The 44,456-nt window shown below is 56.9% G+C and carries 38 protein-coding genes, 1 pseudogene and 1 riboswitch; of the genes and pseudogenes, 17 read left to right on the top strand and 22 right to left on the bottom strand.

Features of this window, described 5'->3' with window-relative positions:
• Window positions 1-15 precede the first annotated feature (15 nt).
• Both tpiA and SPL01S_RS22695 read right to left on the bottom strand, forming a co-directional pair.
• Entirely contained in the window at window positions 16-783 is a 768-nt protein-coding gene (gene tpiA / locus SPL01S_RS22700) for a triose-phosphate isomerase (protein WP_004953219.1), read from the bottom strand.
• Window positions 784-910: 127 nt separating this feature from the next.
• Window positions 911-1,501, bottom strand: coding sequence for a DUF1454 family protein (locus SPL01S_RS22695; protein ID WP_062869053.1), 591 nt, complete (start codon window positions 1,499-1,501; stop codon window positions 911-913).
• A 200-nt stretch (window positions 1,502-1,701) separates the two neighbouring features.
• On the opposite strand from SPL01S_RS22695, the gene SPL01S_RS22690 reads away from it, so the two are divergent.
• A complete protein-coding gene (locus SPL01S_RS22690) occupies window positions 1,702-2,127 on the top strand; it encodes a DUF805 domain-containing protein (protein WP_062869052.1) in 426 nt (141 codons plus the stop codon).
• An 8-nt stretch (window positions 2,128-2,135) separates the two neighbouring features.
• Here the strand turns inward: SPL01S_RS22690 and fpr are convergent, their stop codons facing one another.
• Entirely contained in the window at window positions 2,136-2,882 is a 747-nt protein-coding gene (gene fpr, locus SPL01S_RS22685; protein WP_004953210.1) for a ferredoxin--NADP(+) reductase, read from the bottom strand.
• Window positions 2,883-2,885: 3 nt separating this feature from the next.
• A complete protein-coding gene (locus SPL01S_RS22680) occupies window positions 2,886-3,509 on the bottom strand; it encodes a helix-turn-helix transcriptional regulator (protein WP_006328850.1) in 624 nt (207 codons plus the stop codon).
• A gap of 296 nt (window positions 3,510-3,805) precedes the next feature.
• On the opposite strand from SPL01S_RS22680, the gene emrD reads away from it, so the two are divergent.
• Window positions 3,806-4,990: a multidrug efflux MFS transporter EmrD gene (emrD, locus tag SPL01S_RS22675; RefSeq protein WP_062869051.1), complete on the top strand. Its 1,185-nt coding sequence runs from the start codon at window positions 3,806-3,808 to the stop codon at window positions 4,988-4,990.
• A 173-nt stretch (window positions 4,991-5,163) separates the two neighbouring features.
• On the opposite strand, the gene glpX is transcribed toward emrD, so the two are convergent.
• The 3 genes and pseudogenes from glpX to SPL01S_RS22660 form a co-directional block, all read right to left on the bottom strand.
• On the bottom strand, window positions 5,164-6,174 hold the full coding sequence (gene glpX, locus SPL01S_RS22670) for a class II fructose-bisphosphatase (RefSeq protein WP_063202953.1): 1,011 nt from the start codon (window positions 6,172-6,174) through the stop codon (window positions 5,164-5,166).
• 129 nt (window positions 6,175-6,303) lie between these two features.
• Window positions 6,304-7,791: a glycerol kinase GlpK gene (gene glpK, locus SPL01S_RS22665; RefSeq protein ID WP_041417255.1), complete on the bottom strand. Its 1,488-nt coding sequence runs from the start codon at window positions 7,789-7,791 to the stop codon at window positions 6,304-6,306.
• Window positions 7,792-7,854: 63 nt separating this feature from the next.
• Window positions 7,855-8,701 (bottom strand): annotated as a pseudogene (locus tag SPL01S_RS22660) (MIP/aquaporin family protein).
• A gap of 540 nt (window positions 8,702-9,241) precedes the next feature.
• On the opposite strand from SPL01S_RS22660, the gene zapB reads away from it, so the two are divergent.
• Window positions 9,242-9,481 carry a septal ring assembly protein ZapB gene (zapB, locus tag SPL01S_RS22655; protein WP_004953193.1) on the top strand — a complete coding sequence of 80 codons (240 nt, stop codon included), beginning with the start codon at window positions 9,242-9,244 and terminating at the stop codon, window positions 9,479-9,481.
• A 57-nt stretch (window positions 9,482-9,538) separates the two neighbouring features.
• Here zapB and rraA read toward each other — a convergent pair whose 3' ends face one another.
• The 7 genes from rraA to priA all read right to left on the bottom strand — a co-directional run bounded on the left by rraA (window position 9,539) and on the right by priA (window position 17,659).
• A complete protein-coding gene (gene rraA, locus SPL01S_RS22650; RefSeq protein ID WP_013814997.1) occupies window positions 9,539-10,024 on the bottom strand; it encodes a ribonuclease E activity regulator RraA in 486 nt (161 codons plus the stop codon).
• A 75-nt stretch (window positions 10,025-10,099) separates the two neighbouring features.
• Window positions 10,100-11,017 carry a 1,4-dihydroxy-2-naphthoate polyprenyltransferase gene (locus tag SPL01S_RS22645; protein ID WP_006328846.1) on the bottom strand — a complete coding sequence of 306 codons (918 nt, stop codon included), beginning with the start codon at window positions 11,015-11,017 and terminating at the stop codon, window positions 10,100-10,102.
• Window positions 11,018-11,110: 93 nt separating this feature from the next.
• On the bottom strand, window positions 11,111-12,445 hold the full coding sequence (hslU, locus tag SPL01S_RS22640; protein ID WP_004953188.1) for an ATP-dependent protease ATPase subunit HslU: 1,335 nt from the start codon (window positions 12,443-12,445) through the stop codon (window positions 11,111-11,113).
• Between the two features lie 12 nt (window positions 12,446-12,457).
• Complete coding sequence (gene hslV, locus SPL01S_RS22635; protein WP_004953184.1) at window positions 12,458-12,988, bottom strand: ATP-dependent protease subunit HslV; 531 nt, start codon at window positions 12,986-12,988, stop codon at window positions 12,458-12,460.
• A gap of 102 nt (window positions 12,989-13,090) precedes the next feature.
• Entirely contained in the window at window positions 13,091-14,080 is a 990-nt protein-coding gene (ftsN, locus tag SPL01S_RS22630; RefSeq protein ID WP_063202951.1) for a cell division protein FtsN, read from the bottom strand.
• Window positions 14,081-14,145: 65 nt separating this feature from the next.
• Window positions 14,146-15,174: a DNA-binding transcriptional regulator CytR gene (cytR, locus tag SPL01S_RS22625; protein WP_013814994.1), complete on the bottom strand. Its 1,029-nt coding sequence runs from the start codon at window positions 15,172-15,174 to the stop codon at window positions 14,146-14,148.
• Window positions 15,175-15,463: 289 nt separating this feature from the next.
• Entirely contained in the window at window positions 15,464-17,659 is a 2,196-nt protein-coding gene (gene priA / locus SPL01S_RS22620; RefSeq protein ID WP_063202949.1) for a primosomal protein N', read from the bottom strand.
• Window positions 17,660-17,860: 201 nt separating this feature from the next.
• Between priA and rpmE the strand changes: the two genes are divergently transcribed.
• Window positions 17,861-18,076, top strand: a complete 216-nt coding sequence (gene rpmE, locus SPL01S_RS22615) for a 50S ribosomal protein L31 (RefSeq protein ID WP_004953176.1) — start codon at window positions 17,861-17,863, stop codon at window positions 18,074-18,076.
• A 78-nt stretch (window positions 18,077-18,154) separates the two neighbouring features.
• Here the strand turns inward: rpmE and metJ are convergent, their stop codons facing one another.
• Window positions 18,155-18,472: a met regulon transcriptional regulator MetJ gene (gene metJ / locus SPL01S_RS22610; RefSeq protein ID WP_006317756.1), complete on the bottom strand. Its 318-nt coding sequence runs from the start codon at window positions 18,470-18,472 to the stop codon at window positions 18,155-18,157.
• Window positions 18,473-18,789: 317 nt separating this feature from the next.
• Between metJ and metB the strand changes: the two genes are divergently transcribed.
• The 4 genes from metB to SPL01S_RS22590 all read left to right on the top strand — a co-directional run bounded on the left by metB (window position 18,790) and on the right by SPL01S_RS22590 (window position 24,276).
• The gene (metB, locus tag SPL01S_RS22605) at window positions 18,790-19,950 is read left to right on the top strand and encodes a cystathionine gamma-synthase (protein WP_062869047.1); all 1,161 of its coding nucleotides are present in this window, start codon (window positions 18,790-18,792) and stop codon (window positions 19,948-19,950) included.
• Between the two features lie 2 nt (window positions 19,951-19,952).
• A complete protein-coding gene (locus tag SPL01S_RS22600; protein ID WP_004953170.1) occupies window positions 19,953-22,388 on the top strand; it encodes a bifunctional aspartate kinase/homoserine dehydrogenase II in 2,436 nt (811 codons plus the stop codon).
• 233 nt (window positions 22,389-22,621) lie between these two features.
• The gene (gene metF / locus SPL01S_RS22595; RefSeq protein ID WP_063202947.1) at window positions 22,622-23,515 is read left to right on the top strand and encodes a methylenetetrahydrofolate reductase; all 894 of its coding nucleotides are present in this window, start codon (window positions 22,622-22,624) and stop codon (window positions 23,513-23,515) included.
• Between the two features lie 128 nt (window positions 23,516-23,643).
• On the top strand, window positions 23,644-24,276 hold the full coding sequence (locus SPL01S_RS22590; protein ID WP_004953165.1) for a LysE family transporter: 633 nt from the start codon (window positions 23,644-23,646) through the stop codon (window positions 24,274-24,276).
• Here SPL01S_RS22590 and SPL01S_RS22585 read toward each other — a convergent pair.
• The 3 genes from SPL01S_RS22585 to argE all read right to left on the bottom strand — a co-directional run bounded on the left by SPL01S_RS22585 (window position 24,273) and on the right by argE (window position 29,179).
• Complete coding sequence (locus tag SPL01S_RS22585; protein ID WP_063202945.1) at window positions 24,273-25,061, bottom strand: helix-turn-helix domain-containing protein; 789 nt, start codon at window positions 25,059-25,061, stop codon at window positions 24,273-24,275. The two genes, SPL01S_RS22590 and SPL01S_RS22585, sit on opposite strands and share 4 nt — an antisense overlap.
• A 75-nt stretch (window positions 25,062-25,136) precedes the next feature.
• Window positions 25,137-27,773 carry a phosphoenolpyruvate carboxylase gene (ppc, locus tag SPL01S_RS22580; protein WP_004953159.1) on the bottom strand — a complete coding sequence of 879 codons (2,637 nt, stop codon included), beginning with the start codon at window positions 27,771-27,773 and terminating at the stop codon, window positions 25,137-25,139.
• Window positions 27,774-28,033: 260 nt separating this feature from the next.
• Window positions 28,034-29,179: an acetylornithine deacetylase gene (gene argE / locus SPL01S_RS22575; protein WP_063202943.1), complete on the bottom strand. Its 1,146-nt coding sequence runs from the start codon at window positions 29,177-29,179 to the stop codon at window positions 28,034-28,036.
• Window positions 29,180-29,395: 216 nt separating this feature from the next.
• On the opposite strand from argE, the gene argC reads away from it, so the two are divergent.
• The 4 genes from argC (at window position 29,396) to argH (ending at window position 33,898) form a co-directional block, all read left to right on the top strand.
• Entirely contained in the window at window positions 29,396-30,400 is a 1,005-nt protein-coding gene (gene argC / locus SPL01S_RS22570; protein WP_006328815.1) for an N-acetyl-gamma-glutamyl-phosphate reductase, read from the top strand.
• Between the two features lie 29 nt (window positions 30,401-30,429).
• Complete coding sequence (gene argB / locus SPL01S_RS22565; RefSeq protein ID WP_004953149.1) at window positions 30,430-31,203, top strand: acetylglutamate kinase; 774 nt, start codon at window positions 30,430-30,432, stop codon at window positions 31,201-31,203.
• Window positions 31,204-31,228: 25 nt separating this feature from the next.
• Window positions 31,229-32,449, top strand: a complete 1,221-nt coding sequence (locus tag SPL01S_RS22560; RefSeq protein WP_004953146.1) for an argininosuccinate synthase — start codon at window positions 31,229-31,231, stop codon at window positions 32,447-32,449.
• A gap of 75 nt (window positions 32,450-32,524) precedes the next feature.
• Window positions 32,525-33,898, top strand: a complete 1,374-nt coding sequence (argH, locus tag SPL01S_RS22555) for an argininosuccinate lyase (RefSeq protein WP_004953144.1) — start codon at window positions 32,525-32,527, stop codon at window positions 33,896-33,898.
• Between the two features lie 63 nt (window positions 33,899-33,961).
• On the opposite strand, the gene SPL01S_RS22550 is transcribed toward argH, so the two are convergent.
• Complete coding sequence (locus SPL01S_RS22550) at window positions 33,962-35,410, bottom strand: dihydrolipoyl dehydrogenase (protein WP_063202942.1); 1,449 nt, start codon at window positions 35,408-35,410, stop codon at window positions 33,962-33,964.
• 76 nt (window positions 35,411-35,486) lie between these two features.
• Window positions 35,487-36,218, bottom strand: a complete 732-nt coding sequence (locus SPL01S_RS22545) for a glutathione peroxidase (protein WP_004953139.1) — start codon at window positions 36,216-36,218, stop codon at window positions 35,487-35,489.
• A gap of 150 nt (window positions 36,219-36,368) precedes the next feature.
• On the opposite strand from SPL01S_RS22545, the gene oxyR reads away from it, so the two are divergent.
• Window positions 36,369-37,286, top strand: coding sequence for a DNA-binding transcriptional regulator OxyR (gene oxyR, locus SPL01S_RS22540; protein ID WP_013814983.1), 918 nt, complete (start codon window positions 36,369-36,371; stop codon window positions 37,284-37,286).
• Here oxyR and sthA read toward each other — a convergent pair.
• Window positions 37,269-38,666, bottom strand: a complete 1,398-nt coding sequence (gene sthA, locus SPL01S_RS22535) for a Si-specific NAD(P)(+) transhydrogenase (RefSeq protein ID WP_062869041.1) — start codon at window positions 38,664-38,666, stop codon at window positions 37,269-37,271. The genes oxyR and sthA overlap by 18 nt on opposite strands.
• 216 nt (window positions 38,667-38,882) lie before the next feature.
• On the opposite strand from sthA, the gene fabR reads away from it, so the two are divergent.
• Together fabR and SPL01S_RS22525 are read left to right on the top strand one after the other, a co-directional pair.
• Window positions 38,883-39,515: an HTH-type transcriptional repressor FabR gene (fabR, locus tag SPL01S_RS22530; protein ID WP_006317771.1), complete on the top strand. Its 633-nt coding sequence runs from the start codon at window positions 38,883-38,885 to the stop codon at window positions 39,513-39,515.
• Window positions 39,516-39,527: 12 nt separating this feature from the next.
• The gene (locus SPL01S_RS22525) at window positions 39,528-39,896 is read left to right on the top strand and encodes a YijD family membrane protein (protein WP_006328796.1); all 369 of its coding nucleotides are present in this window, start codon (window positions 39,528-39,530) and stop codon (window positions 39,894-39,896) included.
• Between the two features lie 38 nt (window positions 39,897-39,934).
• Here the strand turns inward: SPL01S_RS22525 and trmA are convergent, their stop codons facing one another.
• On the bottom strand, window positions 39,935-41,038 hold the full coding sequence (gene trmA / locus SPL01S_RS22520) for a tRNA (uridine(54)-C5)-methyltransferase TrmA (RefSeq protein ID WP_063202940.1): 1,104 nt from the start codon (window positions 41,036-41,038) through the stop codon (window positions 39,935-39,937).
• Window positions 41,039-41,158: 120 nt separating this feature from the next.
• Window positions 41,159-41,370: riboswitch (cobalamin riboswitch) on the top strand.
• 68 nt (window positions 41,371-41,438) lie between these two features.
• On the opposite strand from trmA, the gene btuB reads away from it, so the two are divergent.
• Window positions 41,439-43,331 carry a TonB-dependent vitamin B12 receptor BtuB gene (gene btuB / locus SPL01S_RS22515; protein WP_063202938.1) on the top strand — a complete coding sequence of 631 codons (1,893 nt, stop codon included), beginning with the start codon at window positions 41,439-41,441 and terminating at the stop codon, window positions 43,329-43,331.
• Window positions 43,276-44,139, top strand: a complete 864-nt coding sequence (murI, locus tag SPL01S_RS22510; protein WP_020457658.1) for a glutamate racemase — start codon at window positions 43,276-43,278, stop codon at window positions 44,137-44,139. The genes btuB and murI overlap by 56 nt, the downstream gene beginning before the upstream one ends.
• Window positions 44,140-44,456 lie beyond the last annotated feature (317 nt).

Genomic DNA, 44,456 nt, shown 5'->3' with positions numbered 1-44,456 from the left:
ATGAGCCGAATGAAATCAGGCTTTTTTAGCGGCTGCAGCGGCTTTGACGATCACGGCGAAAGCGTCAGCTTTCAGTGATGCGCCGCCAACCAGCGCGCCGTCGATGTCCGGCTGGGTGAACAGCTCGGCAGCATTCTTATCGTTTACAGAACCGCCGTACTGGATGATCACTTCTGCAGCTACGGCTGCGTCCTGCTTGGCGATGTGATCGCGGATAAATTTGTGTACTGCCTGTGCCTGCGCAGGCGTAGCTGATTTGCCGGTACCGATGGCCCAAACTGGCTCATAAGCGATAACGGTCCCTTTGAACGCTTCAGCGCCCTGGGTTTTCAGCACGGCGTCGATCTGGCGTGCGCAAACTTCTTCGGTTTTACCCGCTTCGTTTTCTGCATCGGTTTCACCGATGCACAGCACCGGGATCAGACCGGCCGCTTTCAGCACGGCAAATTTTTCGGCGATCGCAGCGTCGGTTTCTTTGTGGTAAGTGCGACGTTCGGAGTGGCCGATGATGATGTATTGCGCGCCTACATCTTTCAGCATGTCAGCGGAAACTTCGCCGGTGAATGCGCCGGACAGGTTCACGTCTACATTTTGAGCGCCCAGAGCAATGCGGCTGCCGGCCAGAGCGTGCTTGGCCTGATCCAGGTACATCACCGGCGGTGCGATAGCCACGCCACAACCGTCAACGCTGCTCAGTTCATTGCGCAGAGCGGCAATGAGTTCGTTAACCATGTGAGTGCTGCCGTTAAGCTTCCAGTTACCCATAACTAATGGATGACGCATGTTTTTTCCTCCAACAAGGGAACGCGAGAGTCGAAATAACCACTGCCGGACCGGCAGTTTACCTGCCCAACAGTATAGAGATGATTAAGCGCGAAGGCTTTGCTTTTCGTCATTAAATACCGTGCTGTTAAGGCTCGGATAGCGCCAGCTTAACCGGTTCAACAGCGAAAGTTATCCCTTTATCGCCGTTGTCCGATACCACGTAGCGGATCGCGCCGACCTGCTGTTGGTAGAAGCGTGAACCTTTGCCCTTTTCCAGCAGGCTGGTCACTTTTGCCAGGCTTTGTTCCACCGTCAATGCCGGTTCAAATTGGCGCATCAGCGCAGCCATGTAGTTGACGGCAACGCTGCGAGCAACCTTCTCTTCGCTGCTTTGCTGCAGCGGCAGGTGAGTGATCTGCAGCGTTTTGATTTTACCGGTGCCTTTTTCCAGTGCGGTGGAGGCATAGAGGTTTTCATTCAGCTTGCTGGCGGCACGGGTCAGCAGGGGCGAGTCGTCTTCTGCGGTTGCAATGGCGCGAAATTCGCCGATCGGCAGCGTTGGATTATCGCGGTTGTATTTTTCGCGGAATATTACCACCGTCAGATCAAACGTCGGCGCGCCGGCCAGCAGATAAGGTGCGGTGGGCGACGCACTGGCGGCGGCATCCGGTGGATCGGCCCAGGCACTGCTGATACCCAGCAACAGGCAGGCGATGGCGATGGATTTTCTCAGCATGGCATACACGGCATCAAGAACAAAGATGGCTCCGATTAAAGCGATAACCGAGGGGGATTGTCAAAGATCCCGCGCTATTATCGCTCGCTGACAGGAAAGCTGTGCGTTACTCCGCGTAATGCAGGGCGGAAATCTCTGCCCGGCGGCGCCTATGTTACACTGCGCGACAGAATATGGGCAGGCTAAGAGCGCAGGAATCGATGACGTTACAGCAGTGGTGTTTTTCTTTTAAGGGCCGTATCGGGCGGCGTGACTTCTGGATTTGGATGGGGGCCTGGCTGGTATTGATGGCCGTCGCCTTTACGCTGGCGAATTACCAACTGGTGGCTATCCAGTCGATAGCGTTCTTTATCGTTGCGTTGCTGTGGCCAACTGCGGCGGTGCTGATCAAGCGCCTGCACGATCGCAACAAGGCCGGCTGGTGGGCGCTGCTGTTGATTCTGGCGTGGATGCTGGCGGCGGGCAATTGGCAGATGCTAGCGCCAATCTGGCAGTGGGGCGTCGGGCGTTTTATCCCGACGCTGATTCTCGTGATGATGATGATTGATCTGGGCGCTTTTGTCGGCACCCCAGGGAATAACCGTTTCGGCCCGGAAGCCGAGCCGGTCAGGTTCCGCAGTAAATAAGCCTGCGGTTACCAGTAATGCTCGCTGGTCATATGGCCCGGTTTGCGGCGCAGGTGTTTGCGCATCTGCCGCTGATCCTTCAACGTCTGCTGGGTGTCTCGCACCATCTGCGGGTTACCGCACAGCATGACGTGGCAGGTTTCGGCATCGAGGGGCAGCCCCACCGCCGCTTCCAGCCGGCCGTCTTCGATCAGCGCCGGCACGCGCCCGGTCAGTGAACCTGCGGCATCTTCGCGGCTGACGACGGTCTGAATGCGCAGCTTACCGTTGTAGCGCTGCTGCAATTGCTGCATCAGCGGCAGGTAGCTGAGATCGCGCGCAAAGCGGGTGGCATGCACCAGCACCAAATTTTTGAAGCGTTCCAGGTCTTTGCCTTCCTGCAGGATGGACAGGTAAGGGCCGATGGCGGTACCGGTCGCCAACATCCACAGGGTGTCGCACTCCGGCACTTCTTCCAGCACGAAGAAACCGGCGGCCTCTTTGGTCACCATCACTTCCGATCCCGGCCGCAGTTGATTGAGCCGCGGGCTCAGTTTGCCTTCCGGCACGGTGACCAGGTAAAACTCCAGATTCGGATCGCTGGGCGCGTTGACGTAGGAATAGGCGCGCTGCACGCGCTCACCGTCAACTTCCAGCGCCAGTTTGGCAAATTGCCCGGCGGTAAAGGTATCAATAGGGGCATGGACGGTAATGCTGAACAGCCCGTCGGTCCATTGCTCTACCTGCGTAACCTTGCCATTAACCCAGTCAGCCATACTCTAAAGCTCCAATGGTCGAATCAAATAAGCGCAATGTCGTGAGCCGGAAATGGCATGCGCAGCGCGTTCTATTCGGTAGCCGTGGCCAAACAGGCGGTGAAACAGCCGCAGTTCCGAGTTGCACAGGTTGCTGCAGACAGTGGCCGCCACGCCGATCGGGCAGTGGTTTTCCACCAGCAGCATGCCCTGTGGATGTTCGAACAGTTCGGCCATGTAGCCATCGTGCTGCCGCAGGCGCACCAACCGGGCGAGTCTGCCCTGATGGCTGCGTTCTTCCGACAGCTCTTTGGCATAGCGCTGATAAAGCTTTTCTTCCCGTTCGCTAATCAGTTGTTCCACACCTTCGGCGCCAAACAACTGATGGGCAGACTCCAGTAACGCCGTGGCAAGCGTATCGTGGCAATCGGCGAACTCAGCGTGGCCTTGCTGGGTCAGCGACCAGTAACGCGTTGGGCGGCCTACTTTGGTACGCGCCTCTTCGTAACAAACCAGCTCACGTCTTTCCAGGGATTGCAGATGCTGACGGATACCCATTGGGGTGATGTCCAGACGCTCAGCCAGCATTTTGGCGGAATGCGGCCCCAAGGTTTTCAACTGCAATAAAATCAGCTCTGGTGTTTTCATGAACCAAATCCCTATGGTGTTATTTTATTTCAAGATGATGAAAATAATTATCGATTAAATGCTAAAGCCAAATTACGGCAATCTCGCCATTTTTACCCCTTAAGCGTTAGACGTACAGTTTAATTTACGAGGTTGGTTGCCTTTGCTGCCAGTGTGACCGGGATCAATATCTGTCTGAAACTCGCTAAAAAAATCAGATTTGTTAGCTTATGCCGCCATAGAGGGCTGCTCGCCGTTCTGACTCAATCCGGAGTCATGCCGGGACGCTGTGACGAGTTAATACGCTAACGAAGACAATGAGAAAAATAGACAATTTTCACCTGCTGGTGATGCTCACCCTGTTGGTGGCCGTCGGTCAGATGGCGCAAACCATTTATGTTCCTGTCATTGCTGACATTGCCCGAGATCTGTCGGTGCGCACCGGTGCGGTGCAGCGCGTGATGGCGGCGTATCTGATGACCTATGGCTTTTCACAGCTGATTTACGGCCCGCTGTCGGACCGCATTGGCCGCCGCCCGGTGATCCTCGCCGGGATGATGATTTTCCTGATTGGTGCCCTGGGCGCGTTCTTGTCCACTAGCCTGACGATGTTGGTTGCCGCCAGCGCCATTCAGGGGATGGGCACCGGCGTGGCGGGGGTGATGGCGCGTACCATGCCGCGTGACCTGTATGCCGGGACCTCACTGCGCTATGCCAACAGCCTGCTCAATATGGGCATTCTGGTGAGCCCGCTGCTGGCGCCGATTATCGGTGGGGCATTGGCGATGATATTCGGCTGGCGTGCTTGCTACGCTTTCCTGTTGGCGCTTTGCGCCGGCGTCGCCTTCGCCATGTTCCGTTGGCTGCCGGAAACCCGGCCTCAGCAGACAGAAAAACGGCGCATGCTGGCGAGTTTCGGCAAGCTGCTGGCCGACGGCACTTTCAGCTGTTACCTGGTGATGCTGATCGGAGCGCTGGCGGGGATAGCGGTATTTGAAGCCAGCTGTGGCGTGCTGATGGGGGGCGTGTTGGGCCTGAGCGGGCTGACCGTCAGTATCCTGTTTATCCTGCCGATCCCTGCGGCGTTTTTTGGCGCCTGGTACGCCGGCCGTGACGGCAAAACCTTCCACAACCTGATGTGGCATTCGGTTATCAGCTGTCTGCTGGCAGGCCTGATGATGTGGATCCCGGGTTGGTTTGGTGTGATGAACATTTGGACGCTGATCGTGCCGGCGGCGCTGTTCTTTTTCGGCGCCGGGATGTTGTTCCCATTGGCTACCACCGGTGCGATGGAGCCTTTCCCCTATCTGGCGGGCGCGGCGGGCGCCTTGGTGGGCGGTATGCAGAATATGGGATCGGGTCTGGCGACCTGGCTTTCCGCCATGCTGCCGCAGACCGGGCAGTTCAGCCTCGGCCTGCTGATGTTTGCGATGGCGCTGCTGATTTTGCTGTGCTGGTGGCCGTTGTCAAATCGTCTCCAGCATCAGGGACATACCGCATAAATCAACAGGGCGCCCTGTTGGTTTATGACAAAGTGGCCTTTGAGTCCGAGATACCCGGGCCTGGCGCACCGAGGGGCGCTCCGGCAGCTAAAGCTGCTACGACCCCTTAGGCACGCTCTCCCTAATAGCGGGCTTTGTCAGCAATCTGAGGGCGCCAATGGCGCCCTGTTTAATTACAGCAGGAACTCGTGCAGCGCCGGATCTTTACGGTCCAGATAATGGGTTGAGCGAATGCGGCGGATAGTGCGGGACTTGCCGCGGATCAGCAGGGTTTCCGTGGTGGCCATATTGCCCTGGCGGCTAATGCCTTCCAGCAGATCGCCCTTGGTGATGCCGGTGGCGGAGAAAATGACGTTGTCGTTACGCGCCATTTGGTCCAATACCAACACCTGGCCGGCCTCAATCCCCATCTCTTTGCAACGCGCCAGTTCTTCTTCGCCGATGCGGCGGTTCTCGGCACTGTCGCCTTTCACCTGATGACGCGGCAGCAGTCGCGCCTGCATATCTCCATCCAGCGCGCGGATCACCGCAGCGGAAATCACCCCTTCAGGTGCGCCGCCGATACCGTACATCACGTCGACTTCGCTTTCCGGCAAGCAGGTCAGGATGGAGGCCGCCACGTCGCCGTCGGGGATAGCGAAGACCCGCACCCCGAGCTGTTGCATCTGCGCGATAACGCCGTCGTGGCGCGGCTTGGCCAGAATGACCACCGTCAGCTGCGCCAGCGGCTTGTTCAGTCGGGCTGCGACCTGGTTCAGGTTTTCTGCCAGCGGCAGGTTGAGATCGATAGCGCCGCGCGCCGCCGGGCCCACCACCAGCTTTTCCATATACATGTCCGGCGCGTGCAGGAAAGTGCCGCGATCGCCCACCGCCAGCACGGCCAGTGCATTGGGCTGGCCCATGGCGGTCATGCGGGTGCCTTCGATGGGGTCGACCGCGATATCTACCGCATCGCCCTGGCCGCTGCCAACGTGCTCGCCGATGTACAGCATGGGCGCTTCATCAATTTCGCCTTCGCCGATCACGATGCGGCCATCGATATCCACTTTATTGAGCATAATGCGCATTGTGTTGACCGCAGCGCCGTCGGCGGCATTCTTGTCGCCGCGTCCCAGCCATTTGTAGCCCGCCAGCGCGGCGGCTTCGGTAACGCGGGAAAATTCGATGGCTAATTCACGTTTCATGGCAAAACCCGTTGTGAGAAAGGAAGAAAATATCGGCAAAGTTTATCACAGCAGGGCGGCAGCGGGCGGGGCAAAAAAAACGCGCCGCCCGGGGGCAGCGCGTGATTCGGTCAACAAAGCAAAAGGGTGTTAGTCGTGATCTTCCCATGCCTGGGCGCGGGCAACCGCTTTTTTCCAGCCGCTGTAGCGGAAGTTACGCTCGGTGGTTTCAATGCTTGGGCGGAACTCACGCTCGATAACGGCTTTGCTCTTCACCTCATCCAGATCGTTCCAGTAACCAATGGCCAGGCCCGCCAGGAAGGCTGCACCCAGAGCCGTCGATTCACGCACTTCAGGGCGCTCAACACGGGTACCGAGGATGTCGGACTGGAACTGCATCAGGAAGTTGTTGGCCACTGCGCCACCGTCCACACGCAGCGATTGCAGGCGGGTGTTGGAGTCGGCCTGCATGGCGTCGAGCACGTCGCGCGTCTGGTAGGCGATGGACTCCAGCGTGGCGCGGATGATGTGGTTGCTGTTCGCACCGCGGGTCAGGCCGAAGATGGCGCCACGGGCATACGGGTCCCAGTAAGGGGCACCCAGGCCGGTGAAGGCCGGTACGACGTAGACGCCGTTGCTGTCTTTCACCTTGGTGGCGAAGTATTCGGAGTCGGCCGCATCGCTGATCAGTTTCAGCTCATCGCGCAGCCACTGGATAGAGGCACCGCCGATAAATACCGCGCCTTCCAGCGCATAGTTCACTTCACCGCGCGGGCCGCAGGCGATGGTGGTCAGCAGGCCGTGGCTGGATCGCACCGCTTCTTTGCCGGTGTTCATCAGCAGGAAGCAGCCGGTGCCGTAGGTGTTTTTTGCCATGCCAGGTTGAACGCACAGTTGGCCGTACAGCGCCGCCTGTTGGTCACCGGCGATACCGGCGATAGGAATACGCGTGCCGCCTTTACCGCCGATATTGGTCTGGCCGTACACCTCGGAGGATGGGCGGACTTTCGGCAGCATGACGCGCGGAATATCCAGCGCTTCCAGCATGCGATCGTCCCAGTCCAGCTCATGGATATTGAACATCATGGTGCGCGAGGCGTTGGTGTAATCGGTTACGTGCACCCGCCCCTGGGTCATTTTCCACACCAGCCAGGTGTCGACGGTGCCGAACAGCAGCTCGCCGCGTTTGGCGCGTTCACGGGCACCTTCAACGTTATCGAGGATCCACTTCACCTTGGTGCCCGAGAAGTACGGGTCGACCACCAGGCCGGTGTTGTGACGAATGTACTCTTCCAGGCCATCGCGCTTGAGCTTTTCGCAGATGTCGGCGGTGCGGCGACATTGCCAGACGATGGCGTTGTAAATCGGCTTGCCGGTCTCTTTTTCCCAGACGATGGTGGTTTCACGCTGGTTGGTGATGCCGATGCCGGCAATCTGATCGGAGTTGATGTCGGCTTTTGCCAGCACTTCCACCAGCGTGGAGCTTTGTGATGACCAGATCTCCATCGGATCGTGTTCAACCCAGCCGGCTTTCGGGTAAATCTGCGTGAACTCGCGCTGAGATACCGCAACAATATTGGCATCGTGATCGAGCACTACGGCACGTGAACTGGTGGTTCCCTGGTCGAGAGCGACAATGTATTTTTTTCTACTGTCATGATCTTAATCCTGCTGTTGTTAACCGTTTTAAAACTGTGTCAATCACGCTTTGCGCTGCTGGGCCTTGGTAGCGGGTTCTTCTTCCTCTACGCAGACGTCGCACGGCAGATGGCGGCCAATCAGTGCGCGGTAGCCGAAGGCACCCAGGCCGGCACCGAGGATTGGGCCAAAGATTGGCACCAGGAAGTACGGGATGTCACGCGCGCCGGTGAAGGCCACTTTGCCCCAGCCTGCCAGATAAGCGAACAGTTTCGGGCCGAAATCACGCGCCGGGTTCAAAGCAAAGCCGGTCAATGGTCCCATGGAGGCGCCGATAACGGCAATCAGAATACCGATCAACAGCGGCGCCAGCGGGCCACGTGGAATACCGTTGCCGTCGTCGGTCAGCGCCAGAATCAGGCACATCAGAATTGCGGTAATCACCGTTTCCACCAGGAAGGCCTGGCCGACGGAGATGTGCGCGTTAGGATAAGTGGAGAAGATACCGGCCAGAGCAAGGCTCTCGTCGCTGCCGCGGACCATATGGTTGGCCGCTTCGAAATCGAAGAACAGGTTGTAATACAACCCGTAGACCAGGGCTGCTGCGCAGAAGGCTCCGGCGATCTGCGCGACAATGTAAGGGAGTACTTTGCGTCCGTCAAAGCAGGCGAACAACCACAGCGCGATAGTGACGGCCGGGTTAAAGGTGCGCACCGGAGATGGCAGCAGTCAGATAGATGGCCATGGCAACGCCCAGGCCCCAAATGATACTGATTTCCCACTGGCCGAAGCTGGCACCCGCCAGTTTCAGTGCGGCAACGCAGCCTACGCCAAAAAAGATCAACAAACCTGTGCCGAGGAACTCGGCGATACACTGGCCTTTTAGGGTCGGACTGGTGGTTTGGCTCATAATGTTGTTGTCCTGCAAAACGGCGGTTATAGGTTTATAGGCTCACTGTGCTAATCCACTTGGCCTATGGGTACAGTTTTTTTCATCTCGTCCAATTATTAATTGAGGACGTGATGTAAATTTATCGTTAACGAACATAAACGAGAAATAGCGAAATCAAAATGTGTGTGCTTCGTCATAAAATTGAGCGAATTCGCGTCGTCCGGTGTTCTTTCTGCGCCATGAAAGTGTGATCTGACCAGTGGTTTTCCCACCAATTGTTAACAAACCCTTTTTTGTCCGATGGGCATTTTCAGTTTTTGCTGATAGTGAGGGCAGGAAAATTGCAACAGACTGCGCGATGAGCCGGTATGTTGCTAGACAGTCGGGGACAGGCTACTTACAATCGTTTTTATCGAAAGAAACGTTTTATCGAGACAGGCGCGCTTTTTTCAATAAAAGCGCGTGTCACTTGGCGCGATGCATATTCGCAGCGGTTGCAACCTGAGTTGCGGCCGTTAGCTATAGATGTACGCCTTGCTATCATGAGGGGACTGAAGAATGTCATTTGAAGTATTTGAGAAATTGGAAGCAAAAGTTCAGCAGGCGATCGATACCATCACCCTGCTGCAGATGGAAATTGAAGAACTGAAAGACAAAAACAATACTCTGTCTCACGAAGTTCAGGCTGCCTCAGGCAACCACGAATCTCTGGTGCGTGAAAATCAGCAACTGAAAGAAGAGCAGCATGTATGGCAAGATCGCCTGCGCGCGCTGCTGGGCAAAATGGAAGAAGTTTGATTCCCTGATGCCAGAATCGAAAAGGGCGCCTTAGGCACCCTTTTTCATCTCTGTGGGTTACTCGATATCGAGCGGGTCCTCAGACAGAATGATCCCGGTATTGTCGGCGTAGAGATGATCGCCGGAGAAGAAGGTGACGCCGCCAAAGTTAACACGAATATCGCTTTCGCCGACGCCTTCGCTGATGGCGCCCGCCGGAATGGCCGCCATCGCCTGAATGCCGATGTCCAGCTCTTCCAGATCGTCTACCTGGCGCACTGCACCGTAAACCACGATGCCTTCCCATTCGTTCTGGGTTGCCAGACGCGCCAGCTCAGCGTTGATCAGTGCGCGACGCACCGAGCCGCCACCGTCGATCAGCAGGACGCGGCCACGGCCGTTCTCCTCGAGCAGATCGAATAACAGGCCGTTATCCTCAAAGCATTTCACCGTAGTGATTTGCCCGCCAAATGAAGTACGCCCGCCAAAATTGGAGAATAGAGGTTCAACAACGTTCACCTCTTCATGATAGATGTCGCAAAGTTCGGAAGTATCGTATTTCATAGGATTTTACGTCTGTTTGCCGCTGGAATAATCAGTATATCCCTTTATTCGCCCTGTTGGCAAAATCATCAGTTTTTAACTGAGCGCCACGCCGATGGCGAACAATACGTTGGCCAGCAGCGCCGCCTTGACCATATGTTCCAGCATCGGGCGCATGCCGGCCGGGGTCGGATCGCGCAGCACGCGCAGGCCATGACGCACCAGCAGCGGGATAGCCAGCACAAACAGCCAACCCCACAGGCTATGCAGATTAAGCAGCGTAAACAGCGCAAAACACGCCACCGCGCCAATCAGCAGCAGGGCGTGGTAGTAGCGCGCCTTCTGCGGGCCGAGCCGCACCGCCAGGGTATTTTTGCCGTTGGCGCGATCGCTTTCGATATCGCGCAGGTTATTGATATTGAGTACCGCGGTTGCCAGCAGACCGCAGGCGGTGGCCGGCAACATCACTATGCTGTCAAAAGCGTGGGTTTGCAGGTAGTAGGTGCCCGCTACGCTCAGCCAACCAAAGAACACCAGCACCGAAATATCGCCCAATCCCAGATAACCATAAGGCTTGTTACCTACGGTGTAGGTAATGGCGGCGACGATAGAAAGCCCGCCCAGCACCAGGAAGCCTATGACGTCGCTGGGCTGCTCACAGGCCACGGCGATCAGCGAACAACCGGCGATGGCAATCAATACCACCGTCACGACCAGCGCGCGTTTCATCTGTGCCTGGGTGATCATGCCTTTCTGCATGCCGCGTAGCGGTCCGATACGATCTTCCTTGTCGCTGCCTTTTACCGCATCGCCATAGTCGTTCGCCAGATTGGAGAGAATTTGCAGCAGACCGGCGGTCAGCAGTGCCAGCAGCGCCACGCCGGGTTTCAGGCTGTCATGCAAGGCGGCAATGGCGGAGCCGACCACGATCGAGGCAAAGGCCAGCGGCAGGGTGCGTGGTCGTAAACTTTCAAGCCAGGCTCTGGCCGGGGAGGTGGAGGTTGATGAGCTCATTTTTCGCTTCAGAGTAAGTGGCTGTGTCCGTTAGAAATAATTGTGGGAGGCAATGCCTCCCACACAGATGACCGACAGGACATGATTGAGCGATTATAGGATAAAACGACTCAAATCTTCATCCGCTACCAGTTCATCCAGATGATTACGCACGTAATCCGCATCAATTGTAATGGATTGGCCGTTAATTTCACTCGCATCGTAGGAAATATCTTCCATCAGACGCTCAAGCACGGTGTGCAGACGACGCGCGCCGATGTTTTCGGTGCTTTCGTTAACCTGCCACGCGGCTTCGGCGATGCGACGGATACCTTCGGCGGTGAACTCGATATTGACGCCTTCGGTGCCCATCAAGGCTTTGTACTGCTCGGTCAGCGAGGCGCTTGGCTCGGTCAGGATACGCTCGAAATCTTCGGTGGTCAGCGCCTGCAATTCAACGCGGATCGGCAGGCGGCCCTGCAGTTCCGGGATCAAATCCGACGGGCTGGCGGTCTGGAATGCGCCGGAGGCGATAAACAGAATGTGATCGGTTTTCACCATGCCGTGCTTGGTGGAAACGGTACAGCCTTCCACCAGCGGCAGCAGATCGCGCTGCACGCCTTCGCGTGACACGTCCGGGCCGGAGCTTTGGCCACCGCGCTTACAGATTTTGTCGATCTCGTCGATAAACACGATGCCGTGTTGCTCAACCGCTTCGATCGCCTGCTCTTTCAGCTCTTCCGGGTTCACCAGCTTGGCGGCTTCTTCTTCGATCAACAGCTTGAAGGCTTCTTTGATCTTCAGCTTGCGCGGTTTGTGCTTCTGGCCGCCCAGATTCTGGAACATCGACTGCAGCTGATTGGTCATCTCTTCCATGCCCGGAGGCGCCATGATTTCCACGCCCATTGGCGCAGAAGCCAGATCGATTTCAATCTCTTTGTCGTCCAGTTGGCCTTCACGCAGTTTCTTGCGGAATGCCTGACGTGCGGCCGACGGCTCTTGATGTTCTTCCGGCTGGCCCCAGTTGTTTTTGGCCGGTGGGATCAGTACGTCGAGAATGCGTTCTTCCGCCATCTCTTCGGCGCGGGTGCGGTTTTTCTCGATCGACTGCAGACGCACCATTTTGATCGCGGCGTCGGTCAGATCGCGGATGATGGAATCCACTTCTTTACCGACATAGCCTACTTCGGTGAACTTGGTGGCTTCTACCTTGATGAAGGGGGCATTGGCCAGCTTCGCCAGACGACGGGCGATTTCAGTTTTACCGACGCCGGTCGGGCCGATCATCAGAATATTTTTTGGCGTGACTTCATGACGCAGCATCTCGTCGAGCTGCATGCGGCGCCAGCGGTTACGCAGGGCGATGGCAACGGCACGTTTGGCCTTGTTCTGGCCGATAATGTAGCTGTCCAGCTCGCTGACGATCTCGCGCGGGGTCATTTCAGACATAGTATTCGATCCTTACGCTTTGGAAGGCAATTCTTCGATGGTGTGGAAATGGTTGGTGTAAATACAGATGTCACCGGCGATGTTGAGGGATTTATCAACGATTTCGCGGGCGCTCAGTTCGGTATTTTCCAACATCGCACGAGCGGCAGCCTGGGCGTATGGGCCGCCGGAACCGATCGCAATCAAATCATTTTCAGGCTGGATCACGTCACCGTTGCCGGTGATGATCAGCGAAGAGTGTTCATCCGCCACGGCCAGCAGCGCTTCAAGCTTGCGCAGCATGCGGTCGGTACGCCAGTCTTTAGCCAACTCAACGGCCGCTTTAACCAAATGGCCCTGGTGCATTTCCAGCTTGCGCTCGAACAGCTCAAACAGCGTGAAGGCATCCGCAGTGCCACCGGCGAAACCGGCAATCACTTTGTCGTTATACAGGCGACGCACTTTCTTGACGTTGCCCTTCATTACCGTATTGCCCAAGGTGGCCTGGCCATCGCCACCGATCACTACCTGGCCGTTGCGGCGTACGCTTACAATTGTTGTCACGAGCAGACCCTCGTTGAAGACGGAAAGAAGCCCTCGCAGCGTCTGCTTGCGCAGACACTACGAGGCATATTGAGAGTATAGATGGGGGGGGATTGACGCTTTTCAACCCCCAACGGCGAGGGGAATGCAACTTGACATGCCAGCGCCCTTCAGACGCGATAGGGTTTTGTCCGCTGTTGCGCGGCTGCTGTAGGGGCCGAGCACCACGCGATTCCAACCGCCACCGGCGGTGATGCGGCTTTCGATACCTTCAAACGCCAGGCGCGCACGGACGGATTCCGCCTGATCGGTGGCACGGAACGAACCGCATTGCACCATCCACTTCTGTTTCTGCTCAGGCTTGGTTTCCTGCTTGGCCGTTTCCTGTTTCACTTCCGGCTTGGTTTCCGGTTTTACCTCAGGTTTTGGCTCAGGTTTTGGCTGCGGTTTAGGCTCAGGCTGTTTAACCTGGACCGGCTGCGGCTGCGGCTGCGGCTGCGGCTTGGGTTTGGGTTGAGCCTGCTGGTGCTGTTGTTGTTGCTGCACCGGCGCCGTCGTTGCACCGCTGTTAAACGGATTACGCGGCTGGGTAACCTGTGGTTGCTGCGTCTGTTGCTGAACTTGCTGCTGTATTTGTTGTTGCTGCACCTGCTGTTGGCGGCTGTTGCCGCGCACTGCGGCTTGCGAAGGATCGTTATACGGCACTTCATTCAACTGCGTTGGGCGCTGTTGCATATCCGCCTGCATTTGTTCCAGCAGTTGGCGTTGTTCGGTGGTCAACTGAGTCTTGGAGTTGACTTCACCGCCGGCCGTTGGCTCGGTCGGGGTCTGTACGCCAATCTGGCGGTTCTCCAGCTCTTTGATATAGCGCCAGCGCTCTTCCGGCTTCGGCGGCAGGCCATTGCCAGGGCGATTGCTGTGTGCAGGCAACAGCGGCACATCGTCCGGTTTGTTGTGCGTAATGAAATAGAGGCCACCGATAAAGATCACCAGAAGTGCTACGGCTAGCGCCAGCACGGTTTTGGATACTTTCGGAGAACTGCTCTTTTTACGGCTGGGGGTTTTGCGCCGCGCTCCTGTGCGCCCACGGCCTACATAGTCTTTTTGTGCCACTATTATTCCGCTGTGTCCTGATGAGGAGATAAGTCCTGCATGTTACTGAACCCTAAAATATTTGACTAGCGTTTAGGGGCAGCGGTGCTGCCTCTGATAATTAACTCACTGTCCAATAGCCGGGAGCCACTTGGTACTGCCTGTCCGTGCAGTTGTTCCAACAACAGCAGCATCGCTTGCCGGCCGATCTCATAGCGCGGTTGAGCCACCGTGGTTAACGGCGGATCGCAATACTGCGTCAGCTTGATGTCGTCAAAGCCAACGATGGAAAGGTCCTGCGGTACTCGCAGCCCCATTTTTTTCGCCTGTGACAGCACGCCGATTGCCATGACGTCACTGTGGCAGAATATTGCCGTCGGGGGTTTTGGTTGCGCCATCAGCGCTGTCAGCGCCTGCGCACCGGCTTCGTACGTGAAATCACCCCGGGTAATATAGCTGCTTTCGACGTTAATGCCATTACGACGTAGCGCCTGAATGTAACCTTGCAGCCGATAATGGCTGAGAGGCATCTGTTCCGGTCCGGCGACACAGGCGATTTGCTTGTGTCCGAGCTGGTGCAAATAATGTACGGCCTCGAAGGCGGCGGTCAGGTTATCGATGTGTACCGTCGGCAGTTCCAGCTCCGGGGCAAACTCGTTGGCCATCACCATCGGCGGCAGATTGCGCTGCTCTTCCTTGCTGGCGTCGAAGGGCAGGTTGGAGCCGAGCAGCAGCATGCCGTCGATTTGCTTGGTGATAATCAGATTGACGAAGGTTCGTTCCTGCTGGTTTTGCTGAGCGCAATCGCCAATCAGCACCAGATAGCCTTGCTGCGCCGCGGTCTGCTCGATCCCCTGGATCACGTCGGCGAAGAACGGATCGCAAATGTCGGGGACGATCACCAGAATGGTACGGGATTCATTGCGCTTGATATTGCGCGAGAGGGCATGAGGAGAGTAGCCCACGGCCAAAACGGCCTGCTCTACTTTCTGACGCGTCGGCGTTGACACCTTCTCCGGGTTCATCAGCGCGCGCGACACGGTTGCCGTTGAAACGCCCGCCATCTCGGCAACGTCTTTCATGGTTGCCATGGGTAATTCTTTCTTGTGTTCCAACGCCTTTCTCCTTGCGTTAGCCCCATGCCAACGCGACTACTGCAGTTTGCTCACAAATTTTGGCGTACGGTGGTGTTGTTATCATTTAGCGCCATCCGCATTCGAACATTCTGTCACGGTGCTACTTTAGGTGCCAAAATTGCCTTGGCAGACATTCTAAACAGAATATGTCCCGCCTTTGTTACCTAATTTGCATAAAAAGTGTGACCCGGGAAGGTTTTTTAGCGTTCGCTCGCAATTTCAAGGGTAAACGTTTGCCTTGCCTGAACTGAATCAGACTTTTCCGGGTTCAGCTATCTATCGGATCGACGTCCAGCGTCCATTTCACCTTACGTGCCTGTGGCAGTGTACCGATCAACGGCAACGAGCTTTTCATCAACTGTTGCAGCACGCGTCGCGAAGGATGCTGCAACAGCAGTTGCCAACGGAAGCGGCCGCCGCGTTTTGACTGCAATGCCGGGACGGGCCCCATGACCCACAACGAGTCGTCTTTCAGTGGGCTGGCTTCCAGCAGGTTGCGCAGCTGCTGCAGGAACAGCGGCGCCTGTTGGTTATCGTGATCTTCCGAACGCACGATGATATGGCTGGTGTAGGGCGGCAGGAAGACGCTGTTGCGTTCCGCCAGCGTCTGTTTGGAAAAGGCCTCGTAGCCCTGCTGCAACAGAATTTGCAGCAGCGGGTGTTCCGGGTGGTGAGTCTGCAAAAGGACTTCACCCTGTTTGCCGGCGCGGCCTGCACGGCCGGAGACCTGGGTATACAGTTGGGCAAAGCGTTCAGCGGAACGGAAATCAGCCGAAAACAGCGCGCCGTCGACGTCCAGCAGGGCGACCAGCGTCACGTCCGGGAAATGGTGACCTTTTGCCAACATCTGGGTGCCGATCAGTATGCGTGAGCCACCACGGTGAATATCCGCCAGATGCTGCTCGAGCGAGCCCTTGCGGCTGGTGGTGTCTCGGTCAATACGGGTGATCGGCGTTTCCGGGAACAGCGGCGCCAGTTCGTTTTCCAATTGCTCGGTACCGACGCCGACCGAGACCAGGTGCGTTGAACCGCATTGCGGGCACTGGTGCGGTACCGGCCGCTGGCTGTCGCAGTGGTGGCAGCGCAGTTGGCGATGATTCTGATGGAAGGTGTAGTAATGATCGCAGCGTTGGCATTCGGCAATCCAGCCGCACTCGTGGCACAACAACGCCGGCGCATAGCCGCGGCGGTTAAGGAATAACATCACCTGATTGCCGGCTTTCAGGTGGTGCTGCATGCTTTTCAGCAAAGGCTGCGACAGACCCACCTTCAGCGGCAGGCCTTTCAGGTCGATCAGGTGCTGCGCCGCCGGTTTGGCGTTGCCCGCGCGCTGGGTGAGCTTGAGTTGACGGTATTTACCCAGTTGCACGTTGTGCAGCGTTTCCAGCGCCGGCGTGGCGGAACCCATGACCATCGGGATGTTCTCTTCCCGGGCGCGGAACACCGCCAGATCGCGTGCGTGGTAGCGCCAGCCTTCCTGCTGTTTATAGGAGCTGTCGTGCTCTTCGTCGATAATGATCACGCCCAGGCGTGAGAACGGGGTAAATAGCGCAGAGCGGGTACCTATGACGATCGCCGCTTCGCCGCTGCGGGCGCGCAGCCATACCGCCAGCCGTTCGCTGTCGTTGAGGCCGGAGTGCAGTACGTCTACCGGCGCATTGAAGCGCTCGCGAAAGCGGGCGATGGTTTGCGGCGTCAGGCCGATTTCCGGCACCAGCACCAGCGCCTGTTTGCCCATGGCCAGAATGTTTTCCAGCACGCTGAGATAGACTTCTGTCTTGCCGGAGCCGGTGACCCCGGCCAGCAACCAGGCGGCAAACTGATTGTCTTCGCTGCGGATCGCACCCACGGCGGTGGCCTGCTCGGTATTCAGCCGCAGCCGTTCGCCGAGCACTTCAAAACCCGGTCGCCAGTCCTGCGTCGCCAAAGTCTGAGCCCGTAAGTCGATCAGCCCTTTGGCGCGCAATGCCTGCAGCGCGCTCTCGGTCAGTTCAAGTTCGCTGACCTGGTGGCGATAAACCGGGCGTTGCAGCAGCGCGGCCAGTGCCTGCTGTTGTTTGGGGGCGCGTTTCAGGCTTTCCGGCGGCGTGGCGCGGCCCTGTTCAGTGGCGAACCATTGCCACAGCGGCGCGGCTTCCGCCGGTTTGCCTTGCCTTAGCAGGATCGGCAGCGCGTGGAACAGCACTTCGCCGATAGGATAATGATAATAGTCGCTGGCCCAGCGAAGAATGCGCCACAGGCTGGGGGAGAACAGGGAGGCGTTGTCGATGATGCTGTCGATGGGCTTAAGCTTATCCAGCGGCAGTTCGCTGGTGTCGCTGCTGCCGGTGACGATGCCGATTGCCCGTTGCTTACCCCAGGGTACGCAAACGCGCGCGCCGGCTACCGGCTGCAAGCCTTGCGGCAGCAGATAGTCGAAGGTGCGGGCGAGGGGAACCGGTAAAGCAACGTGTACAACGGGCATGTGGCGGCCATCCAGATGGAAAAAGTGTCGGGTAGTTTACACTGCGGGCCGCAAAATGTACGGTTCCAATTGCGCGCCACATTGAATTTCTGTATAGTTTGCCGCCTTTGGTATAATCCGATACCAAAATATATTATCAACCACGTGTGGTGTCTGGCGAAACAGGGCTGGATAGCGACACGGCCTTAACTGAGGTTTCCCATGAAACAAGGTATCCACCCAAAATACGAAGAAGTTACTGCTAACTGCTCTTGCGGTAACGTGATCAAAATCCGCTCTACCGTGGGTCACGATCTGAACCTGGACGTTTGTGGTCAATGCCACCCGTTCTACACTGGCAAGCAGCGTGACGTTGCTACCGGTGGCCGCGTTGACCGCTTCAACAAGCGTTTCAGCGTACCAGGCGCTAAGAAATAATATTTCTTACCGTCAGATGAAAAAGGCGCCTTCGGCGCCTTTTTTCGTTTCTGCCGCCTGCTTTCGCAGGCCGACGAGTCAGTATTCCCAGGTATCGGGATCCACACCCAATTCACGCATCAGCACTTTTGCGGCTTCCGGGATTTCATCGCTGCGTTCTTTGCGCAGGTCTTCATCGTTCGGCAGCGGCTGGCCGGTAAAAGCATGCAGGAATGCTTCGCACAGCAATTCGCTGTTGGTGGCGTGGCGCAGGTTATTGACCTGGCGACGAGTCCGCTCATCGGTGAGGATTTTCAGGACCTTCAGCGGAATGGATACCGTGATTTTTTTTACTTGCTCGCTTTTTTTACCGTGTTCAGCGTAAGGGCTGACATACTCGCCGTTCCACTCAGCCATGGGACACCTTAAATTTGTCAGAAAAATTACAAAATTCTAAAAACCGGCCAATTATGCCCGATCTTCACTGTTCTCACTAAATAAATGTCAATTTTACGCGACCAGGGTCACTGTATGCTCAGGATCAATAGGTGTCGCCTATGCATTTCGCGTTAACATCGTATCGTCATATCAAACCGGCATAATTTTAGCGGGTATTACTGCTTTGCTCAATCTATACGCAAAGAAGTTTAGATGTCCAGATGTATTGACGTCCATCTCCGCTGCGATTAATCTTTAGCCCTCATTCATCCGAATCCTGAGAGCCGAGCGACCCTATGACGCGTAAACCAGCCACGATTGCCGTACGTAGCGGCCTGAACGATGACGAACAGTACGGCTGCGTTGTCCCGCCGATCCATCTTTCCAGCACCTATAATTTCACCGACTTCAACCAGCCTCGCGCTCATGACTACTCGCGCCGCGGCAATCCGACGCGCGATGTGGTGCAACGTGCGCTGGCGGAGCTGGAAGGCGGCGCCGGCGCAGTGATGACCAGCAGCGGCATGTCGGCGATCCATCTGGTGACCACCGTGTTCCTGAAACCCGGCGATCTGCTGGTGGCGCCGCACGATTGCTACGGTGGCAGCTACCGTCTTTTCGACAGCCTGAGCAAGCGAGGCGCTTACCGCGTGCTGTTTGTCGATCAGGGTAATGAAGAGGCGTTGGCGCAGGCGTTGGCGCAAAAGCCAAAACTGGTGCTGATAGAAAGCCCGAGCAACCCGCTGCTGCGCGTGGTGGACATTGCGGCGATTTGCGAGGCGGCGCATGCGGCAGGCGCGCTGACGGTAGTGGATAACACCTTCCTCAGCCCGGCGCTGCAGCAGCCGATTGGACTGGGAGCCGATCTGGTGGTTCACTCCTGCACCAAATACCTCAACGGCCATTCCGATGTGGTGGCCGGCGCGGTGATCGCCAAAGATAAGGATCTGGCGGTGGAGCTGGCTTGGTGGGCCAATAATATCGGCGTCACCGGCGGCGCGTTCGACAGCTATTTGCTGTTGCGCGGCATGCGCACCCTGTCGCCACGCATCAAGGCGGCGCAACAAAACGCCGAAGCGATTGTCAGTTATTTACAGCAGCAACCGCTGGTGAAAAAGCTGTATCATCCATCTCTGCCACAGAACCCAGGGCACGAGATTGCGCGCCGCCAGCAACGCGGCTTTGGCGCGATGCTCAGTTTTGAACTGGATGGTGATGAGGCGCTTCTTCGCCGTTTCCTCTCTGCCCTTGAGCTGTTTACTCTGGCAGAATCCTTAGGGGGCGTAGAAAGCCTGATTTCGCATGCAGCGACCATGACCCATGCCGGTATGGCAGCGGAAGCACGTGCGGCGGCCGGTATCTCCGAGAGCTTGCTGCGTATTTCCGTGGGTATTGAAGACAGCGAAGATTTGATTGCCGATCTGGAACGTGCTTTCCAGGCGGCGGCAACGAGGTAAGCATGAATGCAATTGCGGTAGCAGGGCCGGTGAGCGGGCGTCAACTGCACAAGTTTGGCGGCAGCAGCCTGGCGGACGTGAAGTGTTATCTGCGTGTGGCCGGGATCATGGCCGAATATAGCCAGCCGGGCGATATGATGGTGGTGTCGGCTGCCGGCAGCACCACCAACCAACTGATTAACTGGCTGAAGCTCAGCCAGAGCGATCGCCTTTCTGCGCATCAGGTTCAGCAGACGCTGCGCCGTTATCACAGTGAATTGATCGGCGGTTTATTGCCGCCGGAAACCGCCGAACCGCTGATCGCCGAATTTATTCAGGATCTGGAGCGTCTGGCGGTCTTGCTGGATGACAAGATTGACGACGTGACCTATGCCGAGGTCGTCGGTCACGGCGAAATCTGGTCGGCGCGGCTGATGGCTGCGGTACTGAACAAGTTGGATATGCAGGCGGCCTGGCTGGATGCGCGCGATTTCCTGCGTACGGAACGCTCTGCTCAGCCGCAGGTTGATGAAGGCCGTTCTTACCCGCTACTGCAACAATTGCTGGCTCAGCACCCAGGCAAACGCCTGGTGGTGACCGGCTTTATTTCACGCAACGACGCCGGTGAAACCGTGCTGTTGGGGCGTAACGGCAGTGACTATTCCGCAACCCAGGTCGGCGCTTTGGCCGGCGTGGAGCGCGTGACCATCTGGAGCGACGTGGCCGGGGTGTACAGCGCCGACCCACGTAAAGTGAAAGATGCCTGCCTGCTGCCGCTGCTGCGGTTGGATGAAGCCAGCGAACTGGCGCGTCTGGCGGCACCGGTGCTGCATACCCGCACCTTGCAGCCGGTTTCCGGCAGCGATATCGATCTCCAGCTGCGATGCAGTTACCAGCCGGAACAGGGTTCAACGCGCATCGAGCGCGTGCTGGCTTCCGGTACGGGCGCCAAGATTGTCACCAGCCATGATGACGTGTGCCTGATTGAGCTGCGCGTCGCCAGCCAGCATGATTTCAAGCTGGCGCAGAAAGATCTGGATCTGGTGCTGAAGCGCGCGCAGATCAAACCGCTGGCCGTGGGTATTCATCCGGACCGCAACCTGGTTCAGCTGTGTTACACCTCGGAAGTGGTGAACAGCGTGCTGCGTACCTTGCAGGATGCCGGGTTGCCGGGGGAACTGAAACTGCGCGAAGGGCTGGCGCTGGTGGCGCTGGTGGGGGCGGGGGTTTGCAAAAACCCGCTGCACAGCCATCGTTTTTACCAACAGTTGAAAGACCAGCCGGTTGAGTTTATCTGGCAGGCGGAAGACGGCATCAGCCTGGTGGCGGTGCTGCGTCAGGGGCCGACTGCCTTGCTGATTCAGGGCTTGCACCAGTCATTGTTCCGCGCTGAAAAACGCATCGGTCTGGTGCTGTTCGGCAAAGGCAACATTGGCGCACGCTGGCTGGAACTGTTTGCCCGCGAGCAGAAAAATATTTCCGCCCGCAGCGGTTTTGAATTCACTCTGGCCGGGGTGGTGGACAGCCGCCGCAGCCTGCTGGATTACGACGGGCTGGACGCCAGCCGTGCGCTGGCATTCTTCGAGGACGAAGCGCAGGAGTTGGACGAAGAGTCTCTGTTCCTGTGGATGCGTGCGCACCCGTTCGACGATCTGGTGGTGCTTGACGTTACCGCCAGTGAAAATCTGGCCGAGCAGTATCTGGACTTTGCCAGCTACGGCTTCCACGTGATTAGCGCCAACAAGCTGGCGGGCGCGTCGTGCGGTGATAACTACCGCCAAATCCGCGATGCCTTCGCCAAAACTGGCCGCCATTGGTTGTATAACGCTACCGTCGGCGCGGGCCTGCCCGTCAACCATACGGTGCGTGATTTGCGCGACAGCGGCGACAGCATTCTGGCGATCAGCGGTATCTTCTCCGGTACGCTTTCCTGGTTGTTCCTGCAGTTCGACGGCACGGTGCCGTTCACCGAACTGGTGGATCAGGCCTGGCAGCAGGGGCTGACAGAACCGGATCCGCGCGTCGATCTCTCCGGCCAGGACGTAATGCGCAAGCTGGTCATTCTGGCGCGCGAAGCGGGCTATGACATTGAACCGAATCAGGTGCGGGTAGAGTCGCTGGTGCCTGCCGGTGCCGAGCAGGGCTCTGTCGATCAGTTCTTCGAGAACGGCGATGCGCTGAACCAACAGATGCTGCAGCGTTTTGAGGCTGCCAGTGAAATGGGGCTGGTGCTGCGGCACGTGGCGCGCTTCGATGCCAACGGCAAGGCGCGTGTCGGGGTAGAGGCGGTGCGTCCTGAGCACCCGCTGGCGGCGCTGTTGCCGTGCGACAACGTGTTTGCTATCGAAAGCCGCTGGTACCGCGATAACCCCTTGGTGATCCGTGGGCCGGGTGCCGGCCGCGACGTCACGGCCGGGGCGATCCAGTCAGACCTTAACCGTTTGGCGCAACTGCTTTAATTTTCTTGCGGGCGCGGGTTCACCGCGCCCCTCGTTTTTCCTGCCATAATTCATCTTGTTTCGAACATGAAATTCTTTCTCTTTGCGGGTGAGGATTAATCATCTTATTCCCCCAGTTTCCTGTTGACTCTTTAGCCAACATACGGCATTTTCTATTTAGACGTCTAAACGTATAGACGCTTATTAAAATAAAGCAAAATGCAAAACAGTGATCGATAAGAGGCGGACAGGGTATGAGTTTTTTTCACGCAAACCAGCGGGAAGCGCTGAATCAGAGTCTGGCGGAATTAAACGGCCAGATTAACGTATCGTTTGAGTTTTTCCCGCCACGCACCAGCGAGATGGAAGATACCCTGTGGCAGTCCATTGATCGTCTGAGCAGCCTGAAACCTAAATTTGTCTCTGTAACCTATGGCGCTAACTCCGGCGAGCGCGATCGCACCCACAGCATCATCAAAGGGATCAAGGAGCGCACCGGTCTGGATGCGGCTCCACACCTGACCTGCATCGACGCCAGCCCGGCGCAGTTGCGTGAAATCGCCACCGATTATTGGAACAACGGCATTCGTCATATCGTGGCGCTGCGCGGCGATCTGCCTCCGGGTGGCGGCAAGCCGGACATGTACGCGACCGATTTGGTTAAGTTGCTGAAAGAAGTCGGCGATTTCGATATCTCCGTTGCCGCCTACCCTGAAGTGCATCCGGAGGCGAAAAGCCCGCAGGCGGATCTGATTAACCTGAAGCGTAAAATCGATGCCGGCGCCAACCGCGCGATCACCCAGTTTTTCTTCGACGTGGAAAGCTATCTGCGTTTCCGCGATCGCTGTGTCGCCACCGGTATTGATGTAGAAATCGTGCCGGGCATTTTGCCTGTATCCAACTTCAAGCAACTGCAGCGTTTCGCCACCATGACCAACGTACGCGTACCGAGCTGGATGACCAGCATGTTTGAAGGGTTGGACGACGACGCCGAAACCCGCAAAATGGTCGGCGCCAATATCGCGATGGACATGGTGAAGATCCTCAGCCGCGAGGGGGTGAAAGATTTCCACTTCTACACGCTGAACCGCGCCGAGATGAGCTATGCCATCTGTCATACGCTGGGTGTGCGCCCGGCCGCTGCATAATCCATTCGCTATCGGGAGGGGCGCTGCGTAAAAACGGCGCCCTTTTTGTTGGGCGCAATTTCTTCCAATACCCCTCTTTAGCGGCATGGTGAGATGACGCATCATCCCCATGAAAAGAGCTCGTCACCATGATGCCGTTTTCCAATGGTTTTTTACTCAGTTTGTCGCTTTGTCTGGATATTGGCATCGCCAATATCGCCATGATCACGCTGGCGATGCAACGCGGTTATTTTCACGGCTTCTGGCTGGGGATCGGTACCTGCGTGGGTGACCTGATTTATGCGGTGCTGGCGCTGGCGGGCATGGCGGTGCTGTTGCAATACCAAGGTGTCCGCTGGGTACTGTGGATCGGCGGTTCAATGATGCTGCTGTGGTTCGCTTACAAAATGCTGCGCGCGGCCTTCGCCAGGGCGACTGAGCTGGCGGTGGCTGAGCCGGAGACGCCACGCTCGGTGCCGCGCAACTTTCTGCGCGGCGTGGTGCTGGCTATGTCATCTCCTACGGCGATCCTGTGGTTTGCGGCGGTGGGCGGTGCGCTGATTTCACGTATGGGTCAGGGGGGGCCGGCGGCAACGTCGTGGTTCCTTTCCGGCTTTTTTATTGCCGGCGTGGTGTGGACGGCAGTGCTTTGTTCCGTTGGCAGCCTGGGCGGCAAAATGCTGGGGGCACGCCTGCTGAAATATTCTTACTTTGCTTCGGCGGTGATTTTTGGCTACTTCGCGCTGTACGTGGTGGTGTCGGGCTACCGTGAGTTTATTTAGCGGGTGAAGGATTGCAGATAGTGATGCGGCGTGATGCCCATCGTTTTGCGAAAAGCGTTAATAAAATGGCTTTGATCGTAAAAACCCAAGGCCAGCGCCACGTCCAGCGTGTGTTGATTCTGTCGCAACAGGTTACGCGCCTCCAGCAGCCGCAGCTGCATGTGATATTGCAGCGGCGGCATGCCGACGCGTTGCCGGAACAGCCGGACAAAATGATATTTACTCATGCCGCTGACCTGGGCCAACGTGTCCAGGCTGATTTTCAGCGTCAGGTTGTCACGCATGAATTCCAGCGCCCGGCCGACGGTTTCCGTCGGTTGCGGGTGATCCGCTGTGCGATCGTCCAGCAGGGTACCCAGCAGCCACAGCAGATTTTGCTCCTGTTCAACGGCGTCGTGCGCAGTGCAGGCGTAGCGGCAAATGGCATCGAACAGCGCCGGGTTGCGCAGCACACCTTCGGTCAGCACCGGCGCCTGGCGATCGGAACTCAGGTTATGGTTGTTGGCCAGGTTGCGCAGCAGTGATTGCGGCAAATGCACGCTGCAGAATTCGACTTTCTCACTGCCAAATTGCGAGGACTGAATGCTGGCCGGGTTGTAAACGGTGATTTCGCCACCGCGTACCAGCGAGGTTTTGCCGTCCAGCCAAATCTGTTCGGTACCGCTCAAATTGGCGCTGATCACGTATTCATCGTGGGTGTGACGGGGGAAGGAGGCATTGATCGCCGTCAGGCGCGAGCACTCGATATCGTTGGCAACAAACCAGTCCGAGAGGGATAACGCCATCGCGCACCTCCGCGCCCGTCAGCGACACATAGAAAAACGGCTCCTGTGAACAGGAGCCGTGCTTTGACGCGCAACCTAGCCGGTGTTGCGCATGCCGGCGGCGACGCCGGCAATGGTGACCATCAGTGCCTGTTCAACGCGGGTATCAGGATGTTCCTGCTGGCGCGAGCGGTGCAGCAGTTCTGCCTGCAGCACGTTCAGCGGATCGGTATACACGTTGCGCAGCGCGATGGATTCGGCGATCCACGGCAGATCTTCCATCAGGTGAGCGTCATTGGCGATGGTCAACACGACCTTGATGTCGCTTTCGAGCTGATCGCGCAGCTGCTGGCCCAGCGGCCACAGCGATTTGTCGACCAGGCGCTGATCGTAGTATTCCGCCAGCCACAGGTCGGCCTTGGCGAAGACCATTTCCAGCATGGCGATGCGGGTAGAGAAGAACGGCCAGTCGCGGCACATGGCCTCCAACTGATTCTGTTTGCCGGCTTTCACCGCTTCCTGCAAACCTGCGCCAGCGCCCAACCAGGCCGGCAGCATCAGGCGGTTCTGCGTCCAGGCGAAGATCCACGGAATGGCGCGCAGACTTTCTACGCCGCCGTTTGGCTTGCGCTTGGCCGGGCGTGAACCCAGCGGCAGTTTACCCAGTTCCAGCTCCGGCGTTGCGGCGCGGAAGTAAGGCACGAAGTCCGGATTCTCGCGCACGTAGCCGCGGTACATTTTGCACGATGTCTCCGACAGGTCGTCCATCAGCGAACGCCACTCTTTCTTCGGCTCCGGCGGCGGCAACAGGTTGGCTTCCAGAACCGCGCCGGCATACAGCGCCAGGCTGCTGATGGCCACTTCCGGCAGGCCAAATTTGAAGCGAATCATCTCACCCTGCTCGGTCACGCGCAGGCCACCTTTCAGGCTGCCCGGTGGCTGCGACAGCAGCGCCGCATGCGCAGGCGCGCCGCCGCGACCAATCGAACCGCCACGGCCGTGGAACAGCGTTAACGCCACGCCGGCCTTTTCACAGGTTTTGATCAAGGCATCTTGCGCGCGGTACTGCGCCCAGGAAGCGGCCATCACCCCGGCGTCTTTCGCCGAGTCGGAATAGCCGATCATCACCATCTGCTTGCCCTGGATAAAGCCGCGATACCAGTCGATATTCAGCAACTGGGTCATAACGTCGTCGGCGTTGTTCAGGTCGTCGAGGGTTTCGAACAGCGGCGCGACCGGCAGCGCAAACGGGCAACCGGCTTCTTTCAGCAGCAGATGGACCGCCAGCACGTCAGAAGGGGTGCGTGCCATGGAGATGACGTAGGCGGCGATGGAGCCTTGCGGCGCTTCGGCGATCACGCGGCAGGTTTCCAGCACTTCCTGGGTATCGGCGCTCGGTTCCCACTTCAGCGGCACCAGCGGGCGTTTGGAGTTCAGTTCGCGGATCAGGAATGCCTGTTTGTCGGCTTCCGACCAGCTTTCGTAGTCGCCGAGGCCCAGATAACGGGTCAGTTCGGCGATGGCTTCGGTATGGCGGTTGCTTTCCTGACGGACGTCGATACGCACCAGCGGCACGCCAAAGCAGCGAACGCGGCGCAGGGTATCCAGCAACTGACCGTTGGCAATGATGCTCATGCCGCAGGCCTGCAGCGACTGATAACAGGCGAACAAAGGTTCCCACAGCTGATCGTTGCTTACCAGCAGGTCGTTCGGCTTCAGCACGCGTTCGCCTTTCAGGCGGCCTTCCAGATAGGCCTGAGAGCGCATCAACTGGCCGCGTAGCTGTTTCATGATTTCGCGGTACGGTTCCTGCACTTCGTCGCCACCGGCGAGGGCGCGCAATTCCGGGGTACATTCGGTCATCGACAGCTCGGACACCAACACCTGGATATCGCGGGTGAACAGGTCGCAGGCTTTCCAGCGGCTGAGCAGCAGCACGTGACGGGTGATTTCGGCGGTCACGTTCGGGTTACCGTCGCGGTCACCGCCCATCCAGGAGGTGAAACGCACCGGCACGGCTTCCGCCGGCAGGCTGTAATCGATGGAGTTTTCCAACTGCTCGTTGAATTCGCGCAGGAAGGCAGGCACCCCTTCCCACAGGCTGTTTTCCACCACCGCAAAGCCCCACTTGGCTTCGTCGATAGGCGAAGGGCGGTTTTTACGGATCTCGTCGGTGTGCCATGACTGGGCAACCAGCTGGCGCAGGCGGCGCATGATCTTGTTGCGCTCGTAATCGGCCAGATCGTTATGATCGAGTTGGCTCAGACAGGTGTTGACCTCAACCAGCTTGTGGATCAGGGTGCGGCGGGTGATTTCCGTCGGGTGCGCCGTCAGCACCAGCTCGATGGAGAGCTGAGAGACCGCATTTTGCAGCTCTTTGGTGCTGAGCTTTTTGTCTTTCAGCCGGGTGAACAGCTGGGCCAGCGCTTCGGGATTGCTGGCGGCTTCGCCATTGGGCGAAATGCTGTGGTACTGCTCGGCGACGTTGGTCAGATTAAGGAACTGGCTGAAGGCGCGCGCGACCGGCAGCAACTCGTCGTTGGACAGGTTCTGCAAGGTGGAAAGCAGCTCCTGACGGTGCGCCTCGTTACCGGCACGTGAAGATTTGGAAAGCTTACGGATAGTTTCAACGCGATCGAGAATATGCTCGCCCAGCGCATCTTTGATGGTATCGCCGAGCAATTTGCCGAGCATACTGACATTACTTCGCATTGCCGAATATTGTTCGTTCATATAACCCCTGGCCCAGTTCTGTATGATTTTTTATCTTGTAAGTAAATTTCACGTGTCAGGCGAAGAGCGCCTGTTTCATCTCGCCACGTTCCTGTCCAATCGTCAATTGACACTATTTTTAGCAAAAAAACATCAAAATCGGCGCATTTTCTGAAATTTAATTACGGCGCGCCGGTTATCAGTCTGGCTTATTATATTGTTTTGATACTTCTTAATAGGTAGGGACGATGATAAATCATTACCCCTACCTTGTGTCAGGTTTATTGATGGCAAAAGTGCTCGACCAACTGGCCCAGCAGCTTGCGCGTCGGCTCGATAAACGCCGTATCGATGTATTCATCCGGCTGGTGCGCCTGGTTGATTGACCCCGGGCCAAGCACCAGCGTCGGGCACACCTGCTGGACGAACGGCGCCTCGGTGCAGTAGTTGACCACCTGAGTGCGGGTGCCCAGCAGTTTCTCAATCACCGCCACCATATGATGATCGGTCGGGCACTCGTAGCCCGGGACCGAGGCATGCAGTTCCTCAATGTTCAGGCGGCCCGGCCAGCGCTGGCTGACCGGCTCCAGCGTCTGGTGCATCAGCTCGTTGATATTGTCGAGCGTCATGCCCGGCAGCGGGCGAATATCCAGGTGCAGTTCACAGCAGGCGCAGATGCGGTTGGCCGCGTCGCCGCCGCTGATATGGCCGAAGTTCATCGTCGGATAAGGCACGGCGAATGCCGGATTGTTGTAGCGCTCCTGCAACGTTTTGCGCAGCTCCATCAGGCGGCCAATGGTGTCGTGCATCAAATCGATGGCGTTGACGCCGCGAGCCGGATCGCTCGAGTGGCCGGACTGGCCGACAATGCGGATGGCGTTGGCCATATGCCCTTTGTGCGCGCGCACCGGTTGCAGTGAGGTGGGCTCGCCGATAATGGCGAAATCCGGGCGGATGGCGGTCGAGGCGGCGAAATAACGTGCGCCGGCCATCGTCGTTTCTTCATCTGCGGTGGCCAGAATGTACAGCGGCTTGGTCAGTTTGCCGGCATCGATGTCGCGCACGGCATCCAGAATAAAGGCAAAGAAGCCTTTCATGTCCGCAGTACCCAGACCGTACAGCTTATTGTCGTGCTCGGTCAGGGTGAAGGGATCGCGTGTCCAGCGGCCTTCGTCATAAGGTACGGTGTCGGTGTGGCCCGCCAAAAGCAGGCCGCCGCTGCCTTCGCCGATGCTGGCGAGCAGGTTGAATTTGTTGCGGGTATCGGGCACCGGCTGTACGTCGACGCGGAAGCCCAAATCGGCAAACCATCCGGCCAGCAAGTTGATTAACGCTTCATTACTCTGATCGAGGGCGCCATCGGTGGCACTGATCGACTGAGTGGCGATCAACGCCCGGTACAGCTCAATAAATGGAGGTAATTTCATCTTCACTGTTGACAGCCTTTGGTTAGGGTAGTATCAATATTCATGCATTTATTTTGAATAAAAATACAGTAAGCTAGAGCGTAAGGGAACCCGATTCCCGGATGATTATAAAAACATCAACGCTCGACCACGTGGGTGAACGGCGAAACAACGCTGGTGAGCCCGGTTACCTGAGTCGAATACGACCACTCGTAAGCCAAGAAGGTGAAAGGCCACATGTTGAATACGCTGATCGTTGGTGCCAGCGGTTACGCCGGAGCGGAGCTCACGGCTTACCTGAATCGTCACCCACATATGAACATAACCGCATTAGCGGTTTCAGCGCAAAGTGCAGATGCAGGAAAATTGCTTTCTGATTTGCATCCCCAGTTAAAAGGCATCGTCGATCTGCCGTTACAACCGCTGGTTGACGTGGCTGCCGCCGCCGATGGCATCGACGTGGTGTTCCTGGCCACGGCGCACGAGGTCAGCCACGATATCGCGCCTTTGTTCCTGGCTGCGGGCTGTGTGGTGTTCGATCTGTCCGGTGCGTTCCGCGTGAAAGACGCCGGTTTCTATACCCAGTACTACGGTTTCGAGCATCAGCATCCTGAGCTGCTGGATCAGGCGGTGTATGGCCTGGCGGAGTGGCAGAGCGAAAAAATCAAGCAGGCGCAACTGATCGCCGTACCGGGCTGCTACCCGACGGCGGCGCAGTTGGCGCTGAAACCCTTGATCGATCAACAGCTGTTGAATCTTGACCAATGGCCGGTCATCAACGCCACCAGCGGCGTCAGCGGCGCGGGCCGCAAAGCCAGCGTGACCACCAGCTTCTGTGAAGTGAGCTTGCAGCCGTACGGCATCTTCAACCACCGTCATCACCCGGAAATCGTTGCGCATCTGGGTGTACCGGTCATCTTCACGCCACATTTGGGTAACTTCCCGCGTGGTATTCTCGAAACTATCACCTGTCGTTTGAAAGCCGGCGTTACCGCGCAGGACGTGGCCGCAGCCTATCACGCCGCCTATGACGACAAACCGCTGGTGCGGCTGTACGACAAAGGCGTGCCGGCATTGAAAGCGGTGGTGGGCCTGCCGTTCTGCGATATCGGCTTTGCCGTTCAGGGCGAACACCTGATCGCCGTAGCGGCGGAAGACAACCTGTTGAAAGGCGCAGCCGCTCAGGCGGTGCAATGCCTGAATATCCGTTTTGGGTTCCCGGAAACCCAGTCATTACTTTAATGAATAACCAGCGTGGGATGTAAACAGCGATGAATCCGTTAATTATCAAGTTAGGTGGCGTGTTATTAGACAGTGAAGAGGCGCTGGAGCGTTTATTCACCGCCCTGGACAGCTACCGTCAGCAGCATCAGCGCCCGTTGGTTATCGTTCACGGCGGCGGTTGCCTGGTGGATGAGCTGATGAAACAACTTTCTCTGCCGGTGGTGAAGAAAAACGGCCTGCGGGTGACCCCTGCTGACCAGATCGACATCATTACCGGCGCGCTGGCCGGTACTGCCAACAAGACCCTGCTGGCGTGGGCCATCAAGCACCGGATCAATGCGGTGGGCCTGAGCCTGGCGGACGGCGGCAGCGTTTCCGTGACCCAACTCGATCCGGCGCTGGGCCATGTAGGCAACGCGCAGCCGGGTTCACCGGTGTTGCTCAATACCCTGCTGGGCGCCGGCTACTTGCCGGTGATCAGCTCTATCGGCATCACTGCCGAAGGGGAATTAATGAATGTGAACGCCGATCAGGCGGCGACGGCCCTGGCCGCCACGCTGGGTGCGGATTTGATCCTGCTGTCGGATGTCAGTGGCATTCTCGACGGGAAAGGGCAACGCATTGCAGAAATGACGGCGCAAAAAGCGGAACAACTGATTGCCCAAGGCATCATCACCGATGGTATGGTGGTGAAGGTGAATGCGGCGCTCGACGCGGCCCGCACCCTTGGCCGGCCGGTGGATATCGCCAGCTGGCGCCATGCCGATCAGCTTCCAGCTCTGTTTAACGGCGTGTCGATTGGCACCCGGATCCTCGCTTAAATTTAGAATTAAAAAGGAAAAGACCATGCAAAACCAAGGCATCAAAAAAATCGTTCTGGCGTACTCTGGCGGCCTGGATACTTCGGCCATCATTCCTTGGCTGAAAGAAAACTACGGCGGCTGCGAAGTGGTGGCGTTCGTGGCGGATATCGGCCAGGAGCGCAGCGATCTGGAAGGCGTGGAGCAAAAAGCCCTGCAATCCGGTGCCTCTGAGTGTCACGTGGTTGATCTGCGTGAAGAATTCATCCGCGATTACGTTTATCCGGTTCTGCAGACCGGTGCGCTGTATGAAGGCAGCTACCTGTTGGGCACTTCAATGGCGCGCCCGATTATCGCTAAAGCGCAGGTTGAGCTGGCGTTGAAGGTCGGTGCTGATGCGCTGTGCCACGGTGCAACCGGCAAAGGCAATGACCAGGTGCGTTTCGAAACCACCTACACCGCGCTGGCGCCACACCTGAAAGTGGTTGCGCCTTGGCGTGAGTGGAACCTGCGTTCCCGTGAAGCGCTGCTGGATTACCTGAAAGAGCGCAATATCCCAACGACGGCGTCGCTGGAAAAAATCTACAGCCGCGACGAGAACGCCTGGCATATCTCTACCGAAGGCGGCGTGCTGGAAAGCCCGTGGAATGCACCGAACAAAGACTGCTGGGTTTGGACCGTAGATCCGCAGGAAGCGCCGGACCAGCCTGAGCAAGTGACCATCACCGTAGAAAAAGGCCGCGTTGTGGCGGTTAACGGTGAAGCCTTGAGCCCATACAAATGTCTGGAAACCCTGAACGTGCTGGGCGCCAAACATGGCGTGGGCCGGATCGACATCGTGGAAAACCGTCTGGTAGGCATCAAATCTCGCGGTTGCTACGAAACTCCGGGCGGCACCATCATGGTGGCGGCACTGCGCGGCGTTGAGCAACTGGTTCTGGATCGCGACAGCTTCAAATGGCGTGAGCAGTTGGGCCTGGAAATGTCCTACGTGGTGTACGACGGCCGCTGGTTTGCTCCGCTGCGTCGTTCTCTGCAGGCCTCTGCAGAAGCGCTGGCCGAAGAAGTGAACGGCGAAGTGGTGCTGCAGCTGTACAAAGGCCAGGTGACGGCGATTCAGAAGAAATCCGCCAACAGCCTCTACTCTGAAGAGTTTGCTACCTTTGGCGAAGATGAGGTTTACGATCACAGCCACGCGGGCGGCTTTATCCGCCTGTTCTCGCTCTCTTCACGCATTCGCGCGTTGAACGAGAAAAAGAACAAGTAATTTCATTATTCGGCGTGACTTGTTAAGGGCGCAGCGTGCTGCGCCCTTATTTGCATAAAATTCAGGAGTAAAGGTATGGCACTTTGGGGCGGACGGTTCAGTCAGGCGGCAGATCAGCGGTTCAAACAGTTAAACGACTCTCTGCGCTTTGATTATCGCCTGGCGGAACAGGACATTGTTGGCTCTGTGGCCTGGTCGAAAGCGCTGGTCACCGTCAACGTGCTGACGGCAACCGAGCAGCAACAGCTTGAGCAGGCCTTGAGCGTGTTGTTGGAAGAGGTGCAGGCTGACCCGCAGGCGATTGTCAGCAGCGATGCGGAAGATATTCACAGCTGGGTGGAGCAGAAGCTGATCGACAAAGTCGGCGATCTGGGCAAGAAGCTGCATACCGGCCGTAGCCGTAACGATCAGGTCGCGACCGATCTGAAACTGTGGTGCAAACAGCAAATCGGCGAACTGCATCAGGCCATCGTGCAACTGCAGCAGGCGCTGGTGGAAACTGCCGAAGCCAATCAGGATGCGGTGATGCCGGGTTATACCCACCTGCAGCGTGCGCAACCGGTCACTTTCGCCCACTGGTGCCTGGCCTATGTGGAAATGCTGGCGCGCGATGAAAGCCGCCTGCAAGATACGCTCAAGCGCCTGGACGTCAGCCCGCTGGGCAGCGGCGCATTGGCCGGTACCGCTTATCCGATCGATCGTGAGCAGCTTGCCGGTTGGTTGGGTTTTGCCTCGGCCACCCGCAACAGCCTGGACAGCGTTTCCGATCGCGATCACGTGCTGGAGCTGCTGTCGAATGCCTCCATCAGCATGGTGCATCTGTCGCGCTTTGCCGAAGACCTGATCTTCTTCAACAGCGGCGAAGCGGCGTTTGTCGATCTGTCCGACCGCGTAACCTCCGGCTCTTCGTTGATGCCGCAGAAGAAAAACCCGGATGCGTTGGAACTGATCCGCGGCAAATGCGGCCGTGTACAGGGCGCATTGACCGGCATGATGATGACGCTGAAAGGCTTGCCGCTGGCGTATAACAAAGACATGCAGGAAGACAAGGAAGGGCTGTTCGACGCACTGGATACCTGGATGGATTGCCTGCAGATGGCGGCGCTGGTGCTGGACGGCATTCAGGTGAAACGCCCACGCTGCAAAGAGGCGGCTGAGCAGGGTTACGCCAACTCGACCGAACTGGCGGACTATCTGGTCGCCAAAGGCGTGCCGTTCCGTGAGGCGCACCATATCGTCGGTGAAGCGGTGGTAGAAGCCATCCAACAGGGCAAGGCGCTTGAGGCGCTGACGCTGACCGAATTGCAGAAGTTCAGCGCGGTGATTGGCGACGACGTGTACCCGATTCTGGCGTTGCAATCTTGCCTGGACAAGCGTTCGGCCAAGGGCGGCGTTTCTCCTCAGCAGGTCGCCAGCGCGATCGCCGAAGCGAAACAGCGGTTGTTTTAAGTTAAGTTAGCCGGTTCATAAAGGCGCGGTTCACAGTGTGAGCCGCGCTTTTTTTATGGTGGTTTACTCGCCCGGGCAGCGCTGGCAGCGTTCCGCCTCGGCCTCACCCAGTTTGAGCTTGGCCTGCAGGTCGCGCAGTGCGGTGCGCAGGCCTTCTTCGATCACCGGGTGGTAGAACGGCATATCCAGCATCTGGTTGATGGTCATCTGCTGCTGATGCGCCCAGGCCAGCAGGTGAGCGATATGCTCCACGTCCGGCCCCATCATTTCCGCACCCAGGAAACGCCCGGTGCCTTGCTCGCCGTAGACGTGCAAGAGGCCTTTATTACGTAGCATCACGCGAGAGCGCCCCTGATTCTCGAACGAAACCTCGCCGACTTCGAAGCAGCCGCAAGCGCTGAATTTCTCGCTCAGTTCGCGGAAGGTCGAACCGACCATGGCGATCTGCGGATCGGAGAATACGACCGAAATCGCGCTGCGGCGCAGGCCTGGGGTGATTTCCGGGAAGCTGCCGGCGTTGGCCCCGGCAATGCGTGCCTGATCGCTGGCCTCATGCAGCAGCGGCAGCTGGTTGCTGGCGTCGCCGGCGATGAAAATATGCGGCACGTTGGTTTGCAGGGTCGAACGATCGGCCTGCGGCACGCCTCGAGCGTCGAGTTTGAGGCCGGTGTTTTCCAGGCCCAGCTTATCGACGTTCGGCCTGCGGCCGGTGGCGGCCAGTACGTAATCCACCATGATTTCTTGCGGCTGACCCTGCAGATCCTGGTAGCGGATAAACACCTTGTCGCCTTCGCGCTGCATCATCTCGACCTTTACGTCGGCATCAAGATAAAACTCTTCGCCCAGGGCTTTGGCGGCATAGCTGCGCACTGCACCGTCGGTTAATGGGCCGACGGCGCCGCCGACGCCAAACACTTTGGTGTCGACGCCCAGGCGGTGCAGTGCCTGACCCAGCTCCAGGCCAATGACACCGGGGCCAAACACCGCGACGGACTGCGGCAAATCGTCCCAGTTAAACACGTCGTCATTGACGATCAGCCGGTCGCCCAGTGCATTCCATGCTGCCGGCCAGCTTGGGCGGGAACCGGTGGCGATAACGATCCGCTGCGCCACGATGCGCGTGTGTTCATCGACCTGCAGGGTATTGTCGTCGATAAAGCGAGCGTAGCCGTGAATCTTGTCGGCGGCCGGGATCTCGTCGACGCCTTCCAGCACAAAGCCGACAAAGCGGTCACGCTCGCGTTTGACGCGGTCCATCACTTCACGGCCGTTAACGGTGGTTTTACCGGCGGGATACACGCCAAAGCCGGGTGCGCGCTCGATTTGATGCACCGCTTCGGCGGCGGCGATCAGCAATTTGGATGGCATGCAGCCAACGCGTGCGCAGGTGGTGCCATAAGGCCCGCCTTCGATCATCACCACGCTGGGGGTAGAAAGTTTGGCAGCGCGATAGGCGCCCAGACCGGCGGTGCCGCCACCGATAACCGCGACGTCAACATTCAACTGTTTCATATCCGCTCCTTAAAGGTAAAAAAAGGGCGGGCCGGAGCCCGCCAAAGTTCACGTTGTCTTCGTTATTATTGATTAATCAGGCTGACAGGAAATTTTCCAGGTCATCGCTGCCGCCGATGTGACGGCCGCCGATAAACACCTGAGGTACGGTGGCGCGGCCGCTGACGGCACGCAGGCTGACGGTGGTGGCGTCTTTGCCCAGCACGATTTCTTCATACTGGATACCGCGTTCTTGCAGCATCTGTTTGGCTTTGGCGCAGAACGGGCAGCCAGGCTTGGTGAACAGCGAAACCGATTCCTGCACTTTGAATTCCGGCGCCAGGTATTTCAGCATGGTGTCGGCGTCAGAGACTTCAAACGGGTCGCCCGGTTTGTTGGGCTCGACGAACATTTTTTCCACCACGCCGTTGCGCACCAGCATCGAGTAACGCCATGAACGTGGACCGAAGCCCAGATCGGCTTTCTCGACCAGCATGTTCATGCCTTTGGTGAACTCTCCGTTGCCGTCCGGCACGAAGGTGATGTTTTCCGCGTGCTGATCGGCTTTCCAGGCGTTCATCACGAAGGTGTCGTTCACGGAGACGCACAAGATGCTGTCAACGCCGTGCTGTTTGAACACGCTGGACAGCTCGTTGTAGCGTGGCAAATGGCTGGAAGAGCAGGTCGGGGTAAACGCGCCCGGCAGAGAAAATACGATGACGGTTTTATCTTTGAACAGGTCATTGGTGGTGACATCAATCCATTGGTCGCCCTGACGAGTGTGGAAAGTAACCTGAGGAACTTTTTTGCCTTCTTGGCTGGTAAACATGGATTAACCCCTTAATTAGGAAAATAATTTTTGGCTGTTAGCGCTGTATCGCTTCGTTGGGACACATTATTGACGTCGGGGCTTGATAGATCTAATCGCTCATTGCTATCTTATCTATCGCCATGAGCTATCATGGTCTGGAGGGAAAAAATGAATATTCGTGATTTAGAGTACCTGGTCGCCTTGGCCGAGCATCGGCATTTCCGCCGTGCCGCCGATTCATGCCATGTTAGCCAACCCACGCTCAGTGGGCAGATCCGCAAGCTGGAAGACGAACTGGGCGTGATGCTGCTCGAACGTACCAGCCGCAAGGTGTTATTCACCCAGGCGGGCTTGTTGCTGGTGGAGCAGGCGCGTACCGTGCTGCGCGAAGTCAAAGTCCTGAAAGAGATGGCCAGCCAACAAGGGGAAGCTATGTCGGGGCCGCTGCATATCGGCTTGATCCCTACCGTTGGGCCTTATTTGCTGCCACAGATCATTCCTACCCTGCATAAAACCTTTCCCAAGCTGGAAATGTACCTGCATGAAGCGCAGACCCATCAACTGCTGGCGCAACTCGACAGCGGCAAGCTGGACTGCGCCATTCTGGCGCTGGTGAAGGAAACGGAAGCCTTTATCGAAGTGCCGCTATTTGATGAGCCGATGAAGCTGGCGGTGTATTCCGATCACCCATGGGCGCAGCGCGATCGCGTAGCGATGCCGGATTTGGCGGGCGAAAAACTGCTGATGCTGGAAGATGGCCACTGCTTGCGCGATCAGGCGATGGGTTTTTGCTTCCAGGCGGGGGCGGACGAGGATACTCACTTCCGCGCGACCAGTCTGGAAACGCTGCGCAATATGGTGGCGGCAGGCAGCGGCATTACCCTGTTGCCAACGCTTGCGGTACCGCCACAGCGTGAGCGAGACGGCGTCTGCTACCTCGACTGTTATAAACCGGAACCGAAGCGCACCATTGCGCTGGTGTACCGCCCCGGCTCCCCATTGCGCAGTCGTTATGAGCAATTGGCCGAGGCGATCCGCGAGCACATGCAGAACTACTTCAGTACCACGTTAAAACAGGCGGTTTAAGCCGTTTAGCGCTGCCACCCGGTAGGCTTCGGCCATGGTCGGATAGTTGAAGGTCGTATTAACGAAATATTCGATAGTATTGCCTTCACCTTTCTGTTCCATGATCGCCTGGCCGATGTGGATGATCTCCGCCGCACGCTCGCCGAAGCAGTGGATCCCGAGGATCTGCAGGGTGTCGCGATGGAACAGGATCTTCAGGCTGCCGACGTTCATCCCGGCAATCTGCGCACGTGCGAGATGCTTGAACTGGGCGCGGCCCACTTCATACGGCACTTTCATTGCCGTCAGTTCCTGCTCGGTTTTACCGACGGAGCTGATTTCCGGAATGGTGTAGATACCGGTCGGAATGTCTTCGATCAGATGCCCGCTGGCTTCGCCGGAGGCGATCGCCTGTGCGGCTATGCGGCCCTGATCGTAAGCGGCGGATGCCAGGCTCGGATAACCAATAACGTCACCCACGGCGTAAATGTGCGCCAGCGCGGTCTGGTACATGCTGTTCACTTTCAGCAGGCCGCGGCTGTCTGACTCCAGACCGACATTCTCCAGCCCGAGTGAATCGGTGTTACCGGTACGCCCGTTGGCGTACAGCAGGCAATCCGCTTTCACTTTCTTGCCGGATTTCAGGTGAACAATCACGCCGTCTTCGGTGCCTTCGATCTTCTCGAACTCTTCGTTGTGACGGATCACCACGCCATTGTTCCAGAAGTGGTATGACAGCGAGTCCGACATTTCCTGATCGAGGAATGCCAGCAGGCGATCGCGGGTGTTGATCAGATCCACCTTCACGTTCAGGCCACGGAAGATCGACGCGTATTCACAGCCGATCACCCCGGCGCCGTAAATGATTACGTGCCGCGGTTCGTGGCTCAGTTCGAGAATGGAATCGCTGTCATAGATGCGCGGATGATTGAAGTCGACGCTGGCCGGGTGGTAAGGGCGCGAGCCGCAGGCGATCACGATATGATCGGCGCGGATGGTGTCCTGGGTGCCATCCATGTAGCTGACGCTGACGGTGTTGGCATCGATAAAGCGCGCATCGCCGGCAAACAGTTTGCACTGGTTGCGTTCATAGAAACCCTGGCGCATTCGGGTTTGCTGATTAATGACGTTATCGGCGTGGCGTAAAATGTCAGGGAAGGTTGCACTGAGCGTGCGTGAATTATTGTAAAGCGGGTTCTGGTTGAATTCGATAATGCGGCTGACGGCGTGGCGGAGGGCTTTGGACGGGATGGTACCCCAATGAGTACATCCGCCGCCCACATTATTGTACCGTTCGATAACGGCCACGCGGGCGCCCTGTTTCACCAGCCCCATAGCGGCACCTTCACCACCAGGGCCCGAGCCAATTACAATGGCATCAAATTGATAGTGCTGTTGCATGTAGGAGAGACCTGTTCTTATACAAAATTACAACGGTATCTTAACATCATAGCGCTGAGCGCCCAATCACCATTAGGCTTTTTGAGGCAAAGCACAAATGGTACAGGCTGAAACTGTGACAGGACGCGTTTGTATAAATGCTGTTGCAATAAAATTTGCTATATTGCCGACTCCACGGCGTTAGACTCAATGAATGGATCTTATCTGGATATGCATATGGGCGTCAGAGCACAACAAAAAGAACGGACTCGTCGTTCCCTCATTGAGGCAGCATTCAGCCAGCTAAGCGCCGAACGCAGCTTTGCCAGCCTGAGTTTGCGCGAAGTCTCACGCGAGGCGGGCATCGCGCCAACGTCATTTTACCGACACTTCCGTGATGTGGACGAGCTTGGGCTAACCATGGTCGATGAGAGTGGCCTGATGCTGCGCCAACTGATGCGGCAGGCGCGCCAGCGTATCGCCAAGGGCGGCAGTGTGATCCGCACCTCGGTCTCCACCTTTATGGAGTTTATCGGCAATAACCCCAACGCCTTCCGCCTGTTGTTGCGTGAGCGTTCCGGTACCTCGGCCGCCTTCCGTGCGGCGGTGGCGCGCGAGATCCAACATTTTATCGCCGAACTGGCGGATTACCTTGAGCTGGAAAACCATATGCCGCGCAGCTTCACCGAAGCGCAGGCGGAAGCCATGGTGACTATCGTGTTCAGCGCCGGTGCCGAAGCGCTGGATATTGACATCGACCAACGGCGTCGGCTTGAGGAACGTTTAGTGTTGCAACTGCGGATGATTTCCAAGGGCGCTTATTACTGGTATCGCCGCGAGCAAGAAAAAGCTTCTGTGTCCCACGTATAAAGGTAGAAAATGATGGAAAAATCAGGCCGTGAGAATGGCACTTTACTGCTGGCGTTGATTGCCGGCCTTTCAATCAACGGTTCGTTTGCCGCGTTGTTCAGCTCGGTAGTGCCGTTTTCTATTTTCCCGATAATCGCTTTGGCTCTGGCGGTGTACTGCCTGCACCAACGTTATCAGCACCGCGCCATGCCGGATGGCATGCCGAAACTGGCCGCAGCCTGTTTCCTGTTGGGGGTGTTGTTATACAGTGCGATCGTGCGTGCGGAATACCCGCAGATTGGCTCTAACTTCTTGCCTGCGATTGTCGCAGTGGCGCTGGTGCTCTGGATTGGCGTGAAGCTGAAGGCGCGCAAGGCGCTGGAGGGGAATACGCAGGCGTAAAGGTTAGGCAGGGGCGCAGCAACGGCGCCCCTGTCAGGTTATACGCGTTTTTCCAACAACACACCGCATTCCATATGATGGGTGTACGGGAACTGATCAAACAGCGCCAGACGACTGACGCGGTGAGTCTCCTGCAGCGTTTCCAGATTGGCGCACAGCGTTTCCGGGTTGCATGAGATATACAAAATACGCGGATAGGCTTGCACCATTTTTACCGTTTCATCGTCCAGCCCGCTGCGCGGCGGATCGACAAAAATGGTTTCGCAGTTATAGCTGCTCAGATCGATACCTTTCAGCCGGTTAAACTCCCGTACCCCGTTCATCGCCTGGGTAAAATCTTCCGCCGCCATGCGGATAATTTGCACGTTATCGATATGGTTGGCCGCAATGTTGTACTGCGCCGCCGCGACCGAAGGTTTGGCTATTTCGGTGGCCAACACCCGCTCGAAATTACGCGCCAACGCCAGCGAGAAGTTACCGTTGCCGCAGTAGAGTTCCAGCAAATCGCCTTGAGAACCTGCCGTTACGTCCAGCGCCCACTCCAGCATCTGTATGTTCATTGCCGCGTTCGGCTGGGTGAAGCTGTTTTCCACCTGGCGGTAGATCATGTCGCGGCCGGCGACCGGCAGGACTTCGTCTACATAATCCTGATCCAGCATGATTTTCATTTTCGACGCGCGGCCAATCAACTGCAAATCAAAGCCCTGTGCGCGCAGGCTGTCACGCAGCTTTTCCGCCTGTTGTTGCCAGGCCTCATCCAGTTTGCGGTGATACAGCAGCGAAGCAATGATTTTGCCGCTGCGGGTCGACAGATAGTCAATCTGGAACAGCTTGCGGCGCAGGATGGGCTCTGGCTTGATAGCGGCGATCAGTGCGCTCATCAGGCGGTTAATCAATTCGCTGGCGGCCGGGAAACGATCGACGCGGATACGTTGCTTGGTCTGCTGGTCAAACATGATGTGATACATCTCGTCTTCATCATGCCAGATGCGGAATTCGGCGCGCATACGGTAATGTTCGACTTGCGAGCGGAACACTTCCGGCTCGGGTGCCGTGAACGGTGACATCAGTGTCTTCAGCCGGGCAGTTTTCTCCGCCAGTTGGTCATCGTAACGTTCAATAGGCAAATTCTCGGGCGTCATGTTTCTTCTCGTCAGGCAAATTTGATCAGCGGGGATTGTAGGGAATCAGCCCGTGAAGTCCAGTTTTGTCGTGTTTATTATTTGTAACATTAGTGGAAGTCTAGACATCTATTTACATTGATCGTAGCATTGCCGTCCGGCCTCAAGCAGCGAGTGAAAAGGGAATCCGGTGTGAATCCGGAGCTGACGCGCAGCGGTAAGGGGAAGTCACGGCGATAGCGTTTTTACGCAGACACTGTCCACTGCAGGATGGGAAGTCATCGCCCGGTGCAGGTTGCCTGTGCAACTTGTAACTCCCAAGCCCGAAGACCTGCCGGTATTACGTCGCAATGTCCGTGGCTGTCGCGAATTACCGGCCATGATCCTGCGGCATCCGCCAATTAAGTTTGGATGCTTTTTCATGACAATTACAAAAAATACACTGCTGGCGGTGGTTTCCTCCATCACGGCTTTTTCTGGATGGGCGCAAGACAACACCACAGCCAATAACAGCGATAACCTGGTGGTTACCGCCAACCGCTTCCCGCAGCCGGTTTCTTCCGTGCTGGCGCCCACCTCTGTGGTTACCCGTGATGATATCGATCGCTGGCAGGCCAAAAGCCTGACCGACGTGATGCGTCGTTTACCGGGTGTGGATATTGCGCAAAACGGCGGTTTGGGGCAGCAAAGCTCGCTGTTTATCCGTGGTACCAACTCCAGCCATGTGTTGGTGCTGATTGACGGCATTCGCCTTAATCAGGCTGGCGTCAGCGGCTCTTCCGACCTCAGCCAGATCCCGATCTCGCTGGTGCAAAAAGTCGAATATATCCGCGGACCGCGTTCGGCAGCATACGGATCTGATGCCATCGGCGGGGTGGTCAACATTATTACTACCCGCGAGAAGAATGGCACCACACTTTCCGCCGGTGTCGGTTCAAACGGTTATCAAGCCTATGACGCGTCTACTCAGCAACAACTGGGCGAGCGTACGGTCGCGACGGTTGCAGGCAACTATACCTATACCAAAGGCTATGATGTGGTGGCCAACCTGCCGGACAGTTTCGGCAACCCGGCGCAATCCGACCGCGACGGTTTCATGAGCAAGTCTCTGTATGGCGGCATAGATCATAAGTTTAATGATGTGTTCAGCGGTTTTGTTCGTGGCTACGGTTATGACAACCGTACGGCTTATGACGGTAATTACAGTTATTCCGACTCGGCTCATTTAGATGCACTGCCTGATACTCGTCAACTCTATAGCCAAAGTTGGGATACTGGCCTGCGTTACCAGGACGGTATTTATGCCAGTCAGCTAATTGCCAGCTATAGCCACAGTAAAGACTATAACTATGATCCCAAGTATGGTCCTTATTCTGCTTCTGCAACCTTGGATGATTCCACACAATATAATGTGCAGTGGGGCAATACGTTCCAGGTTGCCAAGGGCAATATCAGTACGGGTATCGATTGGCAGGATCAGAAAATTGAGCCAGGCACAGCTTATATTACCGATAGCAAGAGCCAGCGTAATACCGGGATTTATCTGACGGGGCAGCAACAGATTGATGCCTTTACTCTGGAAGGGGCTGTACGCGGTGACGATAACTCGCAATTTGGCTGGCACGGTACCTGGCAAACCAGTGCTGCTTGGGAGTTTGTTGAGGGTTATCGCGCGATTGCTTCGTATGGCACTGCGTTTAAAGCACCGAATCTGGGGCAACAATACGGTAGCTTTGGCGGCAACCCGGATTTGAAACCGGAAGAAAGTAAACAGTGGGAAGGTGGTTTTGAGGGATTAACCGGGCCGGTTACCTGGCGTGTCACCGGGTATCGTAACGATATAGATAACTTGATCGGCTATGCATCCAGCGGTTCTGGTTCTGCTTACTACAACGTCAATAAAGCAACCATTAAAGGTGTTGAAGCTACGGCTTCCTTTGATACCGGGCCGTTGACCCACCAAATTGGTTATGACTATGTTGATCCACGTAATGCAAAAACCAACGAAGTGTTGCTGCGTCGTGCCAAGCAGCAGGTAAAATATGAGCTGGACTGGCAGGTATATGACTTCGATTGGGCTGTAACCTACCATTATCTGGGTGAACGCTACGACGGCGACTACAGTGGTTACACTACACGAACAGTTAAACTTGGTGGCGTCAGCCTGTGGGATCTCGCAGTTTCGTATCCGGTCACATCTCATCTGACAGTTCGTGGTAGAATTGCCAACCTGTTTGATAAAGATTATGAGACGGCTTATGGCTACGCTACTCCAGGAAGAGAATACTACCTCACTGGAAGCTATACCTTCTAACACCACTGCGACGCCCCGCCCGACGGTGCTGGTATTTGATTCCGGCGTCGGCGGGCTGTCGGTGTATCAGGAGGTTCGGCAATTGCTGCCGGACCTCCACTATATCTATGCCTTCGATAACGTGGCGTTCCCCTACGGCGAGAAATCCGAAGAGTTTATCGTTGAACGCGTGCTGGAGATTGTCAGCGCGGTACAACAGCGGCATCCTCTGGCGATTGTCGTCATCGCCTGTAATACCGCCAGTACCGTATCGCTACCGGCGCTGCGCGAGCGCTTTACCTTCCCGGTAGTGGGCGTAGTGCCCGCGATTAAACCTGCTGCCCGCTTGACCGCCAATGGCGTTGTCGGGCTGTTGGCTACCCGGGGTACCGTACAGCGCACCTATACCCATGAGTTGATTGCCCGCTTCGCTACCGATTGCAAGATCGAGCTATTGGGATCTTCAGAGCTGGTGGAACTGGCGGAAGCCAAGCTGCACGGTGAAGCCGTACCGCTGGCCACGCTGAAGAAAATTCTGCATCCATGGCTGAGCATGCGCGAGCCGCCGGATACCGTGGTACTCGGTTGCACCCACTTCCCTCTATTAGCAGAAGAGTTAATGCAGGTGTTGCCTGAAGGAACCCGACTGGTGGATTCCGGCGCGGCTATTGCTCGTCGCACCGCTTGGCTTATTTCTTCGCAGGAAAATCTGGTGTCGACTCAGGAAGATAATCTGGCGTATTGCATGGCGTTGAATGAAGACACTGACGCTTTATTGCCCGTTTTGCAGGGGTATGGCTTTAAATCGTTGAAAAAACTGCCTCTTTAACAGGGTTTTGGTTAAACATTCAACGGTTGGAAAAAATATTGAAATTAGGGGTTGCGGGCTTCTGAGAACTCCCTATAATGCGCCTCCACTGACCGGGAACAACGACTCCTCTAACGAGAACCAGTCGCCCAGCCAGGAAGAAGCAAGCCGGTGAAAACACCGTTTCTTAATAAGAAAAAAGCTTGACTCTTCAGCGGGAAAGCGTAATATGCACCTCCCGCGTTACCGAGAGTTATCTCAGTAACGAACGCTCTTTAACAATTTATCAGACAATCTGTGTGGGCACTCCACAAGACGATATCCAGTACCTTCGGGTG

The organism is Serratia plymuthica NBRC 102599, assembly GCF_001590925.1.
Classification (GTDB): Bacteria; Pseudomonadota; Gammaproteobacteria; order Enterobacterales; family Enterobacteriaceae; genus Serratia; species Serratia plymuthica.
Note: the sequence above shows the minus strand (reverse complement) of the source record. Positions and strands in the feature narration are given on the sequence as shown.

Excerpts from the sequence above, each read along its gene's own strand:
- sthA (WP_062869041.1), bottom strand. The coding sequence starts at position 38,666 with ATGCAACAGCACTATCAATTTGATGCCATTGTAATTGGCTCGGGCCCT.
- SPL01S_RS22550 (WP_063202942.1), bottom strand. The coding sequence starts at position 35,410 with ATGAAACAGTTGAATGTTGACGTCGCGGTTATCGGTGGCGGCACCGCC.
- trmA (WP_063202940.1), bottom strand. The coding sequence starts at position 41,038 with ATGACGCCCGAGAATTTGCCTATTGAACGTTACGATGACCAACTGGCG.
- tpiA (WP_004953219.1), bottom strand. The coding sequence starts at position 783 with ATGCGTCATCCATTAGTTATGGGTAACTGGAAGCTTAACGGCAGCACT.
- SPL01S_RS22560 (WP_004953146.1), top strand. The coding sequence starts at position 31,229 with ATGCAAAACCAAGGCATCAAAAAAATCGTTCTGGCGTACTCTGGCGGC.
- glpX (WP_063202953.1), bottom strand. The coding sequence starts at position 6,174 with ATGAAACGTGAATTAGCCATCGAATTTTCCCGCGTTACCGAAGCCGCC.
- fabR (WP_006317771.1), top strand. The coding sequence starts at position 38,883 with ATGGGCGTCAGAGCACAACAAAAAGAACGGACTCGTCGTTCCCTCATT.
- priA (WP_063202949.1), bottom strand. The coding sequence starts at position 17,659 with ATGCCCGTTGTACACGTTGCTTTACCGGTTCCCCTCGCCCGCACCTTC.
- ppc (WP_004953159.1), bottom strand. The coding sequence starts at position 27,773 with ATGAACGAACAATATTCGGCAATGCGAAGTAATGTCAGTATGCTCGGC.
- SPL01S_RS22525 (WP_006328796.1), top strand. The coding sequence starts at position 39,528 with ATGGAAAAATCAGGCCGTGAGAATGGCACTTTACTGCTGGCGTTGATT.
- btuB (WP_063202938.1), top strand. The coding sequence starts at position 41,439 with ATGACAATTACAAAAAATACACTGCTGGCGGTGGTTTCCTCCATCACG.
- oxyR (WP_013814983.1), top strand. The coding sequence starts at position 36,369 with ATGAATATTCGTGATTTAGAGTACCTGGTCGCCTTGGCCGAGCATCGG.
- rpmE (WP_004953176.1), top strand. The coding sequence starts at position 17,861 with ATGAAACAAGGTATCCACCCAAAATACGAAGAAGTTACTGCTAACTGC.
- argC (WP_006328815.1), top strand. The coding sequence starts at position 29,396 with ATGTTGAATACGCTGATCGTTGGTGCCAGCGGTTACGCCGGAGCGGAG.
- metB (WP_062869047.1), top strand. The coding sequence starts at position 18,790 with ATGACGCGTAAACCAGCCACGATTGCCGTACGTAGCGGCCTGAACGAT.
- SPL01S_RS22680 (WP_006328850.1), bottom strand. The coding sequence starts at position 3,509 with ATGAAAACACCAGAGCTGATTTTATTGCAGTTGAAAACCTTGGGGCCG.
- rraA (WP_013814997.1), bottom strand. The coding sequence starts at position 10,024 with ATGAAATACGATACTTCCGAACTTTGCGACATCTATCATGAAGAGGTG.
- emrD (WP_062869051.1), top strand. The coding sequence starts at position 3,806 with ATGAGAAAAATAGACAATTTTCACCTGCTGGTGATGCTCACCCTGTTG.
- SPL01S_RS22585 (WP_063202945.1), bottom strand. The coding sequence starts at position 25,061 with ATGGCGTTATCCCTCTCGGACTGGTTTGTTGCCAACGATATCGAGTGC.
- SPL01S_RS22590 (WP_004953165.1), top strand. The coding sequence starts at position 23,644 with ATGATGCCGTTTTCCAATGGTTTTTTACTCAGTTTGTCGCTTTGTCTG.
- murI (WP_020457658.1), top strand. The coding sequence starts at position 43,276 with ATGGCTACGCTACTCCAGGAAGAGAATACTACCTCACTGGAAGCTATA.
- SPL01S_RS22695 (WP_062869053.1), bottom strand. The coding sequence starts at position 1,501 with ATGCTGAGAAAATCCATCGCCATCGCCTGCCTGTTGCTGGGTATCAGC.
- SPL01S_RS22690 (WP_062869052.1), top strand. The coding sequence starts at position 1,702 with ATGACGTTACAGCAGTGGTGTTTTTCTTTTAAGGGCCGTATCGGGCGG.
- argB (WP_004953149.1), top strand. The coding sequence starts at position 30,430 with ATGAATCCGTTAATTATCAAGTTAGGTGGCGTGTTATTAGACAGTGAA.
- argE (WP_063202943.1), bottom strand. The coding sequence starts at position 29,179 with ATGAAATTACCTCCATTTATTGAGCTGTACCGGGCGTTGATCGCCACT.
- hslU (WP_004953188.1), bottom strand. The coding sequence starts at position 12,445 with ATGTCTGAAATGACCCCGCGCGAGATCGTCAGCGAGCTGGACAGCTAC.
- fpr (WP_004953210.1), bottom strand. The coding sequence starts at position 2,882 with ATGGCTGACTGGGTTAATGGCAAGGTTACGCAGGTAGAGCAATGGACC.
- metF (WP_063202947.1), top strand. The coding sequence starts at position 22,622 with ATGAGTTTTTTTCACGCAAACCAGCGGGAAGCGCTGAATCAGAGTCTG.
- SPL01S_RS22645 (WP_006328846.1), bottom strand. The coding sequence starts at position 11,017 with ATGAGCTCATCAACCTCCACCTCCCCGGCCAGAGCCTGGCTTGAAAGT.
- argH (WP_004953144.1), top strand. The coding sequence starts at position 32,525 with ATGGCACTTTGGGGCGGACGGTTCAGTCAGGCGGCAGATCAGCGGTTC.
- SPL01S_RS22600 (WP_004953170.1), top strand. The coding sequence starts at position 19,953 with ATGAATGCAATTGCGGTAGCAGGGCCGGTGAGCGGGCGTCAACTGCAC.
- metJ (WP_006317756.1), bottom strand. The coding sequence starts at position 18,472 with ATGGCTGAGTGGAACGGCGAGTATGTCAGCCCTTACGCTGAACACGGT.
- SPL01S_RS22545 (WP_004953139.1), bottom strand. The coding sequence starts at position 36,218 with ATGTTTACCAGCCAAGAAGGCAAAAAAGTTCCTCAGGTTACTTTCCAC.
- zapB (WP_004953193.1), top strand. The coding sequence starts at position 9,242 with ATGTCATTTGAAGTATTTGAGAAATTGGAAGCAAAAGTTCAGCAGGCG.